General features: G+C 67.3%; 55 protein-coding genes and 1 pseudogene (1 of these 56 only partly in view). 24 read left to right on the top strand and 32 right to left on the bottom strand.

Going from position 1 to position 54,585, the window contains the following annotated elements; genetic code table 11:
- The 5 genes from IOC69_RS07030 to IOC69_RS07010 form a co-directional block, all read left to right on the top strand.
- A protein-coding gene (locus IOC69_RS07030) for a sarcosine oxidase subunit beta family protein (protein ID WP_290542833.1) crosses the window boundary here: on the top strand, positions 1–472 show its final stretch. 782 nt of this gene lie to the left of the window's left edge; the window shows 472 of its 1,254 coding nt (coding positions 783–1,254); the start codon falls outside the window, past its left edge; the stop codon is at positions 470–472.
- Between the two features lie 11 nt (positions 473–483).
- Positions 484–849: a sarcosine oxidase subunit delta gene (locus IOC69_RS07025; protein ID WP_290542832.1), complete on the top strand. Its 366-nt coding sequence runs from the start codon at positions 484–486 to the stop codon at positions 847–849.
- A complete protein-coding gene (locus tag IOC69_RS07020) occupies positions 846–3,854 on the top strand; it encodes a sarcosine oxidase subunit alpha family protein (RefSeq protein WP_290542831.1) in 3,009 nt (1,002 codons plus the stop codon). The genes IOC69_RS07025 and IOC69_RS07020 overlap by 4 nt, the downstream gene beginning before the upstream one ends.
- Positions 3,847–4,449: a sarcosine oxidase subunit gamma gene (locus IOC69_RS07015; protein ID WP_290542830.1), complete on the top strand. Its 603-nt coding sequence runs from the start codon at positions 3,847–3,849 to the stop codon at positions 4,447–4,449. The genes IOC69_RS07020 and IOC69_RS07015 overlap by 8 nt, the downstream gene beginning before the upstream one ends.
- A 228-nt stretch (positions 4,450–4,677) precedes the next feature.
- Positions 4,678–4,965: a GIY-YIG nuclease family protein gene (locus IOC69_RS07010; RefSeq protein WP_366935503.1), complete on the top strand. Its 288-nt coding sequence runs from the start codon at positions 4,678–4,680 to the stop codon at positions 4,963–4,965.
- A 120-nt stretch (positions 4,966–5,085) separates the two neighbouring features.
- Here the strand turns inward: IOC69_RS07010 and IOC69_RS07005 are convergent, their stop codons facing one another.
- Positions 5,086–5,955 (bottom strand): methylenetetrahydrofolate reductase, encoded by an 870-nt coding sequence (locus tag IOC69_RS07005; protein ID WP_290542828.1) that lies wholly within the window; start codon positions 5,953–5,955, stop codon positions 5,086–5,088.
- A gap of 192 nt (positions 5,956–6,147) precedes the next feature.
- On the opposite strand from IOC69_RS07005, the gene IOC69_RS07000 reads away from it, so the two are divergent.
- A complete protein-coding gene (locus IOC69_RS07000; protein WP_290542827.1) occupies positions 6,148–7,137 on the top strand; it encodes a GlxA family transcriptional regulator in 990 nt (329 codons plus the stop codon).
- A 50-nt stretch (positions 7,138–7,187) separates the two neighbouring features.
- On the opposite strand, the gene IOC69_RS06995 is transcribed toward IOC69_RS07000, so the two are convergent.
- The 22 genes and pseudogenes from IOC69_RS06995 to IOC69_RS06890 form a co-directional block, all read right to left on the bottom strand.
- Positions 7,188–8,615, bottom strand: a complete 1,428-nt coding sequence (locus IOC69_RS06995; protein ID WP_290542826.1) for a sensor histidine kinase — start codon at positions 8,613–8,615, stop codon at positions 7,188–7,190.
- Between the two features lie 41 nt (positions 8,616–8,656).
- Positions 8,657–9,328 carry a response regulator transcription factor gene (locus tag IOC69_RS06990; RefSeq protein WP_290542825.1) on the bottom strand — a complete coding sequence of 224 codons (672 nt, stop codon included), beginning with the start codon at positions 9,326–9,328 and terminating at the stop codon, positions 8,657–8,659.
- Between the two features lie 9 nt (positions 9,329–9,337).
- Positions 9,338–9,580, bottom strand: a complete 243-nt coding sequence (locus IOC69_RS06985) for a PepSY domain-containing protein (RefSeq protein ID WP_290542824.1) — start codon at positions 9,578–9,580, stop codon at positions 9,338–9,340.
- Positions 9,581–9,590: 10 nt separating this feature from the next.
- A complete protein-coding gene (locus IOC69_RS06980; protein WP_290542823.1) occupies positions 9,591–10,067 on the bottom strand; it encodes a 3TM-type holin in 477 nt (158 codons plus the stop codon).
- Positions 10,067–10,735: a lysozyme gene (locus IOC69_RS06975; RefSeq protein WP_290542822.1), complete on the bottom strand. Its 669-nt coding sequence runs from the start codon at positions 10,733–10,735 to the stop codon at positions 10,067–10,069. Before IOC69_RS06975 ends, IOC69_RS06980 begins: the two co-directional genes overlap by 1 nt.
- Positions 10,736–10,811: 76 nt before the next feature.
- Complete coding sequence (locus IOC69_RS06970) at positions 10,812–11,030, bottom strand: hypothetical protein (protein WP_290542821.1); 219 nt, start codon at positions 11,028–11,030, stop codon at positions 10,812–10,814.
- A complete protein-coding gene (locus tag IOC69_RS06965; protein ID WP_290542820.1) occupies positions 11,027–12,193 on the bottom strand; it encodes a DUF2793 domain-containing protein in 1,167 nt (388 codons plus the stop codon). Before IOC69_RS06965 ends, IOC69_RS06970 begins: the two co-directional genes overlap by 4 nt.
- Complete coding sequence (locus tag IOC69_RS06960) at positions 12,186–16,076, bottom strand: glycoside hydrolase/phage tail family protein (protein WP_290542819.1); 3,891 nt, start codon at positions 16,074–16,076, stop codon at positions 12,186–12,188. Before IOC69_RS06960 ends, IOC69_RS06965 begins: the two co-directional genes overlap by 8 nt.
- On the bottom strand, positions 16,076–16,507 hold the full coding sequence (locus IOC69_RS06955) for an NlpC/P60 family protein (protein ID WP_290542818.1): 432 nt from the start codon (positions 16,505–16,507) through the stop codon (positions 16,076–16,078). The genes IOC69_RS06960 and IOC69_RS06955 overlap by 1 nt, the downstream gene beginning before the upstream one ends.
- On the bottom strand, positions 16,507–17,388 hold the full coding sequence (locus IOC69_RS06950) for a DUF2163 domain-containing protein (protein WP_290542817.1): 882 nt from the start codon (positions 17,386–17,388) through the stop codon (positions 16,507–16,509). The genes IOC69_RS06955 and IOC69_RS06950 overlap by 1 nt, the downstream gene beginning before the upstream one ends.
- Positions 17,385–18,008, bottom strand: coding sequence for a DUF2460 domain-containing protein (locus IOC69_RS06945; RefSeq protein ID WP_290542816.1), 624 nt, complete (start codon positions 18,006–18,008; stop codon positions 17,385–17,387). Before IOC69_RS06945 ends, IOC69_RS06950 begins: the two co-directional genes overlap by 4 nt.
- A gap of 1 nt (position 18,009) precedes the next feature.
- Entirely contained in the window at positions 18,010–18,561 is a 552-nt protein-coding gene (locus tag IOC69_RS06940; RefSeq protein WP_290542815.1) for a phage tail tape measure protein, read from the bottom strand.
- A complete protein-coding gene (locus IOC69_RS06935; RefSeq protein ID WP_290542814.1) occupies positions 18,558–18,737 on the bottom strand; it encodes a phage tail assembly chaperone in 180 nt (59 codons plus the stop codon). Before IOC69_RS06935 ends, IOC69_RS06940 begins: the two co-directional genes overlap by 4 nt.
- Positions 18,734–19,048: a gene transfer agent family protein gene (locus IOC69_RS06930; RefSeq protein WP_290542813.1), complete on the bottom strand. Its 315-nt coding sequence runs from the start codon at positions 19,046–19,048 to the stop codon at positions 18,734–18,736. Before IOC69_RS06930 ends, IOC69_RS06935 begins: the two co-directional genes overlap by 4 nt.
- 1 nt (position 19,049) lies before the next feature.
- A complete protein-coding gene (locus tag IOC69_RS06925) occupies positions 19,050–19,463 on the bottom strand; it encodes a phage major tail protein, TP901-1 family (RefSeq protein ID WP_290542812.1) in 414 nt (137 codons plus the stop codon).
- A gap of 9 nt (positions 19,464–19,472) precedes the next feature.
- Complete coding sequence (locus IOC69_RS06920; protein ID WP_290542811.1) at positions 19,473–19,871, bottom strand: DUF3168 domain-containing protein; 399 nt, start codon at positions 19,869–19,871, stop codon at positions 19,473–19,475.
- The gene (locus IOC69_RS06915) at positions 19,868–20,434 is read right to left on the bottom strand and encodes a head-tail connector protein (protein ID WP_290542810.1); all 567 of its coding nucleotides are present in this window, start codon (positions 20,432–20,434) and stop codon (positions 19,868–19,870) included. Before IOC69_RS06915 ends, IOC69_RS06920 begins: the two co-directional genes overlap by 4 nt.
- Positions 20,434–21,654 carry a phage major capsid protein gene (locus tag IOC69_RS06910; protein WP_290542809.1) on the bottom strand — a complete coding sequence of 407 codons (1,221 nt, stop codon included), beginning with the start codon at positions 21,652–21,654 and terminating at the stop codon, positions 20,434–20,436. The genes IOC69_RS06915 and IOC69_RS06910 overlap by 1 nt, the downstream gene beginning before the upstream one ends.
- Before the next feature lie 27 nt (positions 21,655–21,681).
- Positions 21,682–22,146 (bottom strand): annotated as a pseudogene (locus IOC69_RS06905) (HK97 family phage prohead protease); the annotation flags it as partial.
- Between the two features lie 254 nt (positions 22,147–22,400).
- Complete coding sequence (locus IOC69_RS06900) at positions 22,401–23,534, bottom strand: phage portal protein (RefSeq protein ID WP_290542807.1); 1,134 nt, start codon at positions 23,532–23,534, stop codon at positions 22,401–22,403.
- A gap of 131 nt (positions 23,535–23,665) precedes the next feature.
- Positions 23,666–24,874: a terminase family protein gene (locus IOC69_RS06895; RefSeq protein ID WP_290542841.1), complete on the bottom strand. Its 1,209-nt coding sequence runs from the start codon at positions 24,872–24,874 to the stop codon at positions 23,666–23,668.
- On the bottom strand, positions 24,837–25,424 hold the full coding sequence (locus IOC69_RS06890; protein ID WP_290542806.1) for a hypothetical protein: 588 nt from the start codon (positions 25,422–25,424) through the stop codon (positions 24,837–24,839). Before IOC69_RS06890 ends, IOC69_RS06895 begins: the two co-directional genes overlap by 38 nt.
- A 127-nt stretch (positions 25,425–25,551) precedes the next feature.
- Between IOC69_RS06890 and IOC69_RS06885 the strand changes: the two genes are divergently transcribed.
- The 6 genes from IOC69_RS06885 to IOC69_RS06860 all read left to right on the top strand — a co-directional run bounded on the left by IOC69_RS06885 (position 25,552) and on the right by IOC69_RS06860 (position 32,601).
- Positions 25,552–26,445 (top strand): LysR family transcriptional regulator, encoded by an 894-nt coding sequence (locus IOC69_RS06885; protein ID WP_290542805.1) that lies wholly within the window; start codon positions 25,552–25,554, stop codon positions 26,443–26,445.
- 91 nt (positions 26,446–26,536) lie between these two features.
- The gene (locus IOC69_RS06880) at positions 26,537–27,028 is read left to right on the top strand and encodes a formate dehydrogenase subunit gamma (protein ID WP_290542804.1); all 492 of its coding nucleotides are present in this window, start codon (positions 26,537–26,539) and stop codon (positions 27,026–27,028) included.
- Complete coding sequence (locus IOC69_RS06875; protein ID WP_290542803.1) at positions 27,025–28,548, top strand: NADH-quinone oxidoreductase subunit NuoF; 1,524 nt, start codon at positions 27,025–27,027, stop codon at positions 28,546–28,548. The genes IOC69_RS06880 and IOC69_RS06875 overlap by 4 nt, the downstream gene beginning before the upstream one ends.
- A gap of 12 nt (positions 28,549–28,560) precedes the next feature.
- Positions 28,561–31,440, top strand: coding sequence for a formate dehydrogenase subunit alpha (gene fdhF, locus IOC69_RS06870; protein ID WP_290542802.1), 2,880 nt, complete (start codon positions 28,561–28,563; stop codon positions 31,438–31,440).
- Positions 31,441–31,588: 148 nt separating this feature from the next.
- On the top strand, positions 31,589–32,371 hold the full coding sequence (gene fdhD / locus IOC69_RS06865) for a formate dehydrogenase accessory sulfurtransferase FdhD (RefSeq protein WP_290542801.1): 783 nt from the start codon (positions 31,589–31,591) through the stop codon (positions 32,369–32,371).
- Between the two features lie 2 nt (positions 32,372–32,373).
- Positions 32,374–32,601 (top strand): formate dehydrogenase subunit delta, encoded by a 228-nt coding sequence (locus IOC69_RS06860; protein WP_290542800.1) that lies wholly within the window; start codon positions 32,374–32,376, stop codon positions 32,599–32,601.
- A gap of 120 nt (positions 32,602–32,721) precedes the next feature.
- Here IOC69_RS06860 and IOC69_RS06855 read toward each other — a convergent pair whose 3' ends face one another.
- Entirely contained in the window at positions 32,722–33,189 is a 468-nt protein-coding gene (locus IOC69_RS06855; protein WP_290542799.1) for a YcgN family cysteine cluster protein, read from the bottom strand.
- Between the two features lie 140 nt (positions 33,190–33,329).
- Here IOC69_RS06855 and IOC69_RS06850 point away from each other — a divergent pair, with 140 nt between their 5' ends.
- Genes IOC69_RS06850 through IOC69_RS06840 form a run of 3 tightly spaced genes read left to right on the top strand, consistent with a single transcriptional unit; the run spans position 33,330 to position 36,855 of the window.
- On the top strand, positions 33,330–35,690 hold the full coding sequence (locus tag IOC69_RS06850) for a transglycosylase domain-containing protein (protein WP_290542798.1): 2,361 nt from the start codon (positions 33,330–33,332) through the stop codon (positions 35,688–35,690).
- 17 nt (positions 35,691–35,707) lie between these two features.
- Positions 35,708–36,289 (top strand): DUF1214 domain-containing protein, encoded by a 582-nt coding sequence (locus IOC69_RS06845; protein ID WP_290542797.1) that lies wholly within the window; start codon positions 35,708–35,710, stop codon positions 36,287–36,289.
- Positions 36,286–36,855 (top strand): hypothetical protein, encoded by a 570-nt coding sequence (locus tag IOC69_RS06840; protein ID WP_290542796.1) that lies wholly within the window; start codon positions 36,286–36,288, stop codon positions 36,853–36,855. Before IOC69_RS06845 ends, IOC69_RS06840 begins: the two co-directional genes overlap by 4 nt.
- 148 nt (positions 36,856–37,003) lie before the next feature.
- Here IOC69_RS06840 and IOC69_RS06835 read toward each other — a convergent pair whose 3' ends face one another.
- The 3 genes from IOC69_RS06835 to IOC69_RS06825 all read right to left on the bottom strand — a co-directional run bounded on the left by IOC69_RS06835 (position 37,004) and on the right by IOC69_RS06825 (position 38,285).
- Positions 37,004–37,207 (bottom strand): hypothetical protein, encoded by a 204-nt coding sequence (locus tag IOC69_RS06835; RefSeq protein ID WP_290542795.1) that lies wholly within the window; start codon positions 37,205–37,207, stop codon positions 37,004–37,006.
- 66 nt (positions 37,208–37,273) lie between these two features.
- Entirely contained in the window at positions 37,274–37,609 is a 336-nt protein-coding gene (locus tag IOC69_RS06830) for a DUF1491 family protein (RefSeq protein WP_290542794.1), read from the bottom strand.
- 4 nt (positions 37,610–37,613) lie between these two features.
- Positions 37,614–38,285 carry a peptidoglycan-binding protein gene (locus tag IOC69_RS06825; protein WP_290542793.1) on the bottom strand — a complete coding sequence of 224 codons (672 nt, stop codon included), beginning with the start codon at positions 38,283–38,285 and terminating at the stop codon, positions 37,614–37,616.
- A gap of 191 nt (positions 38,286–38,476) precedes the next feature.
- Here IOC69_RS06825 and IOC69_RS06820 point away from each other — a divergent pair, with 191 nt between their 5' ends.
- A complete protein-coding gene (locus IOC69_RS06820) occupies positions 38,477–38,893 on the top strand; it encodes a DUF5330 domain-containing protein (protein WP_290542792.1) in 417 nt (138 codons plus the stop codon).
- Between the two features lie 56 nt (positions 38,894–38,949).
- Positions 38,950–39,372, top strand: a complete 423-nt coding sequence (locus IOC69_RS06815; protein ID WP_290542791.1) for a SufE family protein — start codon at positions 38,950–38,952, stop codon at positions 39,370–39,372.
- Here IOC69_RS06815 and IOC69_RS06810 read toward each other — a convergent pair.
- The 4 genes from IOC69_RS06810 to IOC69_RS06795 all read right to left on the bottom strand — a co-directional run bounded on the left by IOC69_RS06810 (position 39,363) and on the right by IOC69_RS06795 (position 42,312).
- The gene (locus IOC69_RS06810) at positions 39,363–39,914 is read right to left on the bottom strand and encodes a DUF6456 domain-containing protein (protein WP_290542790.1); all 552 of its coding nucleotides are present in this window, start codon (positions 39,912–39,914) and stop codon (positions 39,363–39,365) included. The two genes, IOC69_RS06815 and IOC69_RS06810, sit on opposite strands and share 10 nt — an antisense overlap.
- A gap of 122 nt (positions 39,915–40,036) precedes the next feature.
- A complete protein-coding gene (locus tag IOC69_RS06805) occupies positions 40,037–40,534 on the bottom strand; it encodes a PAS domain-containing protein (protein WP_290542789.1) in 498 nt (165 codons plus the stop codon).
- A 109-nt stretch (positions 40,535–40,643) separates the two neighbouring features.
- Entirely contained in the window at positions 40,644–41,051 is a 408-nt protein-coding gene (locus IOC69_RS06800) for a MucR family transcriptional regulator (RefSeq protein ID WP_290542788.1), read from the bottom strand.
- A gap of 34 nt (positions 41,052–41,085) precedes the next feature.
- Positions 41,086–42,312, bottom strand: coding sequence for a DUF2336 domain-containing protein (locus IOC69_RS06795; RefSeq protein WP_290542787.1), 1,227 nt, complete (start codon positions 42,310–42,312; stop codon positions 41,086–41,088).
- 189 nt (positions 42,313–42,501) lie between these two features.
- On the opposite strand from IOC69_RS06795, the gene msrB reads away from it, so the two are divergent.
- The 5 genes from msrB to IOC69_RS06770 all read left to right on the top strand — a co-directional run bounded on the left by msrB (position 42,502) and on the right by IOC69_RS06770 (position 47,269).
- Entirely contained in the window at positions 42,502–42,903 is a 402-nt protein-coding gene (msrB, locus tag IOC69_RS06790; protein WP_290542786.1) for a peptide-methionine (R)-S-oxide reductase MsrB, read from the top strand.
- A 2-nt stretch (positions 42,904–42,905) separates the two neighbouring features.
- Positions 42,906–45,002 carry a S9 family peptidase gene (locus IOC69_RS06785; protein ID WP_290542785.1) on the top strand — a complete coding sequence of 699 codons (2,097 nt, stop codon included), beginning with the start codon at positions 42,906–42,908 and terminating at the stop codon, positions 45,000–45,002.
- Positions 44,992–45,543 carry a hydrolase gene (locus tag IOC69_RS06780; protein ID WP_290542784.1) on the top strand — a complete coding sequence of 184 codons (552 nt, stop codon included), beginning with the start codon at positions 44,992–44,994 and terminating at the stop codon, positions 45,541–45,543. Before IOC69_RS06785 ends, IOC69_RS06780 begins: the two co-directional genes overlap by 11 nt.
- A gap of 89 nt (positions 45,544–45,632) precedes the next feature.
- The gene (locus IOC69_RS06775) at positions 45,633–46,811 is read left to right on the top strand and encodes an acyl-CoA dehydrogenase (protein ID WP_290542783.1); all 1,179 of its coding nucleotides are present in this window, start codon (positions 45,633–45,635) and stop codon (positions 46,809–46,811) included.
- A 50-nt stretch (positions 46,812–46,861) separates the two neighbouring features.
- Entirely contained in the window at positions 46,862–47,269 is a 408-nt protein-coding gene (locus IOC69_RS06770; protein WP_290542840.1) for a GNAT family N-acetyltransferase, read from the top strand.
- A 64-nt stretch (positions 47,270–47,333) separates the two neighbouring features.
- Here the strand turns inward: IOC69_RS06770 and IOC69_RS06765 are convergent, their stop codons facing one another.
- Positions 47,334–47,795 (bottom strand): GNAT family N-acetyltransferase, encoded by a 462-nt coding sequence (locus IOC69_RS06765; protein WP_290542782.1) that lies wholly within the window; start codon positions 47,793–47,795, stop codon positions 47,334–47,336.
- Positions 47,796–48,228: 433 nt separating this feature from the next.
- Between IOC69_RS06765 and gltB the strand changes: the two genes are divergently transcribed.
- Both gltB and IOC69_RS06755 read left to right on the top strand, forming a co-directional pair.
- Positions 48,229–52,902, top strand: coding sequence for a glutamate synthase large subunit (gene gltB / locus IOC69_RS06760; RefSeq protein ID WP_290542781.1), 4,674 nt, complete (start codon positions 48,229–48,231; stop codon positions 52,900–52,902).
- Position 52,903: 1 nt separating this feature from the next.
- Positions 52,904–54,322: a glutamate synthase subunit beta gene (locus IOC69_RS06755; protein ID WP_290542780.1), complete on the top strand. Its 1,419-nt coding sequence runs from the start codon at positions 52,904–52,906 to the stop codon at positions 54,320–54,322.
- Positions 54,323–54,585: the final 263 nt, after the last annotated feature.

Below are 54,585 nucleotides of genomic sequence, written 5' to 3'. Positions count from 1 at the left end.
GGCGCTGGTCTCCGAGCCGATCAAGCCGGTCATCGACTGCGTGGTGATGGCCAACACCGTGCACGGCTACATGAGCCAGTCCGACAAGGGCGAGCTTGTGATCGGCGGCGGCACCGACCCTTACAACAACTACTCGCAGCGCGGCTCCTTCCCGGCGCTTGAGCACACGGTGGCCGCGCTCGTCGAAACCTTCCCCATCATCTCGCGCCTGCGCATGCTGCGCATGTGGGGCGGCATCGTCGACATGACGGGCGACCGCTCGCCGATCATCTCCAGGACGCCGGTCGAGGGGCTCTACGTCAACTGCGGCTGGGGCACGGGCGGCTTCAAGGCCATTCCGGGGTCCGGCTGGGTCTTCGCCGACACCATCGCCAATGACCGCCCCCACCCCATCGCCGAACCCTTCGGCCTCAACCGCTTTGAGGAGGGCCGCCTGATCGACGAATCCGTCGCCGCCGCGGTCGCCCATTAGGAGTATCCCCGATGCTGGTCGTCAAATGCCCCGTTTGCGGCGCCGAAGGTGACGAGACGGATTTCCACGCCGGCGGCCAGGCGCATGTCCGCCGCCCCGCAACCTGCGATCCGGCGCATGTCACCGACGCGGAGCAGCGCGACTACCTGTTCATCCGCATCAACCCCAGGGGCCTGCATTTCGAGCGCTGGCGCTGCGACCGCGGCTGCGGAAAGTGGTTCCACGCCGCGCGCGACACGGTGACCATGGAGTTCAAGGCCTTCTACGGCATCACGGAACTGCCGCCGATGGACGTCATCGCCCAGGCCAAAGGTCAGTGGGCGGAGTATTTCGCGAAGCGCCTCGGGGCGGAGAGATCTCGGGAGACCGGTGCATGAGCAAGCCATATCGTCTCTCGGCCGGCGGGCGCCTCATCGACCGCGCGAAAAAGGTCTCCTTCACCTTCGACGGCGGGACCGTCAGCGGCTTTGCGGGCGACACCGTCGCCTCCGCCGTCATGGCCTCCGGCCAGCGCGTCTTCGGCCGCAGCTTCAAGTACCACCGCCCGCGCGGGCTTGTGGGCCTGGGCTCCGAGGAAATGAACGCGCTCGTGGGCGTGGGCCTCGGCGCGCGTCACGAGCCGAACCTGCGTGCGACACAGGTCGAAATCTTCAATGGCCTGGCGGCTGTCTCCCAGAACCGCTGGCCATCGCTCACCTGGGACGTGGGCGCGATCAACAACCGGCTGTCGCGCTTCTTCCCCGGAGGCTTCTACTACAAGACATTCATGTGGCCGCGGTCGTTCTGGAAGCACGTCTACGAGCCCTTCATCCGCCGCGCCGCGGGCTTGGGCAAAGCGCCGGAAGGCCGCGACCCCGACGCTTACGAGCAGGTCCACGTCCACTGCGACGTGCTGGTGATCGGCGGCGGCGTCGCCGGTCTTGCCGCGGCTGAGGCTGCCGCGGCCAATGGCGCGAGGGTCATCCTCGCGGACGAAAACCCGCGGCTGGGCGGCCTTGCCGACATCTCGGGCGGCCAGGTCGATGGCCAGGCACTGCCCGACTGGGCCGCCGCCACCGGCGCCAGGCTCCATGCCGCCGCGAACGTGCATGTGCTGAACCGCGCCACGGCGGTCGGCCACTGGCACCACAACTTCGTCATGCTGTTCGAGCGCGTGGCGGACCATGATCCGGCGCTGCTCTCATCCGGCGTGCCGCGCCACCGCCTGTGGAAGGTGCGCGCGCGCCAGGTGATCCTCGCCACGGGTTCGATCGAGCGGCCTGTCGCCTTCGCCAACAACGACCGGCCGGGGGTCATGCTGGCGTCCGCCGCGCGTGGGCTTGTGGAACGCTATGGCGTGGCGCCGGGCTCCAACGGCGTGGTCTTCACCAACGATGACGATGCCTACCAGACGGCAATCGTGCTGAAGCATTCAGGCGTCGGCGTGCGCGTCGTCGACTCGCGCGGCCGTGCCGAAGGGGCTTTGCCCAACAAGGCGCGCGAGATGGGCATTCCGGTCGATGCCGGTTCCGTCATTTCCGCCGTCAGCACCGGCTGGGGCGGCCTCGGCATCACCGGCGTCAAGATCGCGACTTACCGCAAGGGTCAGGGCCGGGTGATCAGGGAAACCGGGGCCGAGGCGGATTTCGTCGCGATGTCGGGCGGCTGGAACCCGGCTTTGCATCTCTGGTGCCACAATGGCGGCAAGATCCGCTTCGACGAGAAGCTGCAGGCCTTCCGCCCCGGGGAGCACCATGACAAGGTCACCGCCGTGGGCGCCGCCAACGGCCACTTCGCGCTGCATCAGATCCTCGAGGAGGCTTATCGCGCGGGCTCGAGGCTTGCGGGTTCCGGCAACGTCCACCCCGTCCCCACCGCCGTGCAGGCCGAGGAGCGCCCGCTGGAGCCGATCTGGTTCGCGCCCGCCACCGGCAAATACAATGAAGGCAACAAGCACTTCATCGACTTCCAGAACGACGTGACGGCGGCCGACCTCGAGCTTGCCCAGCGCGAAGGCTATGAATCGGTGGAGCACACCAAGCGCTACACCACCTTCGGCATGGCCACCGACCAGGGCAAGACGTCGAACATCAACGGCCTCGGCGTCATCGCCGAAGCCAGCGGCAAGACGATCCCCGAAGTGGGCATCACCACCTTCCGCCCGCCCTATACGCCCTTCTCCTTCGGCTCCATCGCGGGCGTGCTGACCAGGGACCTGTTCCTGCCCATCCGCCGCACCGCCGTCCACCAGTGGCATGTGGACCATGGCGCGGTGTGGGAACCGGTGGGCCAGTGGCGGCGCGCCTATACTTATCCGCGCGACGGCGAGACCAACCACCAGTCGATCGACCGCGAAATCCTCGCCGTGCGCAACAAGGTGGGCCTGCTCGACGCCTCCACCCTCGGCAAGATCGAGATCAAGGGTCCCGATGCGGCTGAATTCCTCGACCGCATGTATACGAACATGTTCTCCACGCTGAAGACCGGCAAGTGCCGCTACGGCCTGATGATGAACGAGCTGGGCTTCCTCACCGATGACGGCGTGACGGTGCGCCTGGGTGACGACCACTTCCTCATGCACACCACGTCGGGCGGCGCGGACCGCATCTCCGCCTGGCTCGAAGAATGGCTGCAGACGGAGTGGACCCACTACAGGGTGTTCGTCACCAACGTGACCGAAAACTGGTCGCAGTTCGCCATCGCCGGCCCCATGGCCCGCGAGGTGCTGCGGAAGCTGGAGCCCAGTTTCGACATCTCCAATGCCGCCCTGCCGCACATGTCGTTTGTCGAAGGCAGGCTGGGCCCCTATCCGGTGCGCGTCTACCGCATCTCCTTCTCGGGCGAGCTCTCCTATGAGGTGGCGACACCCGCCAACCACGGCCTCGGCCTGTGGAAGGAGATCGTGGCGGCGGGCGGGGAGTTCGGGCTTGAGCCCTATGGCACCGAAGCGCTCCATGTGCTCCGTGCCGAGAAGGGCTATATCGTGGTGGGCGACGAAACCGACGGCACCACGACGCCCATCGACGTCGGCCTCGACGGTCTCGTGTCCAAAAAGAAGGCGGACTTCCTCGGCAAGCGCTCGCTCGATCAGGAATACCTCAAGGCTCCGAACCGCAAGCAGCTCGTCGGCCTCCTCACCGAGGACCCGGACGACGTGCTCCCCGATGGCGCCTATGCCGTGCGCCATGTGAAGGACAAGCCGCCGATGGAGATGATCGGCCACGTCACCTCCTCTTACCGCTCGCCGACGCTGGGCCGCTCCATCGCCATGGCCTTGATCGAGAATGGCCGCGCCCGCATGGGCGAAACCATCTCCTTCCCGCTTCCGGGCGGCAAGGTGGTGCGCGCCAGGATCGCCGACACGGTCTTCTATGACAAGGAAGGGGCCAAGCTGAATGTCTGAGCTCTCGTATCAATCGCCGCTCGCCGGCCTTGCCGAGCCCCACGGCCTCTCGGTCTCGATCCGCGAGATCGCCGGACGCGGCATGATCGACCTGCGCGGCCTCGGCACGGATGCGGCCTTCATGGCCGCCGCGAGGGGCGTGCTCGGCGTCGATCTTCCCACCAAACCCCGCACCTCCGCCTCATGGGGCGACATCAGGGTTCTGTGGCTGTCGGTTGACCAGTGGCTGATCCTCGGCACACGGGCGCGCGCGCATGAGCTGCTCGCCAGCCTGCGGGAGGCGCTCACGGGCATTCACGCGCTGGCCGTGGACGTTTCCGACATGCGCGCCATCATCCGCCTGGAAGGCGAAGGCTGCCGCGAGGTGCTCATGAAGGGCGCCGCGCTCGACCTGCTCGACAAGGAATATATGCCGGGCTGCTGCCGCCGCATGCGCTACGCCGAAATCGCGGCACTGCTGGACGTGGTGGAGGACAACGTCTTCGACATCTACGTCTTCCGCTCCTACGCGCACCACGCCTGGAACTTCCTCTGCGCCACGGCCAGGGCGCCTGCAAAGCTGAAGCTGTTCGGCGCGCAGGAGGTTCCGGGGTAAGAGGCCGCATTTTACCCCCTTAGCCGTCATCCCGGCGAAAGCCGGGACCCAGCTTTCCACAATCTCCGCCGCGCAAAGCTGGGCCCCGGCTTTCGCCGGGGTGACAGACGGTGGTGGCGTCCAACTCCACTTGGTCAGCGCAATCGATGTTTCCCTTCGACACAGCTTTTCTCAACCCGAACAAGCGCGCTACCATGCAGCATGGAGAAATATCCAGCCGTCTACATCATGGCGAGCCGCTATCGCGGCACACTCTATGTCGGAGTGACGAGTGGACTTTATGATCGTGTCTGCGCCCACAAGAACGGAACGACCCCCGGTTTTACATCGGAGTACAAAGTCCACACTTTGGTCTGGTACGAGCATCGACAAACAATGGAGTCGGCGATTCTCCGCGAGAAACGGATCAAGGAGTGGAAACGTAACTGGAAGATAGAACTGATCGAGAAAATGAATCCCGGCTGGCGCGACCTTCACGATGAGATCGATGCCCTTGCGACCTTAGTTGAAGACTAGCCCCCGCCTTGCCGTCATCCCGGCGAAAGCCGGGACCCAGCTTTCCACAATCTCCGCCGCCCAAAGCTGGGCCCCGGCTTTTGCCTGGGTGACGACAAGGTGAAGGTGCTTCGAAGTGCGTTACGTCACCGTTTTCATCCAGTCGAACAGCTTGTCGAACCCGCCGAACGGATAGAGGTGCGGGCCGGCGATGCCCAGCTCCGGCTGGCCGTAATGCACCTGCGCAAGCCCGGCCACGAAATCGTCCGGCGTGCTGACGCTCAGCAGCCTGGCGATGTTCAGGGCCTGCTTGCGGATGAAGCGGGCGGAGTTGCCCACGCCGCACATGGCGGCGTATTTCACCAGCGTCTTGATGGTCGCCGGGCCGGGAATGCCCACATGGATGGGAAGATCGATGCCTTCGGCGCGCAGCGTCTTCGCCCATTCCGTCACCGGGCCCACCTCGAACAGGAACTGCGTGGCGATGAAGCCTTGAAGGCCATTGGCCCTGAGATAGGCCTGCTTTTCCTTCAGCGCGTTCATCAGCGCGGCCTCGCCATGCGCCCTGGCGATGTCGGGGTTGCCTTCCGGGTGGCCGGCGATGCCCAGCGACCTGACGCCATTGGCCTCGAACACGCCCGTCCGCATCAGCTGGATCGCCGCGTCATACTGGCCGATGGGCTCGGGCGCGCCGCCGCCCAGCACCAGCATGGTGTCAGAGCCGGCCCCGGCGAAAGCCTTGATGCGGGTGCGGAGGTCTGCTTCGTCCGTGACGAACCGCGCCGGCACATGCGGCACGGGCTGGAAGCCCGCGGCCTTGAGCTGCCTCGCCGCCTCGATCTGGGCCGCGACGTCGCCCGCATCGATGAGCGCCACGAAGACGCGGGCCCCCGGAACCAGCTTTTCCTTCAGCAGGGGGAGCTTCTCCACCTGCTTCGGCGTGATCTCGATCGAGGAGAGGCGCAGGAAGGACGCAGTGGAGGATCCGGTATTGGCGATCGGGGCATTCATGGGAAACGGGCTCCGTTGAGATATCCGCAAATTGCGCCAGCCGAAACCGCAGCGCCCGGATGTTTGCGACCCCGCCATAACGAATGCGACCGGGCCATCTCACCCATGTCGTTTTCCACCTGCGGCATGACGCTGGTGGACAAGGCTCAAACTTTGCGCAAGAAGGGGTTCAAACAGGAGTGCGCACCCCGCATGTTCGGCGATCCCCCCAGGCAATTGCCCCAGCACATGGCCGTCGTCGTGGCGCCGGAATTCACCATGATGCCGGTGACATCGGCGATTGAGCCCTTGCGGATCGCCAACCGCATCTCGGAAAAAGCCCTCTACAAATGGACCATGCATTCGCTGGACGGCCAGCCCGTTGCCGCCTCCAACGGTATCCTTGCCATGGTGGATGGCGACCTCGCGTCGATCCCCGATGATGCGGCCATCCTCATCTGCGCCGGCCTCAATGTGCAGCGCCACACCGACAAGCGGCTGGTGGCCTGGCTGCGCAAGGTGGCGCGCAAGGGTGTCAGCATCGGCGCGGTCTGCACCGGCGCCCACATTCTCGCCGAGGCGGGCCTGCTCGACGGCTATAAATGCACCATCCACTGGGAGAACATGCCCGGCTTCACCGAGGCCTTCCCGGAGCTCGACGCCACCGGCGGCCTGTTCGAGATCGATCGTGACCGCTTCACCTCCGCCGGCGGCACCACGGCGCTCGACATGATGCTCACGCTGATCGCCAGCCAGCATGGGCCGGAGCTCGCCTCGGCGGTTGCGGAAGGCATCCTGCATTCGCCGATCCGCCATCACAGCGAACACCAGCGCATGTCGCTGCCCGCCCGCATCGGGGCACGCCACCCCAAGCTCGTCGGCATCATCGAGAAGATGGAGGATAACCTCGAGGAACCGCTCTCGCCCTCGGTCCTGGCGAAGCAGGCGGGCCTGTCGACGCGCCAGCTGGAACGCCTGTTTCGCCGCTACCTCGACCGCAGCCCGAAGCGCCACTACCTCGAACTCCGCCTCAAGAAGGCGCGCTCGCTGCTGCTGCAGACGGATATGTCGGTGATCAACGTGGCGCTGGCCTGCGGCTTCTCATCGCCCTCGCACTTCTCCAAATGCTATCGCGCCTTCTATGGCCGCACGCCCTATCGCGAGCGCGGCATTCCAGTCATCGGGGGGGCCGGTTCCGTCTAAAGCATGATCCGCAAAAGTGGAACCGGTTTTGCGGTAAGATCATGCGCAAGTCAGGATGCGGAGGGCAGCGCCAGCACGGCCCGCAGGCCGCCCAGCCCGGCGTCCTCCAGCGCGACTGCGCCATGATACATGCCAGCCGTCTCCCGGACGATTGCAAGGCCAAGTCCGGAGCCCGGCTTGGTCTCGTCCAGGCGCTGCCCGCGCTGCAGCGCCGCGGCGCGCTGGCCGGGCGGCAGGCCCGGTCCATCGTCCTCGACGGCGATGGCGAGCAGGCTGCGGCCCGCCTGCGCCCCCTGCGGCCGCGCCGACACGGTCACCCGCTTCGCCGCCCACTTGCAGGCATTGTCGAGCAGATTGCCCACCATCTCCTCGAGGTCCTGCCGCTCGCCGCGGAATCTGAGGCCATCGGGACAGTCGACCGTGACGCTCACGCCCTTGTCGCGGTTGATGCGCGCCAGCGTGCGGGCCAGCGCGTCAAGCACCGGCTTCACCTCCGTCACGGCCCCCAGGCCCTGGGCGCGGGCGGCGCGCCGGGCGCGGTCAAGATAGAGGTTCACCTGGCCGCGCATCAGGCCTGTCTGCTCCGTCACCTTGGCGGCGAGCGGCGTTGCCTGCCCCGCCGCCTCATTGGTCAGCACACTGAGCGGCGTCTTCAGCGCATGGGCGAGGTTGCCCACCTGGGTGCGCGCCCGCTCCACGATCTCGGCATTGGACTGGATGAGAAGGTTCAGTTCCTCGGCAACGGGCCGGATCTCGGCGGGATATTCGCCTTTCAGCGCGGTGGCTCCGCCCTGGCGGATCGCCAGCAGGTCGGCCTGCATCGCCCGCAGCGGCCGCAAGCCGAAGCGCACCTGCACGAAGACGGCGAGCGCCAGCCCCAGCGCCAGCAGCACCAGGCTCGCCACCAGCGCGCGGTTGAAGCTGCGCACCTCGGCCGACAGCTCGTCGTAGTTCCCGGCCACCAGCACCGAGAATTCCCCCGTGCTGCCCGGCAGCGTGAACGCCTGCCCGATGGCCCGCAGGGTGACGCCACGCGTGTCGGCAAGATAGAAGGCCTGAGCGCCATCCTCGCGGGCAAGATCAGGCGGTACGGTCAAACGCCGTTCGAGCAGCGAATTCGAGGCCAGATCGGTCACGCCCGGCGGCGCGTCCACCGGCGTCACCTGCCAGTACCAGCCCGACAGCGGCAGGCCGAAGCGCGGGTCGACGATGGCGCTGGAAAGCCGCGGCGAACCCTCCGCCGTCACCTCGATGTTGGCCAGAAGCCCGTCAAGCACGGCGTGCAGCCGCTGGTCGAAATTGCGTTCGAGTGCGGCGGTGAACAGGCGCGCCAGCAGCAGGCCCGTGGCGGCGAGCAGCACCACGCTCACCAGCGCTGACGAGACAATGAGCCGGCCCGACAGCGAGCTGGCGCATGTTCGGTTCGGGCGGAACCGCCTGAACCAAAAGACCATGCGCCGGATCAAACGCCTGAGCATGATCTTACCGCAAAACCGGTTCCACTTTTGCGGATCATGATCTAAGGCGCATCGTCCGGCTCGGTGACCGTGTAGCCCATGCCGCGGATGGTGTGCAGCACGCCGGCCCCCAGCTTCTTCCTGAGCCGCCCTACAAAGACTTCCACCGTGTTGGAGTCGCGGTCGAAGTCCTGGTCATAGAGATGCTCGACGAGCTCGGTGCGCGACACCACCTTGCCCTTGTGGTGCATCAGGTAGGAGAGCAGCCGGAACTCCAGCGAGGTGAGCTTCACCGGCATGCCGCCGACACTCACCCTGGCGCTTTTCGTGTCAAGCACCACCGGCCCGGCGCTGAGCTCGCCCGAGGCATGCCCCGCCGCGCGGCGCAGCAGCGCGCGGATGCGCGCCAGCACCTCCTCCATGTGGAAGGGCTTGGCGACATAATCGTCCGCCCCCGCGTCGAAGCCCGCCACCTTGTCGGACCAGCGGTCGCGCGCCGTCAGGATCAGCACCGGCATCTTGCGCCCGGCGCGCCGCCATTTTTCGAGCACGCTCACGCCGTCGATCACGGGAAGGCCCAGATCGAGCACCACCGCGTCATAAGGCTCGGTGTCGCCGAGGAAGTGCCCTTCCTCGCCGTCCTTCGCGGCATCGACCGCGTAGCCCGCATCCGCCAGCGCGGAGGTCAGCTGGCGGCGGAGGTCCGGATCATCCTCGACGACGAGAAGGCGCATCCGCGGTCCCTATTGCGACACCTGACCGGTCGCGGCGTCAACCAGCACCTGGATCACCGCGTCATCCTGCTTCAGGCGCACGACATAGTGATCGCCCTCAAGCTTCACGCCCAAAGCCTCGGCGCCCGGCACAGCCTGCAGCGCCAGCTTCACGGCGTCCGACGGCGCCACCTGCTGGGCCAGCGTCGGCGGCACCCAGAGGGCGGTGGCCAGAAGAGCGGCGGCGAGAGTCCTGGCGCGGGTCTTGTTCATGACAGGCATTCTATCCCTTCCTATCTGAACCGCGCGTGAATGGAAATCCCGCGCGTTTGGCCGGGGTTACCGCGGCCGCCACCTTCTCGATTGAGCGTCCGCCGATATAGCCGCCCGCCCCCACGGTGAGGAATTGCCAGAAGCCTTCCGGCAACGACTGCCACCGCGGCTCGAAGGCAACGCGGTGACCGGCGATCAGGTCCGCCAGCGGCAGCAGAAAGCCCATCAGCAGCAGAAAGCCCATCAGCAGCAGCATCAGCAAGGGCCGCCAGCTGCGGCTCAGCCAGGAGTTCGAAGTGGTCTCGGCCATCACCACGTCAGCGCCCAGTTCCGCGGTGCGCTGAAAATAGCCGAGCGTCTGGCGCTCGATTTCGGCGGCAAGCTTGCGCTTCAGCTCGACGTCCGCCACATAGGCGTCGAGGATTTTGGCGAGCGGCCCCTGCACGAGGCCCAGCGCCAGCTGCGCAACCATGGCGGCCGGGACCATTACGCCACCTTCCCGGCCGCCGGCCTGCGCCAGCGCCAGGAGGCATAGGCCCCCGCCGCCAGCACGAGCACCACGAGCACCGCCACACTCACCCACACGGGAAGCGCATGTGCCGCGCTCACCGCCACCGCCGTTCCGCCCACCACGGCGCCCGCATGGCGCAGCTGCCGCCCGGTCTCCACGCTCTTGGGCGCACCCGTCGCGCCGCGCCCTGCCTGGGGCGCGGTCTCGGACATGAAGAGTTCGGCCTCCGCCGCGCGCCGCCGTTCGAGGCCGGGCAGCACGCGGCCGCCGCCCTTCACCCACAGCCGCAGCCGCGCCGGCACGTCATGGAAGCGACCGGCATTCACAGCCCTGAGAACCGAGGACGAGCGGAAGGCCGGAATGCCCACATTATAGGCAAAGCTCACAAGCGCGGAGAACTGCGCGCCGCTCACCTCGCGCGCCAGCAGCGCGCCCACCTCGTCGGCGAAACGCCGCACATCGTCCTTGAGGATACGGTCCGCCTCTTCCTCGCCGAGCTGCATGCCGGGCTTCACCGCCGGCGGCCCCGCCTGGGATGTATGGCCATAGCCGATGGTCCACACTCCGGCCGGGCAGCGATAGGCATTGGCCCTGAAACCCTCGAAGCGCCTGATCAGCGCCAGTCCCTCGTCTGTCACCTGCATTGCCGTCTCCTGTTCTGTCTCTTTGTTTGTTCGCATTTTCGACGGTCAACCGGTGTCCGCTTGACCTCAAAATGCTTTAGATTTTGCCGGTCAGCAGCGCATGCGCCACGCGCGACAGCAGCGCGCCGAAGGTGATCGAGAAGCCGATCACCAGGCCCAGCGTCTTCCAGCCGCCGCGCGCCGTGACGAGCGCGTCGCGGATCTCGCGCACGTCCTGGCGCATGGCATGGATTTCCTGCTCCACCGTCTGCATGCGCGCCTCCAGCGCGCCCACGTCACGCTCGATGGTGGTCATGCGAGGTTCTCCAGCCGGGCCTGAACGAGGGCGACGGTCCACGCCGCACCCGTTCCGGCATTCACCGAAACGCCGATGGTTGCGTTCGCGATTGCGCTGTCGAAACTGACCGGGCCCGCGCACCGCACCGGACCCGGAGTGTTGGAAAGCCCGCCGGACGCGCCCGTATGGGCAAGCGATGAGACGGCCTGTATCGCGGCGGCCGCTCCGGTCGCGCGGAAGGTGGCTTCGAGGGTGAACCGTCCGTCATCCGCGGCGGCGGTCTGCGGCGGAAAATTCATGGCGGCCAGCGCCAGGTCAGCCACGGCGGCGCCTGATCCGAAGCGCAGCGTGATGACCGGCGTGACCAGGCCAGCCGCCGTCTTGCTCGCGTCGAAGGTCAGCACATAGCGCGTGCCCGGCTTCAGCCGGCCGGGCGGAATGGCGATGGCGGAGCCCGCGAGATAGGTGTCGGCGGCAAAGCCCGGGCCCTGGCTGGCGAGCGACTGGCCATAGAGCACGGCGGGCTGGGTCTGGGGCGTGTTGGGCAGGCTCACCGCGCCGCTGGCGCGGTCGATCACCAGGGCAGGCTTCCACGCCGCGCCGTCGCTGCTCACATTGATGCGGAAATCGTCGCTTCCGCTCAGTCCCATTTCGGCGCGGCCGGACCAGCCGGTCTGATAGATGAGCGAGGCGGTGTCGCCTGCGGCATTCTTGTTGAGCTTCAGGCGGTGGTCATTGCCCGCGTGGCTGAACAGCGAGGCGGGCGAGGCGACCGCCAGCCGGTTGACGTCGTCGGCCGCCGCATTGACGCCGAGCCGCAGCAGGTTGGCGAGTTCGGTGATGGTGACAGGCTCGCGCCACTGCGCGCCGTCGAAGACAAGCAAACGCGCCTCGGCCTCCACCCACAGGCGCCAGCCCTTGCGCGGGTTGAGGAACGCCCAGCCGCCGGCCTGGGCGAGCGCCACCAGGCCCTGCTGCCCGGCCCAGGCGCCGGTGGCCGCGGCGGCGACGAGATAGCGGTCGCCATCGGCGGGCGCGGCAGGGGGCGCCGCCAGGCTGCGCGAGATGATGGAGAGATGGATCAGCGCATCGAGCCGCAGCAGCGCCTCGTTGTGCGTCACGTGCTTCTGCGCCTGCGCGGCGGCAAGCAGCGGGAGCGAAAGCAATGGCGTATCAGACATGGAAGGTCTCCTGCACAGCGGCGCCGGCGCCGAATGTCGATGAAAGCTGCGCCACGCGCAGCGTGAAACTGCTGGCCCCAGGCCCGAAGTCGACGGCGATGTCGGCGGCGCGATAGAGCCATTGGCTCTCGCCCGCCGTCACGCTGCGCCGCACCGCGGCCCCCGCGAGCACGTCGATTTGATAGGCCTCGCGCTCCTCGGCGAGCGGAATCTCGCTCGCCTCCCAGCTGTCGCCGCCGATGCGGCTGCGCCGGATCCAGCTAAACAGCACGCCGTCGCCCTGCCGCGCCGCCTTCAGCCGCACCGGGGCGAGCGGTCGCAGGCCGAGCAGCGCGCTGCGCAGCGTGACGCTGGCCTGCGCCTGGGCGAGGCCGCCCCCGGACGGGCCCGCCTGCCAGGTCTGCTCCAGCCCCGCCTGGGCCAGGCTCAGGACCGGCTGCACCACGGCCGCATCCAGCAGCACGAAGCGCTCGCCCGCCGGGCGCAGCGCCCGCATCTCGGGTTCGGAGCCGAACTGCCCGCGCAGCAGCAGCGACAAGCGCCAGCTCTGCACCCCGACCAGCTCGGCGGCTCCGAACTGGACGATCTCCCAGCCCGTGGCCATTGAACCGACAGCGGCAAGATTGGCCCCCTGCAGAAGCTCGTCGAGGCCCGCCGAGAACACCGCGCCCGAGCTCAGCCGCACAATGGCCCCCGGCCCGCGGTCGAGGCAGCCCAGGGGTCCCGCGGCAAGCGGCGTCAGCAGCAGGCCCATGCTGGCGGCGCTGCCGATGACGCGGTTGAAACTGAGGCTGGCCTTGCCGGTCCGGCGGTAGAGCGACAATTCGCCCGGCCACGGCGTGGCCGCCGCCGCGATCCATGGCGCGTGCGCCTGCACGCTGTCGTCCGCCAGGGCGAGGTCCATCGCCTGCACGGCGGGCGGCCCGTAAATCACCGCCGTCTCGCCGGACTGGCCGCGGTCCGGCGCATCGGCGGGTTCCTGCACGGCGCGGTCGAAGCTCCGTCCACGGATCTTCCGCGACGTGGCCTCGGCAATCTCCTCGATGCGCAGCAGGTAGCTGCCGTCATCGAGGCCGAGCGCAATGACATCGCCCGGCTCCAGCGCGAGATGCGAGGGCGGCAGGGCGAGCTCCACCGTCTCGCGGCCCGCCCAGGCCTCCTGCAGCACGACCTGGGCCCGCTTTTGCGCCTCGGCCTGGGTCACCGCGGCGGGCAGTTCGATGAGGCTGTCGCGCCGCGCCGCGCCCCCCGTCTGCTTCGCCTCCGCCACGGCGAGGCGGTAATCGAGGCCCGCTTCGAGGTAGGACAGCTTGACCGCCGCCGGCAGCTCGGTTTCCTGCGCCCTGGTGATGCGGTAGAGCGGGGCCTCCGGCTTCGCCTCCGCCAGCCCGTCGGGCGTCAGCGCCGTGATCGCGGCGGATTTCCGCATGAAGACGCGCAGGGTCCCGCCGCTTTCCACCGCGTCGAGGCCCATGGCCCGCATCAGCCCTTCCAGCGCGTCGCGGCACGACATCACGCGGTCGATCGCGAAGCCCGCGACCAGGCCCTCGACGGCGGAAACGTCGACATCGTCAAGGCCGTAGCTCTGCATCACGTCGGCGGCGAGGCGGCCCAGCGGCACGATGCCGGCGCGCCCGTTCAGCCAATGGCCGCGCTCGTAGTTCAGCGCATCGGCCCACACATCGTCGCGCGCCGGAAACTGCGGGAAGGGCCGCGCATCCCAGGCCCAGAGGAATATGCGCGCCGCATTCACCATGCGCCGTCCATCCACCGCGGAGGCGGGATTGTTGGCCGGCTCGGACCAGAATTCATCAAGCGCCGTCACGTGCCGGGCCTGCATCAGGTCATCGCGCGCGCCGCTCGAGAAGGGCGGCAGGCGCGACTCGGCCGACTTGGCGTCGATGAAGGCATTGGGCTCGTTCGATCCCTTGTCCACCGCGGCGCAGCCCGCCTCGGTGAACCAGATGGGCTTCGACTGCGGCGTCCAGCCGGTGGGGACCGCGCTTTCGACGCCGCCCGGGCGGTCGTAATGGCGGTTCATCCACCAGCCCTTCAGGTCCTTGCGGCGGAACACCCAGGGCTTGGCGCAGGCGACGTCGCTGATCGGCGTGCGCTGCTGCAGCGCACGGTCGGCGTCGTTCGCGTAATACCAGTCGAAATATTCGCCGCCGGCGATATTGGCCTTGAGGTAGCCGGTGTCATAGACCGAGGTCCACCCCGCCAGCCGGTCAAGGTGGCGCTCGCCGTCGCGCCAGTCGGCAATCGGCAGGTAATTGTCGAGGCCGATGAATCCCACCTGCGGCAGCGACCAGAAGGGATCGAGATGGAAGAACACGTCCCCCGTCCCGTCGGCCGGCTGGTGGCCGGACCATTCGCTCCAGTCCGCGCCATAGGACACCTGGGCGGCGGGCAGGATTGCCTTCACCTCCTGCGCCAGCTGCATCAGGGCGGCAACGAAGGGAAAGCCGTTGGCCTCGCGCCGCAGCGTGGTCAGTCCCGCCAGCTCGCTGCCGATCAGGAACGCGTCAACCCCGCCCGCCAGTGCGCAGAGCTTCGCATAATGCAGGATCATGCGTCGGAAGCTCCATTCGGGCGGCCCGGAATAGGTCACGCCGGCGCCTGCCGCGGTGAAATGCTGCGGCTGCGCCTGCCCCACAAAGGCGGCGACCTCGGCCGCCGCGGCAGGCGTCTTGTCGGGCGATCCCGCGCGCCCCGGCGCCAGCGCGCCGGTGATGCGCCCGCGCCACGGGTAGGCCGCCTGTCCGGCCCCGCCATAAGGGTCGGGCAGCGCATTGCCGGGTGCGATGTCCATCAGCAGGAAGGGATGGAACATCACCTTCAGCCGCCGCGCCTTCAGTTCCGCAATGGCGCGGAGCACCGAGGCGTCGGAAGGCGTTCCGCCAAAGGCGGGTCCGCCGTCGCGCCGGCTCACCACATGCGCCGCGCCGCGCGCGATGCCGCTGACGCTCCATAGGGTGGGGGAGGTCTGCTTGTCCGCGGTTTCCACCCCGGGCCGGACGCGGCACGTCCCGCAGCGCAGGTCGTTGCCGAACCACGCCACCACCAGCGAGGCGGCGGCGGCCTTGCGGCAGCTTGCCTCCAGCTGATCCAGCGACACGCTGAAGTCGCTGTCCACGGCGGAGGCATGGGCGTTCTCGGGCGCCGTCACGCCCTCATCCGCCCGGCGCGTCACGATCTCGGTGTCATAGCCGAACTCGGTGGAGCCGGGGATGATGCTCACCGCCCTGACATGGCTTTCCATGCCGCCCACCCCCTTCAGCACCTCGAAGGAGAGCTGCGGCAGGCGGTTGCCGAACTCCTCCAGCGGCAGCTGCTCGAACACCACATAGGCAAGCCCGCGATAGGCCGGCGCCATGCCCTGGCCCTGGATGGCGGCGATCAGGCTGTCGGCCTCCTGGGTTTCGCTGCCGGTGTGGACGCGCGCCGTCACGCCGCTGAGGTCGAAGGGCCGGCCATCCGCCCAGACGCGGCCGATGCGGTCGATCTCGCCCTCGCACAGGGCAACCGCAAAACTGGCGGAATAGCTGTAGGTCTTCACCTTGCCGCCGCCGCCGCCGCCCCCGCCCCCGCCGCCCTTGCCGCCCTCGCTCGTCGTTTTCTCGATGAAGTCGGTGGCCCAGATCACTTGCCCCGCCACCCGCATGCGCCCCCACAGCCGCGCAATGGGCGCGCCCTCGGTGGAGGCCATGACGCGCAGGTCCGCCAGCCGCGGGCCCTTGGCGGTGCGGTCGCCGCCGAACAGCTTTTCGTCGATGAAGCTCCCGGCCACCGCGCCCAGCGCGCGGCCGATCACGCCGCCCACGGGGCCACCCAGCAGCGTGCCAAGGCCCGTTCCCACGGCCTGCAGAACCACGGTCGCCATCACGCACCTTCCGGAAAGCGAAAGGCGAAGGCCAGGCGGCGCAGCCACCAGGCCGACAGCGCCACCTCCGCCACGGCGGCGCCCTCCTGCGCATGCACCATGAGGCCGCCGGGCGCCGCGATGCCGCAATGCTTGGCCGGCAGCTGCGCCCGCCAGCGGAACAGCAGCACGTCGCCGGGGCGATAGTCCGTGCAGGCGATCTCCGTCAGATGCCGCCGCGCCGCCTCCGCCATGGCTTCGCCGCCGCCCATTTCGGCCCAGCCGGGCTGGTAGGGAGGCGGCGTTTCCGGCTCACCGCCCACCACCTCCCGCCACACGCCACGCACCAGACCCAGACAATCCGCTCCCACGCCCTTCAGGCTTGCCTGGTGCAGATAGGGCGTGCCGATCCAGCCGCGCGCCGCGGCAACGATCCTGTCCTGCGCCAGCATCAGCCCCTTCCTTTCGTCGTTTTCTTTTTCACGGCGTAACCCAGCACGAAGTCGTCGCCCGGCATGTGCGGGAAGCCGCGGAAATTGGCCGCGTTGTTGAACTTCGCGCGGCAGGTGGAAAACTGCTTGTCGCAGCCCGCCCGCAGAACAAGCTGGTCGCCCGCCGCGGCGTCGAACAGCAGCGGCTGCCACAGCTCGATGCTCACCAGCGCGCCGGCCACGCGGTGGAATTTGATGGCGCCGCCGCGCCCGGCATTGGCCCCGGTGGCGAAGGCGAGCGTGCCATGGGCGAAGAAGCCCGCGGCGAAGCCCGACGCCCCGCTCACCTCGAGAATCCGCCGTTCGCGGCAGGCATTGACCTGAACCGCGGCGGCGAAATCCGGGTTGCCGAGATCGACCCCGCAGCGCTGATCGCCCAGCACCGCGTCGCAGCCATATTGGTAAAGCCGCCCGCGCGGCTCGTTCAGCACATGCGACAGGCCGCGCAGCTCGGCGGTGAAGAAGCCGCGTCCACGCGTCACCTCGCCCACATGGCCCTTCTTCAGCAGCACCCGCTGGCCCACGTCCTGCCAGTTGACGCGCCACAGCTCCACCGCGGCATTGTCGAAGTCCCCCGCCTTCAGCCGCGCCTCGCTCAGGCGCGCGGAGGAGAGAGCGCCCGAAGCCTCGAGGTTGTCCACCGACAATCCCAGCGAGGATTCGATCTCGCTCGCCGTGAAGCCGGCCTCCGCCTCATAGAGCGTGCCGTCGATGACAAGATCGCGGTCATGGTCGGTGAAGCCCAGCACCTCGCCGCCCCTGAGCGCCACCCGCCAGCAATGGCAGAGCGTGGTGGCGCCGCCGGCAAGATGCTGGGCCAGGCCGCCGGGAAGCGTTCTCATGTCCTGATCTCCACAATGGGAATGTCGGGAATATCCCCGCCGGCGAATTGCGTGAGGTTGATGCGCAGTTCGTCCGTGTCGAAACGCACCGGCACGTCGAAGAAGAATCCCGCCGTCACCGCGGCGCCCGCGGGCGGGGCCGCTGCGAGCGTCACCACGCCGGTCAGCGCATCGAGGCTGAAGCCCGTCACCTCCTGGGCGCCCACGGCAACGCGCACACTCCCCGCCACCGGCTTGGTGACGGTGCGCACATAGTCGCGAAGGCCGGAGCCATAGCGCTTCACCAGCTGGAACTTGACGGCCGCGCCGTCGCCCGTGCCGATCGCCTGGTCCAGGGGCGTCACCGCCGCGGCGGGCGCGCAGGACTTGAAGTCGAGCGGGTCCTTCCAGCGGAAGCCGTGCAGCCTGCCGCGCCGCTCCTCGAAAAAGGCCACCACGCGGTGAATGTCATCGAGCGACTTCACCCCGAAGCCCGCGTTGTAGCGCCGGCGCGAGCAGGCCCAGCGGCTGTTGCGCTCTTCGGCGCCCGAGCCCGTCACCACGATCTCGGTGCGGCGCTCCGGGCCTCCGGAACTGCCGCGCGAGATGGCGGTGGGGAAGCGCACGTCATCGAAGCTCATGTCACAAATTCCTCTGGCCGCGCGCCACGGCGCGGGCGATCAGCGCGGAGACCTGGGATTGGGAGCGGTGGAAGCCCTGCGCATCGGGGGTGGAGATGTTGACCGTCACATTCACGCCGCCGCCGCCGCGCACGCCCAGCTTGCCATCGGACCCGCGCGCCAGCGGCATGATCGCCTCCGGCCCCGCCTCGCCCATCAGCCCGGTTGCCCCGCGCATCGCAAAGAGCGTGGGCGAATTGACGATGCCGCCCTCGGCGAAGGGGATCACCTGGCCGCCGGAAAAGGCATTGCCCGCGGCATTCTTCATCAATCCGCCGGTCAGCCCGCCGAGCATCGATCCCAGGGGCTTCAGCGCCGCCGACAGCGCCATGCGGGCGAGCGACAGTCCGAGGCCCCTCAGCACGTCGGACAGGTTGCGCCCCTGCGTGGCGGCGCTGGCGAAGGCCGTCACCATGCGGCTGCCCACGCTCTCGGCGAGCCGGTCGATATCCTGCAGCTGGCCCCTCAGCTGGTCTGCCTGGCCGCTCATCTGGTCAAGGGAATTGTTGCTCATGTGTCATCCGGAAATTGTTCGAGCAGGCGTTCCAGCACGTCGCGCGGCAGCGCGCCGGGCTGGCGTTTCGGAAAGGCCGCCGCGATTTCGCGCGGCGTCGCGGCCCAGAAGTCGCGCGGGCTGAGGCGCAGCGTGCCGAGCCCCGTCGCCATCATCTTCTCCCACGGGAATTTCATGGCTCGCCCGCGAAGGTGGCGCGCAGCAGACGCACGACGATGGACAGGAAGCCCTGTGCGCCGCCCTCCGCCGTCATCGCCGCCACCTCCTCGTCGCTGATGGCGTTGCCGCCGCCGCGAAGCCCCGCGCCGATCACGCGGATCGCATCGGTGGCGGAGATCTTGCCCGCCTCGAAGCGTTGCGCGATGGCGATCAGGTCCTCCCCGCCATAGGCATATTCGAGCTCGGCCAGCGCGCCCAGCGTGAGGCACAGGACGTAGCGCGTGTGGGAGAGTTCGGCCTCGATCTCGCCCCGGTGTGCATTGGCCATGTCAGACGCCCGCGAAGGTGATTTCGCCCGCCGACTCGAGCGCGAGATCGAAACTCACCTCGCCGTCGTGCCGGCCGCCGAATTCGAGGCTGGCGATCTGGAACGGCCCGGTCAGCGTGCCGAAATCCGGCACCGCCACCTGCCAGTTGCGGATGGTTCCGGCAAAGAACAGCGACCGGATCGCCGCATCCGAGGCCGCATCCTTGAAGATGCCGGAACCGCGGATCGACGCCGACTTGATCCCGGCGCCGCCGAGCAGCTCGCGCCACTGGCTGGCGGATTCCTGGCTCGTCGCATCCACCGTCCCAGCGTTGAAGCTGATCTGATTGCTGCGCAAGCCCGCCACCGCGGCAAAGCTTCCCATTCCCGCCGCATCGAGTTTGAGCAGCAGGTCACGCCCTTTCTGAGCACCCATGTCTCTCTCCTAAAGAGGTTCCGTCGCCGCGCGGAAGCGCAGCGACGCGCCGAAATACTGCCCGGTCTTCGCCACGCTCCAGAACATCAGCCGCAGGTTCACCAGCCGGTGGCCCGGCAGCGTGAGTTCCGCGCCATCGAGGGCAGCCTCGACAGCCGCCGAGACTTCCTGCGCCTGGGTCCGCCCGCGGCTGTTGGAGCGCACCGCCAGCGACACGAAATGCTCGAAGCCGCCCTCGCCGAAGGTGCTCCAGTCCCGCGTGTCGAGGGAGGTGAACTCCACGTAAGCCGGCGGCGCGCCGCGCGGCGCCTCGTCAAAGACGTAAGCGCCGCCCAGGGCCGCCGTCACCGCGCCATCGGCGATGAGCCGGGCGCGCATCGCCTCCTGCAGGGCCAGCCCCGCGCTCACAGCCGCACCATGCGGTAAGGCTCGAGCAGCGCGTTGAGCGTCAGCGGCACGCCGCTCCCCGCCTCCTCGCCGCGCTGCGCATAGAAATGCGCGACGAGCAGCAGGATGGCCTGGCGCAGCGGCTGCGGCACATCCTGGGGGGATGTGCCGAAACCCGCCTCGGCGCGGATGGCGATGCCGTTCGCCGCCCGCCCCGGACGCGGCCATTCGCGCGAGCCGCGCAGCAGCACGCGGGGCGGCCGCGACGCGGCATCCGCGAAGTAATGCGCCGGGTCGATCACCGCCTTGGCATCGTCCTCGCCGAAGACCGCGATCTCCTCCACCGCCCGCAGGGGTGCTACGGGAAGCTCGATCGCACCATCCCCGGGCCACTGATCGCGGAAACACAGCCAGTCCTGCGCGATGAGGCTGAGGCCGGTCCGCGCCTCCACCACGCGCCTGGCGGCGGTGACGAGCGAGGCGATCAGCTGGTCGTCGTCGGCATTGACCACGCGCAGCTGCGCCTTGGCCTCGGCGAGCGAGACGGGCTCGCTCGCCGGGGCCTGCACAAGCACCTGGCCCATCACGTGAGGCCGAACTTCATCAGCTTGACCGCCTCGAAGTTCTGGATGCCACCGCCCACGCGCTTCGTGGTGTAGAACAGCACATAGGGCTTGGCGGAGTAGGGATCGCGCAGCACCCGCACGCCCACGCGGTCGACGACCAGGTAACCGGAGGCGAAATCGCCGAAGCCCAGCGCGAAGCTGTCGGTTGTCACATCGGGCATCGGCTCGCATTCGGTGATGGGGAAGTTCATCAGCGTCGCCTTGCCGTCGGGCCGTGCGGCGGGCTCCCACAGGTAATTTCCGTTCACGTCGCGGAACTTGCGGATCGCACTCTGGGTGCGGCGGTTCATCACCCAGCTCGCATTCTGGCGATAGCCGATCTTCAGCGCATAGATCAGGTCGATCAGCCGGTCGGACGGGTTGGTGGCCGGGAAGCCCCCCGCCACGCCGGTGGCGAGATAGCCGACATTGCCCCAGGTCCAGGTCGCATCCGCCACCTTGGTGTAGCCGAGGAAGCCCCTGGGCTTGTTCACGCCATCGCCGTTGACGAAGGCGATGCCCTCCTGCTCGGCGAACACCAGCTGCACTTCCTCGGCCAGCCACTGGTCGATGTTGACGATGGCGTCGTCGAGCAGCGTCTGCGTGGCCGACGGCATGGCATAGAGCTCCATCGCCGGAAACTGCAGCTCGGCCAGCGTGATCGAGCCCGTCTCCGGCCTGGTCTGCGTCTCGCCCACCCAGCCGTTCGCCAGTCCATTCGTCGAGAACGGCTTCTTGTAGAGCGCCGCCGAAATCTGGCGGATGGAGCTGATGGAGCGCAGCGGCGAGATCGCATAGAGCCTGCGCCCGATCTCGGCCTCGACCTCCGGCGGCACCAGGAAGCCGCCATCGGGGCCGGAGCCCACCGACATGGCCTTGGCCTCCAGCGCCGCAAGACCGTGGGCCTCGCCCTTCCTCACATAGGTGTCGAAGGCCGCCTTGTGCTCGCGCGCCACGGGCTGTGCGTCCGCCGTCTCGCCCGCAAGCTGCGGGCGGCGCGACTTCAGCGTCAGCTCGTCGAGCCTGGCCCTGGCGTCGTCCACCGCGCGGTTGATGCGGTCCACCTTCTCGGAGGTCACCACATCCGCCGCCATGCGCTTCTCGATCTGGTCGAGGCGCTCGTCATTCGCGTCCTTGAAGGCCTCGAAGGCCTGCATCATGTCGCCGAAGGCGACCTTGGTCTCAAGTCCCGTCTCCATTCACTTACCCTTTCTGTTTGCAACACACTTCATGCCGGTCACCCGCGCTCCGGGGAGCATCGGGAAAGTCACCAGCGAGATCTCCCAGAGGTCGATTTCGGTGAGCAGCCGGGAGGCCGACGCCCTGTCGCGCCGCGCCCGCACCGTGCGGAAGCCGATCGACAGGCCGTCAAGGCCCCGCGTTTCGAGCAGCGAGAGCAATTCCCGCGCCCGCTGCACATTCCTGTCGAGGCGGCCCGTCACATGCAGGCCCTTCGGCGTCTCGTGCAGGTCGATCCAGGTCCCCACGGGCTCGGCCGCGTCATGCTGGAACAGCATGCGCACGTCGGAGGCGCCGCGCTTGCTGAGCGAGGCCGCGAAGGCGCCGGGCATCACCACATCGCCCGACTGATCGCGCGCCCCGAACAGGCTCGCGTAGCCACTGAACACCCCCGATCCCGAGCAGGCGCAAAGCGGCTGCCCCATCGGGCTCATTTCCCGGCGGGTCTGCATTGTCCTCATCTCTCCAACTTCAGTTTTCTTGCCGTCACCCCGGCGAAAGCCGGAACCCCGCTTCGGGCGTCGGGCACGCACTCCCCTCATGCCGTCACCCCGGCGAAAGCCGGAACCCCGCTTCGGGCGTCGGGCACGCACTCCCCTCATGCCGTCACCCCGGCGAAAGCCGGGGCCCCGCTTTGGGCATCAACCCAGCGGAAAGCTGGGTCCCGGCTTTCGCCGGGATGACGGACTGAAGGGGGTTGTTTGTTCTACGTGCTTTTCACCGCCCCATAGCCCACGGCCGCCCTCTTCTCGTCATCCGTCAGGAACTCCGCCTTCCCGACTCTCGCCCACAGCGCCTCGCGGTCGGCGGCCAGCGCCTCGACCTGATCCAGATCATGGGTGAGCCGGAGGGAGCCCGAACACAGAAACCCCGTCATCGCCTCGGCCACGCGGCTCGCCATGGGCAGCACGGTCTGCCGCCAGAAGCTGCGGTTCGCCTCCATGAAATTGGCGAAGGTATTGTCGCCCGGAATGCCGAGCAGCATCGGAGGCACTCCGAATGCCAGCGCGATCTCCCGCGCCGCGCCATCCTTTGCCGCGCTGAATTCCATGTCCTTGGGCGAATAGCCCATCTCCTTCCAGTCGAGGCCGCCTTCCAGAACCATCGGCCTTCCGGCGTTGGAGGCGCCCTGGTAGCTCTCCTCCAGCTCCTTCTTCAGCCGCTCGAACTGCTCCACCGTCAGATGCCCGTCGCCCGAGGCGTAAACCAGCGCGCCGGAAGGCCGGGCCGAATTGTCGAGCATCGCCTTGTTCCAGCCGGAGGCCGCATTGTGCGTGTCGACCGCCGGCTGCGCGGCTTCGAGCGGCGACATGCCGTAATGGTCGTTCAGCGGGTTGAACAGCCGGAGCTGCAGCACGTTCTCGCGCGGCAGCCGCACCGATTGTCCGTTGACGGAGTAATCATAGGCCTCCGCCCAGCCGTTGTCGGACGCCACCGCCCTCATCCTGTCCGGCCGCAGCGCATGCAGCTCGCGCGGCAGCCCGTCGATCTCCACCTTCTCCACATAGGCATTGCCCGCCACCAGCAGGAAGCCATGGAGCTGCTCGCCGAACTCCCGCCCCGGCTGGCCGGGGTTGGGGCGCCTCAGCAGGTCGAGCAGCGGATGCGCGCCGATCTCGCGGTCACCTTCATAGAGCAGCCAGGGCAGCGAGCCCGCCGCCTCCGCGATCATGCGCACGCAGCGATAGCCGATGGCATTCGATGCGAACCCCTCCTGCGCAAGCGCCGCGTAATTCCGCGGCGTCCACCGCGGCCGCCCCGCCTGATGCAGCGCGATCAGGGGCGCCGTGGCGGAGCGCTTGGTTTCGGTGGCGAAGAAACGTTTTACTTTGTCGAACATACTCACCTCACAATCCCAACGGTCGTCATCCCGGCGAAGGCCGGGATCCAGCTTTCTTTCCGCATGGTCGACGCCCAAAGCTGGACCCCGGCCTTCGCCGGGGTGACGGCATCGAGGGTTGAAATGGAAACCTAAACCACCCGCACCCGCGGCTCCGCCTGCCGCCTGAGCATCAGGTCGCTCACCGCCCAGACCAGCGCGTCGAGCCGGTCGGGGCTCTTCATGCCTTCGCCCAGCGCGCTGCACATCTCGTCCTCCAGTTCGGGGAAGGCCCCCGCATGCCGCACCCGGCCCTGCTCGTACAGGGCGGCCACCGGCTCCGCGCGGGCATGTTTCCCGCGCGTTGCGTGCACGGCGCGGAAGGACAATGTCCCGTCCACCTCGCGCATCACGGCCTCCACCATGGCGCCGCCCTGGTTCACCTCCGCCACCACGCGGCTTGCCTTGCGCGCATGGTACAAGGCCACCGCCCGCTCCGCCCACTGGATGGGCTTGGCCCGCTCCAGCGAATGGTCGTCCAGCACATAGGCGACACCGTCGATCCCCAGTCCCACGCAGACGATCCCGCAGGCATTGGCCTTTTTCCCGTGGCCCGCCGGCGGGTCCACCGCCACCACCACGCGCTTCAGCTCGGGGGCCGCCTTCACGCGGCCGCCCTCGATCAGCGCGCGGCGGAACAGCGCATCCGGATCGTCCTCGATCAGCTCTCCGTTCAGCTCCTGCCGGCCGAGCCTGGTGCCGCCGTAACGCTCGGTCACACCGGCGAGGAAGCTCTTCGCCAGGTTCGTCGCATTGTCGAAGGTCGCCGTGTGCGTCACCGCCGTGGCGGGGTCGCCCAGCAACCTTTTCACCAGCGGCACGGGCCGCGGCGTGGTGGTGATCACCACGCGGGGGGCTTCGCCCAGGCGCAGCGCGAAGGCCAGCATGTCCCAGACCTGTTCGCCCAGCCGCCACTTGGCAAGCTCGTCGCACCAGGCCGCGTCGAACTGCGGGCCGCGCAGGCTCTCCGGCTCGTCCGCCGAGAACACCTGCGCCACCGCGCCGTTGGGCCAGGTGAGGAGCCGCTTCGACGGCTCATAGAGAGGCCGCTCCGCTTCCATGTGGACAGAGAGCAGCCCGGACTTTCCCTCGATCATCACGCTGCGCGCCTGATCGAGGGTGGGTCCGACGATGGCGATGCGCCGTGCCTGCGCCGTGCCGTTCGCCCAGTCCCCCAGCGCCTGCGCCTTCACCCATTCGGCCCCGGCGCGGGTCTTGCCCGCGCCGCGTCCGCCCAGGATCAGCCAGCTGCGCCAGTCGATTTCATCCGGCGGCAGCTGCTTGCCCAGCCGCCCCCACATCCGCCAGTCGCGGTTGATCCCCTTCACCTGGTGGATCGGCAGCGTCCGGCTCAGGCTGTCGAGGTCCGTCGGCTCGCAGTTCGCGCTGAAGTCCCTCAAGCTTGTCCGCAAGCGCCTCACGCTCCGCGTCATCAAAGCGCCTGTCGTGCTTGCGCCGGGCGGACCGCCGGGCGCGTTCCTTGCGTTCGAGTTCAAGAACCTTCTCCAGTGTTCTGACCAGCGTGTTCATCGCCCGGATGTCGCGTTCGCTCGTGGCGGCGTTCGCCTCCGCCGAAAGCGTCCCGATCTGGGCCTCGAATTCCGTCAGCCTCTGCTGCAGCAGCGCCTTGAAGCGGGCGAGCGTGGCCCTTGTGCCCTGCGCCCGCCTGCTCTGGGCGTGCGCATAGCCGCGCATCTTCCAGCCCTCGGCCCGCGCCCGCGCGGACAGCGCCTGCCGCGTGATCCCCGCATCCCTGGCGATGGCCGTCACCGCCTCGATGCCATTCTCGTACCGCTCCCGCACCCGCGCCCAAACGGCGGCGGGCGCCGGTTCATCACCGTCGCCGCTCATCTCTTCACCCATTTGTGGAGTATGCGCCTTTATACCCCAATGAGCGCGCGCTGTCAAGGACTATTTTCAGTTTCGAGGAATTTTCTTTTGTCCTTGAACCGTCACCGTCCCCCGCTAATCCAGTGCCATGGATATCCGCCAGCTTCAGTATCTCGCGGCCCTGGCGCGCGAAAAGCACTTCACTCGCGCCGCCCAGGCCTGCCACGTCACGCAGCCCACGCTGTCGGGCCGCATCCGCCAGCTGGAGCAGGAGCTGGGCGTTCCCATCGTCGAGCGCGGCCAGCGCTATATCGGGCTCACCCCCGAAGGCGAGCGCGTGCTGAAATGGGCTCATCTCATCCTCGACAACTGGCGGAGCCTCACGCAGGAGCTCGGCGCCATCCGCTCGCGGAAGGGCGAGCTGGCGGGCCGCCTTGTCCTCGGCGTCATCCCCTCGGCCCTGCCCAAGGTCTCGCTCCTCACCCGCGCCATGGAGCGGGAGCACCGCTCGGTGGAGTTCACCGTGCTCTCGCAATCCTCCGAGGAGATCCTGAGGAACCTGCACGAACACGCCATTGACGCCGGCATCACCTATCTCGACAACGAGCCGGTGGAGGGCCTGATGCGGCACCCGCTCTACGCGGAGCATTACTCGCTCTTCGTCGGCGCGAATTCTCCGTATACGGACAAAGAGTCGGTCACCTGGACCGAGGCCGCCCGCGAGCCGCTCTGCCTGCTCACGCCCAACATGCAGAACCGCCGCATCGTCGACCGGGCCTTCGCGCTGGCCAATGCCCACCCCTCGCCCCGGCTTGAGACCAATTCGATCATGAACCTCCTGGCCTCGGTCAAGTCCATGGGCCTCTCCTCGATCATGCCGGATTACTTCATCCACGTGCTGGGCAAGATCGACGGCGTGAAGGCGATTCCGCTCACCGATCCGAGGGTTGAGCACAAGGTGGGCCTTGTCGGCCTGCCGCGCGAGCCGCTCTCCCCCCTGGTCGCCGCCCTCTTCGCCGCCGCCCGGACGCTGAAGGCATAGGGCCGCGGGCGAAGCCGCTCATATGCCCCGCCTATGACCCCATAGCATCCGTCAATTGGAGTTTACACACGGCATGCGCCATAAAGGTGACATGTCCGGAAAAACCACCCTGCCCGACCAAACCCCGCGCGAGGCGACGGTCGCCCGGGAGATCGCCCTCCGTCACGGCAACCGCGCTGACGCGCTGCTGGAAATCCTGCATGATCTGCAGGAGCAGCTGGGCTTTGTTCCCGAGGCCGCCCTTCCGGCGCTGGCCAAATCGCTGAACCTGTCGCGCGCCGAGGTTCACGGGGTCGTCACCTTCTATCACGATTACCGCCGCGAGCCCGCCGGTCGCCACGTCATCAAGGTCTGCCGGGCCGAAGCCTGCCAGTCCATGGGGGCGAACGAGCTCGTCTCCATGATCGAGCGTTTCCTGAAGGTAAAGCTGGGCCAGACCACCGCCGATGGCGCGATCACGCTCGAGGCCGCCTATTGCCTCGGCAATTGCGCCCTTTCCCCCGCCGTGATGGTGGATGACAGGCTGATAGGTCGCGTGGACGCCGGGAAGTTCGAGAAGATCGCCGCGGAGTGCCGCTCATGAGCAAGGTCTTCGTTCCCCGTGATTCCGCCGCCCGCTCGGTCGGTGCCGACGAAGTGGCCGCGGCACTTGCCGCCGCTGGCCACCAGGTGATCCGCAATGGCTCCCGCGGCCTGCTGTTCCTCGAACCCCTCGTCGAGGTCGAGACCAGGGACGGCCGCATCGCCTATGGCCCGGTCACCGTCGAGGACGTGGCCTCGCTTCCCATCGCCACCGCGGGCGCGCACCGCCTGCGCCTCGGCAAGATCGAGGACCACCCCTATCTCAGGAATCAGGAGCGCCTCACCTTTGCGCGCTGCGGCATCACCGATCCGGTCTCCGTGCCGGATTACGTGGCCCACGGCGGCTTCGAGGGCCTGAACAAGGCGCTGGGCCTTGCAGGTTCAGCCGTCGTCGCTGAAGTCACCGGGTCAGGCTTGCGCGGCCGCGGCGGTGCTGGCTTCCCCACCGGCATCAAGTGGAAGACCGTGCTCGATGCACAGGCCGACCAGAAATATGTCTGCTGCAACGCCGACGAGGGCGACTCAGGCACCTTCGCCGACCGCATGGTGATGGAGGGCGACCCCCTCATGCTCATCGAGGGCATGACGATCGCCGCCCTCGCCGTCGGCGCCACGAAGGGCTTCATCTATATCCGCTCGGAATACCCCGATGCCATCGCCATCATGAAGGAGGCGATCGGCGCCGCGATTGCCGCGAACTGGCTCGGCGCCAATATTCAGGGTACGGACAAAAGCTTTTATCTTGAGGTCCGCCGCGGCGCGGGCTCCTATATCTGCGGCGAGGAGACCGCCATGCTCGAATCGCTTGAGGGCAAGCGCGGCACGGTGCGCCCCAAGCCGCCGATCCCGGCGCTGGAGGGCCTGTTCGGCAAGCCCACCGTCATCAACAACGTGCTGAGCTTCGCCGCCGTGCCCTTCATCCTCGCCCAGGGCGGCGCGGCCTACATGAATTACGGCATGGGCCGTTCGCGCGGCACCCTGCCCTTCCAGCTTGCCGGCAATATCAGGCAGGGCGGCCTGGTGGAGAAGGCCTTCGGCGTCACGCTGCGCGAGCTGGTCGAGGGTTTCGGCGGCGGCACCTTCACGGGCAAGCCCATCCGCGCCATCCAGGTCGGCGGCCCGCTCGGCGCCTACGTTCCGGCCTCGCAGCTCGACTTGGCCATGGATTACGAAACCCTCGCCGCAGCGGGGGCCATGGTCGGCCACGGCGGCATCGTGGTGTTCGACGAGACGGTGGACATGGCAGCCCAGGCGCGCTTCGCCATGGAATTCTGCGCGATTGAATCCTGCGGCAAATGCACGCCCTGCCGAATCGGCTCGACGCGCGGCGTCGAGGTGATCGACAAGATCGTGGCGGGCGAGGATCGTGACGCGAACCTCGAACTCCTCTCCGACCTCTGCCAGACCATGACGGACGGCTCGCTCTGCGCCATGGGGGGCCTGACCCCCATGCCGGTCATGAGCGCCATCAGGCATTTCCCCGAAGATTTCGACAAGCCGGCAGCGCTTGCCGCCGAATAAGGAGCCACACGGATGACCCTCATCAAGGAAACCGACTACGGCACTCCGCAAGCGGCCTCGGAGAAGATGGTCACGCTGGAGATCGACGGCCAGCAGATCACCGTGCCCGAGGGCACCTCGATCATGCGCGCCGCCATGGAGCTCGGCACCAAGGTCCCGAAGCTCTGCGCCACCGACATGCTGGACGCCTTCGGTTCCTGCCGCCTCTGCCTTGTCGAGATCGAGGGCCGCAAGGGCACGCCCGCCTCCTGCACCACGCCCGTCGCCCCGTGCATTAAAGTCCGTACACAGACGGATCGTCTCGCCAGGCTGCGCAGGGGCGTGATGGAGCTCTATATCTCCGACCACCCGCTGGACTGCCTCACCTGCGCCGCGAACGGCGACTGCGAATTGCAGGACATGGCCGGGGCCGTGGGCCTGCGCGAGGTGCGCTATGGTTACGAAGGCGACAACCACGTCTTCAGGAATCGCGCCGACGGTTCGCGGAACATCCGCTGGCAGCCCAAGGATGACTCCAACCCCTATTTCACCTTCGACCCGGCGAAGTGCATCGTCTGCTCGCGCTGTGTCAGGGCCTGCGAGGAGGTTCAGGGCACCTTCGCGCTCACCATCGACGGCCGCGGCTTCGACAGCCACGTCTCCGCCGGCATGGACGAAGGCTTTCTCGACTCCGAATGCGTTTCCTGCGGCGCCTGCGTGCAGGCCTGCCCGACGGCCACCCTCACCGAGAAGTCGGTGATCGGGATGGGCCAGCCGGAGCATTCCGTCGTCACCACCTGCGCCTATTGCGGCGTGGGCTGCTCCTTCAAGGCCGAGATGAAGGGCGACCAGGTCGTCCGCATGGTGCCTTACAAGGACGGCGGGGCGAATGAGGGCCACTCCTGCGTCAAGGGCCGTTTCGCCTGGGGCTACACCACCCACAAGGACCGCATCACCAGCCCGATGATCCGTGAACGGATCACCGATCCGTGGAGGGAAGTCTCCTGGGACGAGGCCATCGGCCATGCCGCGGCGCGCTTCAGGGCGATCCAGGAGAAATACGGCCGCACCTCGATCGGCGGCATCACCTCGTCGCGCTGCACCAACGAGGAAGTCTTCGCGGTGCAGAAGATGATCCGCGCGGCCTTCAGGAACAACAACGTCGACACCTGCGCCCGCGTTTGCCACTCGCCCACGGGCTACGGCCTGTCGCGCACCTTCGGCACCTCGGCCGGCACGCAGGACTTCAGGTCGGTCGACGAGGCCGACGTGCTGCTCCTGATCGGCGCCAACCCGACGGACGCGCACCCCGTCTTCGGCTCGCGCATGAAGCGGCGCATCCGGGCGGGCGCGAAACTCATCGTCGCCGACCCGCGCAAGATTGACCTGGTCGAGACGGCTCATGTGAAGGCCGCGCATCACCTGCAGCTGAGACCCGGCACGAACGTGGCGGTCATCAACGCGCTGGCGCATGTGATCATGACCGAGGGTCTCGAGAAGCGGGACTACATCAGGGAGCGCTGCGACGCGGCCGAGTTCGCCCGCTGGGAAGCCTTCATCCGCGAGGAGCGCAATTCGCCTGAGGCGCTGGAGCCGGTCACCGGCGTTCCCGCCGCTGAAGTCCGCGCCGCGGCCCGCCTCTTCGCCACGGGCGGCAATGGCGCGATCTATTACGGCCTCGGCGTCACCGAGCACAGCCAGGGCTCCACCATGGTCATGGGCATGGCCAACCTCGCCATGGCCACGGGCAATGTCGGGCGCAACGGGGTGGGCGTCAATCCGCTCCGTGGGCAGAACAATGTGCAGGGCTCCTGCGACATGGGCTCCTTCCCGCACGAGTTCTCGGGCTACCGCCATGTCGGCGACGACACGGTGCGCCGGATGTTCGAGACCGTCTGGCGGACAGCGCTCGACGGCGAACCGGGCCTGCGCATTCCCAACATGTTCGATGCCGCCATCGAGGGCAGCTACAAGGGGCTTTTCGTCCAGGGCGAGGATATCGCCCAGTCGGACCCGAACACCAGGCACGTCGACCGCGCGCTGGAGTCGATGGAGTGCGTGGTGGTGCAGGACCTGTTCCTGAACGAGACCGCCGCCTTCGCCCACGTGTTCCTGCCCGGCACGTCCTTCCTCGAGAAGGACGGCACCTTCACCAATGCCGAGCGCCGGATCAACCGTGTACGGATGGTCAAGGCGCCGCTGCAGGGCAAGCACGAGTGGCAGGCCGTGGCCGAGCTCGCCACCGCCATGGGCTATCCGATGCATTACAACGACGCCTCCGAGATCATGGACGAGATCGCCGCGCTCACCCCCACTTTCGCCGGCGTCTCCTTCGAGAAGCTGGACCTGCTGGGTTCCATCCAGTGGCCCTGCAACGATCGCGCGCCGGAGGGCACGCCGCTGATGCACATCGGCGGCTTCGTGCGCGGGCCCGGACGTTTCGTCGTCACCGAATTCGTTCCGACGGAGGAGCGCACCAGCCGCTCCTTCCCCCTGATCCTCACCACGGGGCGCATTCTGTCGCAATACAATGTCGGCGCCCAGACGCGGCGCACCGCGAATGTGGCCTGGCACACGGAAGACCTGCTCGACATCCACCCGCATGACGCCGAGCTGCGCGGCATCGAGGACGGCGCCATGGTGTCGGTCTCGAGCCGCGTCGGGGCCACGACGCTGCGCGCCCGGATTTCCGATCGCATGCCGCAGGGCGTGGTCTACACCACCTTCCATCACCCGGTGTCGGGCGCCAATGTGATCACCACCGAGAATTCGGACTGGGCCACCAACTGCCCCGAATACAAGGTGACGGCCGTTCAGGTGAGCCTCTCCAACCAGCCCTCCGGCTGGCGGAGGGAGTGGGAAGAACGCGAGGAAGAGAACAAGCGCATTGCCCCCATGGTCGCGGCAGAATGAGCAAGCTTCCTCCCACAACCTCTCCCGCGGAGCGGGAGAGGACGATCCTTGCGCGGCAAGGATCAGGTGAGGGGCAGTGATGAACGCGCCGCTCACGTCCCCTCGCCGGCCCGCCGCGCGGGCGTCCTCTTCCGCCTTGCGGGAGGGGGTGGCGCCGCGCACGTCCGTTCCCGCCCACGGCATCCTCCACACGCTGGCGGGCGACGAGGCAACCGTCTGGCAGGTGCCGGAGGAAGTGCCACTCGCCATTCAGTTCAATTCGCAGAACTATGCCGTGATGATGGGCACGCCCGCCGACTTCGAGGACTTCGCGGTGGGCTTCGCCATCGCCGAGGGGATCGTCGCGAAGGCCTCCGATGTCACCGCCGTCCTCGTGCTCCCGTCCGGGCAGGGCTTTGCGGTCGACCTTTGCGCGCCGGAGGACAAGATCAACCGCGCCCGCATGGCGAAGCGCGGCATCGAGGGCCGCACCGGCTGCGGCCTCTGCGGCATCGAGGACATGAGAGACGCGGTCCGCATGCCGTCTTCAGCGCTTCCCGCCGTGGACCTCCGCCCAGAGGCGGTGGCCCGCGCCTATGAGCAGCTGCCGGCCCACCAGCCGATGAGCCGGGTGAACCGCACGGTGCACGCCGCCGCCTGGTGCTCCGTGGACGGAGAAATCCGCCTGAGCCGCGAGGACGTGGGCCGCCACACCGCGCTGGACAAGCTGATCGGCGCGCTGGCCCGCGGGCAGGCTGACCCCGCGCGGGGCTTCGTGCTGATGTCCAGCCGCTGCAGCTTCGAATTGGTGCAGAAATGCGCCCTTGCGGGGATAGGCGCGCTCGCCACCGTCTCCGCGCCCACCGCGCTTGCGCTGTCGCTGGCGCGGCAGGCGCGGCTCAAACTGGCCGCACTCGCAAGCCGCGGCGTCATGATCTTCGAGAGGGACTGAACATGCAGCAGCACGACATGCTCCGGATGGCGAACCAGATCGCCGCCTTCTTCAACGGCTCCGGCCCCGAGCTGGCGGTGAAGGACGCCGCCGAGCACATCAACAAGTTCTGGGACCCCCACATGCGCGCCGCGCTGGTGGCCCACCTCGACAAGGGCGGCGAGGGCCTCGACCCGACGATCGTCAAGGCCGCCGGTTTGATCAGGCGACCGAAGACGGTCAATGCCTGATCCTGCAATCTCATCCAAACACTCATCATGCCCGGGCCCGTCCCGGGCATCCTTTTGCCGCCGCCCGAAAAGGATCGCCGGGTCGCGCCCGGCGATGATGACTTTGAGAAAGGCGTGGGGCTACCCCACCACCCGCCTCCTTGCCTTCGGCAGCCGCCACAGGTGGTCCACCAGTTCCCCGACCGCGATCCCCTCTTCCGAATAGGCTTCGCCAGCCACGGCGATCCCCGCCTCGGTCACCGTCTCCCGCGTGCCGGAGACCAGCGGGTGCCACCACGGCAGCGGCTTTCCCTCGTCCAGCAGGCGGTAGGCGCAGGTGGCGGGCAGCCAGCCGAGCGAGCCCACATTCTCCGGCGTCAGCTGCACGCAATCGGGCACCTTGGCCTGGCGGTTGGGGTAGTCGGTGCAGCGGCAGGTGGCGAGATCGAGCAGCTTGCAGGCGGCGCGGGTATAGAGGAACCGGCCCGTATCCTCGTCCTCCAGCTTGTTCAGGCAGCAGCGGCCGCAGCCGTCGCACAGCTGTTCCCACTCCCCGCGGCTCATTTCGGCGAGGGACTTGATCTTCCAGAAGGGGCGGGGCTCGGTCATGACGCCCAATGGCATGCAATCCAAACGAAAAGTCAACCTTGTGCGGGCATGGTGGAGGGCCGGTTGGCGGCGTTCGGGCCTGGCGCGTTTTCGTCACAATCGCAGCTTAAGCGGCGGCGAGCTCGGGATGGGGTTGAGGCGTGTCGAATATTCCATCGCATAAATCCCTGTGGGGGCGGCTCTGGCGGGCCGACGGCGCCGTCAGCACGGCCGTATTCGAGACCTGGGATTTTGTCAGGCGCGCCCATTCGGCCTATGCGAATTTTCTCGAACGCTTCCGCCTCCGGGGCCCGAAGCGTCTTTTCATCGATCTGCTGGATGACGGCGCCACCTTCGGCGTCGTTTTCTGCTTCCTGCTGCTGGCCTATGCCCTGCCCCCTTTCTCCGGCACGGGCGACGTGTGGAACCGCGGCCGCGAATATGCCGTCACCTTCACCACGGCGGATGGCGAGATCATCGGCCGCCGCGGCATCCGCCAGGACGACGCGATCCCGCTCACCGACATTCCGCCGCACATGATCAAGGCCGTTCTCGCCACCGAGGACGCCCGCTTCTTCGAGCATTTCGGCGTCGATGTGATCGGCACCCTGCGCGCCATCGTGCAGAATGCGCGCGCCAACAACGTGGTGCAGGGCGGGTCCTCGCTCACCCAGCAGGTGGCGAAGAACCTGTTCCTCAGCCCGGAGCGCACCATCCGCCGCAAGGTGCACGAGGCCTTCCTGTCGCTGTGGCTGGAGGCGCGGCTCACCAAGCAGGAAATCCTCAAGCTCTATCTCGACCGCTCCTATCTCGGCGGCGGAAACTACGGCATCGAGGCGGCGTCCCAGTTCTATTTCGGCAAGTCGGTGCGCGACGTCACGCTGCCCGAGGCGGCGATGCTGGCCGGCCTGTTCAAGGCGCCCACCAAATATGCGCCCCACCAGAACCTGGAGCTCGCCCGCGCCCGCGCCAACACGGTGCTCTACCGCATGCTGGACGCGGGCTTCATCACGCAGGGAGAACTCCTCGAGGCGCGGCGCGAGCCTGCAACGCCCATCGAGCAGAAGATTTCCGACAGCCCCAACTGGTTCCTCGACCAGGCCTATCGCGACACCATGTCGGTTATCGACGCCAAGGGCCTCACCGGCGATTTCGTGCTCGAGGTGAAGACCACTGTCAACCTGCCCCTCCAGACGGCGGCCCAGAACATTGTCAAGGAGGAAGTGGCGGCCAACAGCGAGCAATATCGCGTGACGCAGGGAGCGGCGGTGGTGATGGCGCCGGATGGCGCGGTGCGCGCCATCGTCGGCGGCGTCGACTATGAGGCGAGCCAGTTCAGCCGCGCCACCGATGCGCTGCGCCAGTCGGGTTCCTCCTTCAAGCCCTTCGTCTACATGGCGGCCCTGCTCAAGGGCTACAAGCCGTCCGACACCATCATCGACGGGCCGGTGTCGGTGGGCAACTGGGCGCCGCGCAACTACACCGGAAAATATGCCGGCCGCACCACGCTGCTCGATGCCCTCGCGCATTCCTACAATTCCGTGCCGGTGAAGCTGATGCTGGACATCGACCGGCCCGCGATCATCGAGACGGCGCATCTTGCCGGCATCAGGGGCGGAATCGAAACCCTGGCGTCCATGGTGCTGGGCACCAGCGCGCTGTCGCTCATCGACCTCACATCCGGCTATCTTTCCTTCGCCTCCGGCGGTCTGGCGGCCCGGCCCTATACGGTTCTCGAGATCCGCCGCTCCAACGGAGACGTGCTCTACGAACGCGGCAAGGACCCGGACGCAGCGCCCAGGCGCGTCTTCCCGGAGAACAAGGTGGCGGAGCTCAACACCATGCTCAACGCCGTGGTGAAGCAGGGCACGGGCAAGCGCGCCGACCTGGCCTTCGAGCCCACCGCCGGCAAGACCGGCACCAACCAGGGCTATCGCGACGCCTGGTTCATCGGCTTCACCGGCAACAATGTGGCGGGAGTCTGGCTCGGCAACGATGACTTCACGCCGATGAATGAAGTGACGGGCGGCCTCCTTCCCGCGCCGGTCTGGAAGCGCATCATGATGGAGGCAGAGCGCGGGCTGACGCCGGCGGGTTTTGCCGGCGTGCCCTATGACGGGTCCTATGCGCTGGCCGCCGCCGGGCCGCCGCAGCCCGTGGCCCCCGAGGCAGTGAGCGATGAAACCGACCAGGCGCAGGGGGCGGACACCGACACCCAGCAGGCCGCGGCCGGCACGGGCGATGTCAATGGCGTGCTGAACGGCATGTTCGACCTGTTCGAGACCACGCCCCCGGTGCACCCCGCCGTTGTCGCCGCGGCGAAGGCGGCGCCGAAGAGGCAGGAGGCTCTCGTGCTGCCCAAGGCCAATGTCGATGACTCCCCCGGCCCGAAAAGGAAGAGCAGCTTCATCGACCAGATTTTCGGCGGCGGCGCGGAGGGTCCAGTCCAGGCAATGCCCGAAGAGCCCAGGAAACAGAAAAAGAAGAAAAAGAAAAAAACTCTCTTCGACAGCATCTTCTGAGCATGATCTGATCGGGCATGCTGCGGTTCATCTGGTCCACCATCTATGTCGCAGTCGGCGTCGCCGCCGGGTGCGCCAGCGCCTTCGCGCTGATCCAGCGGGCGGGCTTGGAGCCCCCAGACCCGGGCATGCCGTGGCAGAGCCGTGCCGCCGCGCTGGCCGGCCCCAACGCCTTTTACGTCCGCGCGCACTATCTGCTCGAAGGCCGCCTGCCGCCCGCCCCCAGCCAGCTGGGCGAGGCCACGGCGGACACCGACAGCGACGGCCGCCCGCTCACCGGCGGCTGCAGTTACCTCATCGCGTCCACTGGCCCGCTGCCGCGCTGGTGGAGCCTCGGCGTCGTCGAGCCGGCGGGCATGGTGCCCGCACCCCGCGCCGCGGCGGCCAAAGATGCCACGCTGCAGACCACGGCGGACAGCGACACCGCGGTGCATGAGGCCGACGGCAGCGTCACGGTCGCCGCCGCCAGCCGCCCGCAGCCCGGCAACTGGCTGAAGCTGCCCGACCGGCGCAACTTCACGCTGATCTATTCGGCCTTGCCCTCGGGGCCCAAGCCGCTGGACCCGCCCTTCGCCATCAAGCGGGGGCCCTGCTTATGAGAAAGCACCTTTACTGGCTGCTGGTGGCGGCAGTGGCCGGGGTGGCGGCGCACTCCGCCTTCGCGCTCTTCGTGCCGGCCTGGTGGTTCTCGCGCGAGGTGCGTGAGCTGGCGGATGCGCATGGCAGGAACAGCTTCTTCATTCTTTCGCCCGGGGAACAGGCGAGGCTGTTTCCGGGCCTGCCGCGCTTTGGCGTCACGGGCGTCTGCGTCTTCGACGTGGCCAAGGGCAACGTGACCTTCGCCGCCGAACTGCCGGACGGCTTCTGGATCACCACCATCTACACCGACAAGGCGGAGGCCATCTATTCGGTGAACAACCGCCAGTCCGGCGCCAACAGCTTCACGGTCAGCCTGTCGCGGGCGCCGGGCCTCATCGAGCAGATCCTCAAGTCCACCGAGAAGGAAGCGGCCGACGGGACCGACTCGGGCTGGACCGTAACCTCGCCCGAACCGCGCGGGCTTGCCGTGGTGTGGTATCCCACCCCGGAAATCGGCCTGCGCGATCTCGCGGCCAGACAGGTGGCCCGGTCACGCTGCGCGGCGGGGCCGGCGGGGGAGAGCTGACGGCGGAGAATGGGGCGAAGGCCATGGCCCATGATCCGTTCAGGCGGAATCGCCTGGACGTAACATGCGCCATATAAAAAAACTTCAGCATGATCTTATCGCAAAAGCGGTTCCACTTTTGCGGATCGTGCTCCGGGCCCCAAGGCTTTCACCAGAAATCGACGTCCATCCGCGCATTGGACACATGGCCCGAGCGCGCCTGTGGCAGGCGTTCGGCGAGGTCGTACATGCGCTCGACGCGCACGCCGGTGAAGATCAGCACCTCCGCGCTCGCGCCCGCCGCGCCGCCGCGCGGCGGGCGCGCCCGGTCAAGCGGGAAATCGATGATGGCGGCTGTTCGACGGGCTGGCATTTCGTGAACCTTCGCGTTGCGGACGACTCCATGCGCCCAAACTTGCGCAACATGGTTAACAAGCCCTTAAGCGCCTGTGTCGAGTCCCGCCGTGCCCTTGGTGTCCTCCACCTCGACGATCCACAGGTCGGGATCGAAGCGCATGCGGCGTTGGAGCAGCGCCATGGCGTCTGCCGCCGACTGCGGCGGCGCGATCTCCGCGATCCAGCGCCGCTCGCCGGTTTCGTCACAGGCCCCGCCCGGGGCGGGCCCCAGCATGTGGCATGTGCCGTCGAGATGATTGACAATGACATGCACAGCGCCCGCTTCCTCGGCGCCCTTCTTCACCACCGCGCCGAAGATCCCCTGCACCATGCAGCGGCGCAGGAAGGCGGACACCCAGATCGCGGATTTGAGCCGCAACGCGTTACGGCGCCGCCGCGCCGGAACCGGCCTCGGCCTCGCCACTCAGCTTGTCGAGTTCGGCGATGAGTTCGCCGCTCACCTCGCCGGTTTCGCCGAGCTTGTGGTCGCGCTGGAAGGCGATGATCGCATCGCGTGTTTCGCGCGTCAGCCCGCCGTTGATTTCGCCGGGGCTGTAACCAAGGTCGGCAAGTCCGGTCTGCACGCGGCGGATGGCGGCGCGCTGCTCGGCATCTGGCGCGGCCGCCACCGTGCCGGTGAACAGCGAGGCCTCGGACACCTCGCGGGTGAAGCGGATGTGCTCGGCCAGGCCGCCCGAGGGCTGGCCGTCAGCCGTGAGGCCCATCGCCCGCTGATAGGCAGCGATCGCCTGCCGCGTTTTGCGGCCATTCACGCCATCGACGGAGCCCTTGTAATAACCCGCCCACAGCAGCTCGCGCTGCACAGCCTCGACCACGGGGTCGAACTTCAGCTGAATGGTGCGTCCGCCCGGGGGCGCGATGTCGCCAGCCGCATCCGCGGCGGGATCGATGGAAGCCTGCGCGGCGCGGCCCGCGGCATTCTGCCCGAACAGGGCATTGCCGGCGATTGCGGCAGACATGACGGCGGACAGGCTCCAGGCGGCGAGGGGCACGATCCTCAATCCGCGGCCCTGCTTTTCCATCATCTCACGCATGACGCCGGCCTGGCTTCACTTTTGATCCTGTTTGTTCCCGTAAGCTCAGAACTTGCACCCGGCGAGGTTAACGCGGCCTTTCCGGCGGGGGCGTCGCGGAACACGTTTTAACGCAATATAAGCCCAGTCCCTTCAACCGCCGTCAACACTCCGGTTATAAATCAGCAGGAAAACGGGAGAACGGGCCGGGGATGCGGGTTGTCCGAACGATCGTCTTGCTGGGGGCGGCGGGGCTGCTGCTGCCCTCGCCGCCGGAAGAGCTGGCAAAAGGGCCCGATCCCGATCAGCCCTCCACCATCGATATGCTGTCGTCCGCCGGTTCCGCGGCCTCCGATGCCTGGTCCTTCTGCAGCCGCCAGCCGGATGTCTGCGCGGTGGCCGGCTATCTGGGATCCAAGCTGCAGGGCAAGCTGCTCTACTCCGCCTCGTTGCTGTGGGGCTGGGCCTGGGATGGCGGCAAGGGTGGCCCGCGGCTCTCGGGTCCATCCGCCGCGATCACCGTCGAGGGCGATTTTCCGCCGCCGTCCGGCAATGCTTCCGGTGGCCGGTCGACGCTGGGCCTCGACGATCTCGTGCCGCCATGGCGGGGGCCCGCGCAAGAAGGTTGAGCTTCCGCCTTCCGCGGCCTATCTCAGTCGCCATGCAACCGGGAAAGCCCCAAGCCTTGACTGCCATCGATGACCTTCTGGCCGACTTCGACGTCATGGACGACTGGGAGGACCGCTATCGCCATGTGATCGAGCTTGGCCGCGAGCTTGCCCCGCTGCCCGGCGCCGACCGCACCGCGGAAAACAAGGTCAAGGGCTGCGCCAGCCAGGTGTGGATCGCCACCGCCGTCAGTGGCGCCGGGGACGATCCCGTCCTGGCCTTCCGGGGCGACAGCGATGCGCTGATCGTCAAGGGCCTCATCGCAATCGCCTTCATGATCTATTCGGGCAAGACCGCGCGGGACATTCTTGCCACCGATGCAGGCGAGATCCTGGGCAAGCTGGGCCTTTCGGGCCACCTCACCCAGCAGCGCTCCAACGGATTCGCCTCGATGATCGGGCGCATCAAGGCCGATGCGCAGGCCGCCCTTCACGGCTGACGTCCGCCGTTGAGCGACGGCTTGTAACCGTCGAGCCCCCATCCGGCGATGCCGTCGCGCCGCACCGCCCCGGCCAGGCCATAGTGGCGGGCGAGCGCGTTGAGGGCGAGGCCCAGCACGGCGCGGCCGCTGCGGGCGGGAAGCCGCAGCACGCGCTCCGCCTGCTCGATGCCGGCCGAAAGGCAGCACACCTGCGCGAGGATCGAGGCCAGCTCGGGGCCCACGCTGTCGATTGCGGCGTGATAGCGCCGGCGGGCGGCCATGGCCTCGTCGCTCATATCGGCGGCAACATTGCCGCAACGGCTTCCCGCACCGGCGAGGTCCCAGTTCAGCGTGGTGCGCCGCGCCAGAAGGGCGCGCTCGAAATCGGCGCGCAGCCGCTCGCCCGCGAGGAACTGCGCCTCCGAAATCAGCGGCTTGCCGTCCTTGCCGCGGCGCGCGCGCAGCCAGGTAAGCGGGCTTTCGGCATCGTTGAACAGCGGGGCGGCGGCGGATGTCTCACGGGTTTCACGGGTCTCACGGGTCTCACGGGTCTCACGCATGGCGGCTTCCTCCTCACAAGGCCTTCAATATGGTGGAGAACAAAACAGGAATCAATACCCGTTTTGATTGATTTCCTATGTGCTTGAATTCCCACGCACGCGGCCGGCGGACGGGGCGGGGATCAGCCTGTGCCGGCCTGGCGCTGCTCGTCCTCGAGGCCGGAGAGGAAATAATCGATGCCGAGTATCATGCGGATGCCCGCGCCGCAGGGCGCGGCCAGAGGCAGGCGCACCCAGTATTGCACCAGGTGCTCCTTGTTCACCCGGGGCCCGCGCACGATGCCCTGGGTGGGCTTGCCATCGACCGCCGTGTGGCGGTAGGCCGTCATCCAGTAGTCGCGCTTGGGTCCGAGGTCGAGATCGTCGATGTGCAGGCCGGTGATCTCGCGGTCGAACACATCGCGCAGCCTGGTGCCCGCCAGACGCACGCGCGAGGTTTCAAGCGAGGGGCCGACCTCGATCAGGCTGATATAAGGCAGCAGCCGCGGAATGTCGGCGGGATTGATGTCGGCCCTTGTGGGAAGCGTTCCCGGCCCGGCGCGTGACAGCCAGTAGTCATAAAGCTGGCGCTGTTCGGGCACCACCAGCTGTGCCCTGAACGCGATGTTGACCGAACCCATTGCCGCCGCCGCCCCTTGCGAATCGATGCCCCGCCCGAACGACTCATTTATGAATCGTGAATGGCCGATCCGCAAGAGTCGGCCAGAATGAAATCTCAGGGCTTGCGGCTCAGCGCGCTTTGTTGCGCTGGCCGAGCCCCATGGTCTTGGCGAGCCTGGAGCGGGAGGTGGCGTAGTTCGGGGCCACCATGGGATAATCCGCGGGCAGGTTCCACTTCTCGCGGTACTGCTCGGGCGTGAGGTTGAAATGGGTCCGCAAATGGCGCTTCAGCGATTTGAACTTCTTGCCGTCCTCGAGGCAGACGAGATAGTCCGGCGTGATGGACTTCTTCACGCTCACCGGGGGCCTTGCTTCACTGGCGTCCTGCCTTCGCGGCGGCGGTCCCGCCGCCTGTTCCAGCGCCTTGTGAACCTCGGTTATGAGCTTCGGCAGGTCCGCCTGCTCGACCGTGTTTCGACCGACATAGGCCGCCACGATCTGCGAGGCGAGTTCGATGAGCGTGGGCTTGGTGTCCATCCGCGGCGGGTTTCCCTTGAAGAGCCGCCTCTGTTTAGGCGAGCGGCGCGGCTTCAACAAGGCCCGGCCCGCTCACCGCCGCATAGGGCCCGGCCTTGCGGACGAACCAGTCCCAATAGACCAGAAGCACGCGCGCCTTGGTGGAGGACAGCGAGTCGAACACCGCCTTCAGCTCTTCGGGCGGACGGTCCTGGCGCAGCGGACCGCCGGACTGCCGCAGCCGGTCGAGCACGCCGTCGCAATGCGCGCGGCCGAGGCCAAGCGCCTTCAGCAGCACCACCAGCGCCTCGCCCTCTTCATCCGCGAGGATGCGCCCGGCCGTTTCCGCCGCCACCCCCGTGAGGGTGGAGAGGGGGACGGCCGCATCGCCAGGCCGGCCGGCGAAAAACGGTTCGAGCGCCGCATCGACGTCGGCCTGCGCCGGAATGCCCGCCGCTCCGCCCGCGCCCGCCGCCAGCGCGATCGCCAGCAGGCGCGAGAGCGCGGCGGAATCCGACAGAAAGCGCGACATGATCACCCGGCGCAGCTCCGGCGGCAGCCGCCACAGCAGGTCGAGCGCCACCGCCAGCGGCAGGTCCGCGCGCAGCGCCAGCGGCGCCTGCAGGGCCGGGTGCTGGCCCGCCATCTGCGACAGATGGAAGAAGGACTCGAACGACAGTTCGGCGTCCGGGTTGCGCAGCAGCGCCAACAGGCTCAACAGGTCGCCCGCCTGCACCAGGCGGGCGGCCACCGCGCGCGGAACGCTGCGCCGCCGCGCGAGCAGCCGAAGGCGGTCCGAATCGGCGTCGCGGCCGGCCTCCACCAGGTCCTCCGGGGCAAGGTTTTGCGCGCGCTCCAGAACCACGCCGCCGACTTCGAGACGCGGATCGCCAAGCAGGCGGGAGACGAGCAGCGGCGGGGGCCGGTCCATCGCCGCGATGCGCTCCGCCAGCATGGCGACGTCGGCGGCGGAGAGGCGCGGCAGCAGCAGCAGCAGCGTATCCCCCGCCATAGCGCGCTCCTGCGGCGAAAGGTCCGTTGCGCCCCACATGATGTCGAGCAATGCGGTGGCCGCCTCGCCCGTTTCGGGTGCTGCGGCGGCGGGCGGCGCAATGGCAAGCAGCGCCGGAACGGGGCGAGGCGCAGCCGCTTGCCGCGCCGGAACGGGTGCCGGCTCCGGCTGCGCGGTGCGGCGCAGCCTGGCCGCGAGCAGCCGGAAGGACTGCGCCGTGCCGCGGTGCGGAAGCAGTTCTCCGGCAGGCATGGGCTCGTGTGGCTGCATCTTGTCCTCTTCCCGCAGCAGGCGCAGGGATGGTTGAGGATTTGATTAAAGCCGGAGTGTCCGGGTCGTAGCCGGGGCGGGCACGGCGCGCCGTGCTTAACGCAATCCTTCACCAGATTGCGAAGCGCCCGGCGGCGCTTCACATTTCGGCGCCAATCCTCCACATTGGGGTTGGAAAGAGAGACACAAATGAGCAAATTCGAAAAATCCGAAGCCGACTGGCGGCAGTCCCTGTCGCCCGAGGCCTACCGTGTGCTTCGCGAGCACGGCACGGAAAGGGCCGGCACCAGCCCTCTCAATTCGGAAAAGCGCAAGGGCGTGTTCCACTGCGCCGGTTGCGGAAAGCCGCTGTTCGCCTCCAGCGCCAAATATGAGTCGGGCACCGGCTGGCCCAGTTTCTTCGCGCCGATCGCGGAGGATGCGGTTGGCGCCTCCGAGGACCGGTCCTGGTTCATGCGCCGGACGGAAGTGCATTGCGCCAATTGCGGCGGGCACCTGGGCCATGTCTTCCCTGACGGGCCGCAGCCCACGGGCCTGCGCTATTGCATGAACGGTGTCGCCATGAATTTCGAGCCGGAAGGGAAAGCCTGAACATGGCCGATATCCCGAAGCCGCCGCGGGCGCAAAAGCGCCCGCGCGCCGAAACCTGGCACGGCCATGAGAAGCGCGACGACTATCACTGGCTGAAGGCCCCGAACTGGCAGGAGGTGATGCACGACCCCTCCCTGCTGCCCGCCGAAATCCGCGCCTTCCTCGAGGGCGAGAACGCCTATCACGAGGCCGTCATGGCCGGCACGAAGGCGCTGCAGGAAACGCTGTTCGCCGAACTCAAGGGCCGCATCAGGGAGGACGACTCCTCGGCGCCTGCCCCCGATGGCGCGTGGGAGTATTATTCGCGCTACGTCACGGGCGGCCAGCACCCGCTCTATTGCCGCAAGCCGCGCGGCAAGGACGGACCGGAGCAGATCCTCCTCGACGGCAACGCGCTGGCGAAGGACCGCGGCTACTTCCGCTTCGGCGGCATCGACCTGTCGCCCGGCCAGAACCTCATCGCCTGGTCCTTCGACGGCAATGGCTCGGAGTTCTACGAGCTCCGCCTGCGCGATGCGGCAACCGGCGCCGGGCACAAGGACGTGCTGGAGAACACCACGGGCGAAGCCACCTGGGCCGCCGACGGCGGGAGCTTCTTCTATACGCTCCAGGACGACAACCACCGACCGCTGAAAACCTTCCGTCATATTCTGGGTACGGAGCAATCGGCCGATGCGCTGGTCCACGAGGAGAAGGACGCCGGCAAGTTCACCGGCGTGGGCATGACCAGTTCGGAACAGTGGATCACCATCGATATCCACGACCATGACACCTCCGAGATCTGGCTGATCGACGCCAAGAAGCCCGATGAAAAGCCGCGCCTCGTGGCGCCGCGCGCCGAAGGCATCGAATATGACATCGAGCACCGGGCCGACCAGTTCATCATCCGCACCAATGAGGGCGGTGCCGAGGACTACAAGCTCGTCACCGCGCCCGTGTCGGATCCGCGCAGGGAGAACTGGCGGGACCTGATCCCCCACCGGCCCGGCGTCTTCATCGTCTCCTATATCGTGCTGAAGGACTGGCTCGTGCGCATGGAGCGCGAGAACGCCTTGCCGCGCATCGTCGTGCGCAACATGGAGACGGGCGAGGAACACGCCATCGCCTTCGACGAGGAGGCCTATTCGCTTGGCTTCGGCGAGATGCGCGAGTTCGACACCGGCACGCTGCGCTTCATCTATTCATCCCCCACCACGCCGGCACAGGTCTTTGACTATGACATGAAGACGAGAACCCGCGTGCTGCGGAAGACGCAAGAGGTGCCGAGCGGCCATGACCCGTCGCAATACGTCACCCGCCGCCTGATGGCCCCCGCCCATGACGGCGAGACGATCCCCGTCACCCTGCTTTACCGCAAGGGCACGAAGCTCGACGGCTCCGCTCCCCTCTGGCTTTATGGATATGGCTCCTATGGCATCTCGCTGCCGGCGGGCTTCAACACCAACATCCTGTCGCTGGTGGACCGCGGCTTCATCCATGCCACCGCGCATATTCGCGGCGGGCAGGAGAAGGGCCGCCGCTGGTACAAGACCGGCAAGATGGATATGAAGCAGAACACTTTCCGCGACTTCATCTCCTGCGCCGAGTTCCTCGCGCGCGAAGGCTTCACGCGGAAAGGAAACATCGTGGCGCAGGGCGGCTCCGCCGGCGGCATGCTGATGGGGGCCGTGGCCAACATGGCGCCCGAGCTGTTCCGCGGCATCATCGCGGAAGTTCCCTTCGTCGATGTGCTCACCACCATGCTGGACGACACGCTGCCGCTGACGCCTCCCGAATGGCCCGAGTGGGGAAACCCCATCGAGTCGAAGGAGGCCTATGAAAACATCATGGCCTATTCTCCCTATGACCGGGTCGAGGCCAGGGCCTACCCGAACATCCTTGCGGTCGGCGGCCTCACCGACCCGCGCGTCACCTACTGGGAGCCCGCCAAATGGGTGGCGAAGCTCCGTGAACTGAAGACCGACGACAACTTGCTTCTGTTGAAGACCAACATGGGAGCGGGCCACGGCGGCGCGTCGGGCCGTTTCGACAGGCTGAGGGAGGTGGCCTTCGTCCATGCCTTCGGGCTCAAGGTGGCGGGATTGACCGATGCTCGTTGAAGCCGCGAAGTCCACCCTGCTCCTCGTCGACATGCAGGAGCGCCTTCTGCCCGCAATGTCCGGGGGTGCGGAGGCGGAGGCGCGCTGCGCCATCCTGCTCAAGGCGGCCAGGGCGCTTGGCGTGCCCGTCACCGTCTCCGAGCAATATCCCAGGGGCCTTGGCCGCACCGTGCCAGGTCTTTCGGAGGAGGCCGGCAATGCGCCGGTCTTCGAGAAGACGTCCTTCTCCTGCTGGCGCGACCAGGGCCTGAAGGACCACCTGATCGTGCACCACGAGGCAGGCCGGCCGCTCGTCATCCTCGCGGGAATCGAGGCCCATGTCTGCGTCATGCAGACGGCGGCGGACCTTGCGGCCGCGGGCTTCGGCGTGCTGGCGGTGGCCGATGCCATGGCCTCGCGCGCGCCGGCCTCCCAGACCCTGGCGCTGAAGCGCATGCGCCAGCACGGGGTGCAGGTGGTGAATACCGAAATGGTGGTGTTCGAGCTTCTGGGCCGGGCCGGGACGGCGGAGTTCAAGGCCCTGTCGGCGCTTGTGCGCTGAGCGCAAAGCCATGGGTCAATGGGTCATTTCGCCGAATTGACAAGTCCGCGCCACATTGCTCATTAGGACCTGATCCAGGGGAGTTTTTCATGGCCACCGCCGAATTCAATTGGGAAGACCCGCTCGACCTCGAATCCCAGCTCACCGGCGAGGAACGCATGATCCGCGACGCCGCCCGCGCCTTCGCGCAGGACAAGCTCGGCCCCAGGGTCAAGTCCGCCTTCCGCGAGGAGCGCTTCGACCGCGAGATCATGAACGAGATGGGCGAGATGGGCTTCCTCGGCGTGATGACCTCGGCCGATTTCGGCGGCGCGGGCCTGGGCTATGTCGCCTACGGCCTCGTGGCGCGCGAGGTGGAGCGCGTGGACTCCGGCTACCGCTCGGCCATGAGCGTGCAGAACTCGCTCGTCATGCACCCGATCGAGGCCTATGGCTCGGACGAACAGAAGAAGAAATATCTCGCCAGGCTCGCCACCGGCGAATGGGTCGGCTGCTTCGGCCTCACCGAGCCCGATGCCGGCTCCGATCCCGGCGGCATGAAGACCCGCGCCAGGAAGGTGGACGGCGGCTATGTGCTGAACGGCGCCAAGATGTGGATCTCGAATTCGCCCATCGCCGACGTGGCGGTGGTGTGGGGCAAGACCGAGGACGGCGTGATCCGCGGCTTCATCGTGGAGCGCGGCATGAAGGGCTTCTCGACGCCCGCCATCGAAGGCAAGATTTCGCTGCGCGCCTCGATCACCGGCGAGATCGTGCTCGACAATGTGGAAGTGCCGGATGCAAACCTGCTGCCCCATGCCAAGGGCCTCGGCGGCCCCTTCGGCTGCCTCAACAAGGCGCGCTACGGAATCGCCTGGGGCGTCATGGGCGCGGCGGAAGACTGCTGGCGCCGCGCGCGGCAATACACGCTGGACCGCAAACAGTTCGGCAAGCCGCTGGCGGCCACGCAGCTGGTGCAGAAGAAGCTCGCCGACATGCAGACCGAGATAGCGCTGGGCCTGCAGGGCTGCCTCGCTTTGGGCCGCGGCCTCGAGCGCGGCGCCGTGGCGCCGCCCGCCATCTCGCTGATGAAGCGCAACAACTGCGGCAAGTCGCTGGAGATCGCGCGGATGGCGCGTGACATGCACGGCGGCAACGGCATATCGGAGGAATATCACGTCATCCGCCATATGGTGAACCTCGAGACGGTGAACACCTATGAAGGCACGCATGACGTCCACGCGCTGATTTTGGGCCGCGCCCAGACAGGCCTCCAGGCCTTCCAGTGACCGCCGCCGTCATCGCCATCGCCGACCCGGCGCATCCGCCGGTTCGGGCGATGGTGGAGGAACTCGACGCCTATCTCGTGCCGCTCTATCCGGCCGAGTCGAACCACCTCTTGGACATCGAAACCCTGCGCCAGCCCGAAATGCGCTTCTTCGCGGCCTATCGCGGCGGCGCGATATTGGCCATCGGCGGCTGCTGGCTGCATGAGGACTATGCCGAGGCGAAGCGCATCTACGTGACGCCCGCCGCGCGCGGGCTGGGGCTTGCGAAGCTCATCATGCAGCGGATCGAGGAAGAGGCGATTGCCTGCGGCCGCCGGCTGGCGCGGCTGGAGACGGGCATCCACCAGCCGGAGTCGCTCGGGCTCTATCGGCGGCTGGGCTATGTCCACCGTGGCGCGTTTGGCGATTATCCGGCGGATGATCCGAACAGCGTGTTCATGGAGAAGCGTCTGACATGAGGGCTCCGCCCCCGCGCCTCGGCGCATGTTCCTATCAGGTGGCTCCACCTCACCCGAACACGCGTCAGTGTCGCAGCTTGCGGGTCAGAAACACGCTGTTGGGGTCCGGCCTGTAAGCGCCAAACGGCGGGCACTCCTCAAAGCCGTGGGCCTTGTAGAGGGCGACGGCGGGTTCGAAATAGCCGAAGGAGCCGGTCTCGAGGCTGAGGCGGGTGAGGCCCCTGCCGCGCGAGGTCTCGATGATGTGCCGCAAGAGCGCGCTGGCCACGCCGCGGCGCCTTGCTTCAGCAGCGGTGTGCATGGACTTCACTTCGCCATGCGTCTCGCCGAGCGGCTTCATGGCGCCGGTGCCCAGCAGCGTTTCGCCGTCCCAGGCGGCCCAGAAGTCGATCTCCGGGGCGGCCAGGCGGGTGACGTCGAAGACATGGGCGCTGCCGGGCGGCGTCACCTCGTGGCATTTGTCGAAGTGGTGGCGCAGCATCCGGATGATGCGGGGATCGGCGAGATCGCCTCTTGAGATATGCATGGTCTTTTCTCCGGGGCCGGGCGTAACGGGACTGACGCGAAACATTATTGCTGATTTTCCGGCTGGCTGATTCCTATCTTGCGCGACGCCCCTCATTCTGTCATACAGAGATAGGACAGTGGCACTGTCCTTTCGCGGTGTTAATCAAGGCAAGTGGACCCCGGATGCTCCGGAATACGACCACCAAGACCCTGAAAGCGACGGCCAAACCGGTCGACGACGCCGCAGGGCTGCCCCGCGCTACGCTCCGCAAAAGCAACTGAGGGCGAGCGCTCGGGGCAGAACTGCCCAGGAGTTTGATCGCCCTTAAGGGTCCGGCGCCACCTGAAGGCCCCGCCCCCAGGAGATCGACACCTGCGCAGAATAGGAAGACCCTCCGGGTTCGCGAAGGCACCGGGGGGAGGATGGGATGAGGACGGGCAAGGAGTTGGCCATGAACATTCAATACCGGCCAGAAGGTCTTCCGGAGGCGCATGGTCTTTACGACCCGAAGAACGAGCATGATGCCTGCGGCATCGGCCTCATCGCCAATATCCACAATGTCAAAAGCCACCGCATGATCGCGGATGGCCTGTCCATCCTCAAGAACCTCGAACATCGCGGCGCGGTGGGCGCCGATCCAAAGGCGGGCGACGGCGCGGGGCTGATGCTGCAGGTCCCGCATTCCTTCTTCGCGGAGGAGGCGAGGCGCCTCGGCATCGGGCTTCCCGAGGCGGGGCATTACGGCGTGGGCCAGCTTTTCATGCCGCGCGAGCCCGTCTACCGCCAGGACGTGGAGCGCATCTGGTGGGAGACGACGCGGGAGGAGGGCCTGAAGGTTTTGGGCTGGCGCGACGTGCCGGTGGATTCATCCGTGCTCGGATATTCGGTGAAGGGTACGGAGCCCTTCCACCGCCAGGTCTTTATCGGGCGCGGGCCGACGATCCGCGACGAGGCGCATTTCGAGCGAAAGCTGTTCGTCTGCCGCAAGGTCGTCTCCAACCGCGTTCTCGAAGTGCTGGGATCCAAGGCCAGGACCTATTATCCGGTCTCGGTCTCCGCCCGCACGCTGGTCTACAAGGGCCTCGTTCTGGGTGCCGAGCTTGGCGCCTATTACCGCGACCTCGAGGACAGCCGCGTCGAAAGCGCCTTCGCGATGGTGCACCAGCGCTTCTCGACCAACACCTTCCCCAGCTGGCCGCTGGCGCACCCCTATCGCTTCATCTGCCACAACGGCGAAATCAACACGGTGCGCGGCAACTATAACTGGATGGCCGCGCGCCAGGCCAACATGCGTTCCGATATCATCGGCGAGGACCTCTCCAAGCTTTGGCCCATCTCCTACGAAGGCCAGTCGGACACGGCCTGCTTCGACAACGCGCTCGAATTCCTGACCATGGGCGGCTACCCGCTTCCCCATGCCATGATGATGCTGATCCCGGAGGCCTGGGCGGGCAATCCGCTGATGGACGTGGACCGCCGCGCCTTTTACGAATATCACGCCGCCCTCATGGAGCCGTGGGACGGCCCGGCCGCCATGGTGTTCACCGACGGCAGGATGATCGGCGCCACGCTGGACCGCAACGGCTTGCGCCCCTCGCGCTACATGACGAGCGATGACGGGCACATCCTGCTCGCCTCCGAAATGGGCTGCCTGCAGTTCGCGGAAGAGCGCATCACCCACAAGTGGCGCCTGCAGCCGGGCAAGATGCTGCTGATCGACCTCGAGCAGAAGCGCATCATCGCGGATGAGGAGCTGAAGAAGCAGCTCTCCACCGCGCATCCCTATAAGGAGTGGCTGAAGCGCACGCAGATCGTGCTGAAGGACCTTCCGGCCTCAAAGACGCGCCGCGCGCATTCGACCGTGCCGTTGCTCGACCGCCAGCAGGCCTTCGGTTACACTCAGGAAGACCTGAAGGTGCTGATGGCCCCAATGGCCCAGACGGGACAGGAGGCCGTGGGCTCCATGGGCAATGACGCGCCGATCTCGGCGCTCAGCGACCGGCCCAAGACGCTCGACACCTATTTCAAGCAGAACTTCGCGCAGGTGACGAACCCGCCCATCGACCCGATCCGCGAGGAGCTGGTGATGTCGCTCGTCTCCTTCATCGGGCCGCGCCCCAACCTCCTGGACCTCAAGGGCACCTCGGCGCATATGCGCCTCGAGGTGGCCCAGCCGATCCTCACCAACGAGGACCTTGAGCGCATCCGCACCATCGGTGCGGTGGCCGACAACCCGTTCCGCACCGCCACCATCGACATCACTTACGATGTGGCGAACGGCCACCAGTACATGGAAGCGGCGCTTGACTCCGTCTGCGCGCTGGCCGAGCGGGCGGTGAAGGATGGCTACAACATCATCATCCTCTCCGACCGCGCTGTCTCGGCCGAGCGCGTGCCGATCCCGGCGCTCCTTGCCACCTCCGCCACGCATCACCATTTGATCCGCAAGGGCCTGCGCACGCAGGTTGGCCTGGTGGCCGAGACGGGCGAGGCGCGCGAGGTGCATCAGTTCTGCGCGCTCGCGGGCTATGGCGCGGAAGCCATCAACCCCTATCTCGCCTTCGAGACGCTGGAGGACATGCTCCCCACGCTCGAGGAGAAGATCACAGGCTATGAGGCGGTGAAGCGTTATATCAAGGCCATCGACAAGGGCATTCTCAAGGTGATGTCCAAGATGGGCATCTCGACCTACCAGTCCTATTGCGGCGCGCAGATCTTCGACGCGGTGGGCCTCTCCTCCGACTTCGTGAAGAAGTATTTCACCGGCACGGCGACGCAGATCGAGGGCGTGGGCCTCCTGGAGATCGCGGAAGAAGCCTTCCGCCGGCATGAGAACGCCTTTGGCGAGAACCCGGTGTTCCGCGCCGCGCTTGACGTGGGCGGCGACTACGCCCAGCGCATCCGCGGCGAGGCGCATGTGTGGAACTCCGACACGATTTCCAGCCTGCAGCACGCGGTGCGCGGCAATTCACAGGACAAGTATCTTGCCTTCGCCAGGGCGGTGAACGAGCAGTCCGAGACGCTGAAAACCATGCGCGGGCTGTTCCGTATACGGACGGCCGAGGAGATGGGCCGCAAGCCCGTCGACATCTCGGAAGTCGAACCCGCGGAGAAAATCGTGAGGCGCTTCTCCACCGGGGCCATGTCCTTCGGTTCGATCAGCCGCGAGGCGCATACGACGCTGGCCATTGCCATGAACCGCATCGGCGGCAAGTCCAACACCGGCGAGGGCGGCGAGGAGGCGGACCGCTTCAAGCCGCTGCCCAATGGCGACTCCATGCGCTCCGCCATCAAGCAGGTGGCCTCCGGCCGCTTCGGGGTCACGACGGAATATCTTGTCAACTCCGACATGATGCAGATCAAGATGGCGCAAGGAGCGAAGCCCGGCGAGGGCGGCCAGCTGCCCGGCCACAAGGTGGACGCGACCATCGCCAAGGTGCGCCACTCGACACCCGGCGTCGGCCTCATCTCGCCGCCGCCGCACCATGACATCTATTCGATCGAAGACCTCGCACAGCTGATCTTCGACCTGAAGAATGTGAACCCGGGGGCCCAGGTCTCCGTCAAGCTCGTGTCCGAGGTCGGCGTGGGCACAGTGGCCGCAGGCGTTTCCAAGGCGCATGCCGACCATGTGACGATCTCGGGTTACGAGGGCGGCACGGGCGCCTCTCCGCTGACCTCGATCAAGCATGCGGGCCTCCCCTGGGAGATCGGCCTGGCCGAGACGCAGCAGACGCTGGTGGCCAATGACCTGCGCGGCCGCATCGCGGTGCAGGCAGATGGCGGCATCCGCACCGGGCGCGACGTGCTGATCGCGGCGCTGCTGGGCGCGGACGAGATCGGCTTCGCCACGGCGCCGCTGATCGCCGCGGGCTGCATCATGATGCGGAAGTGCCACTTGAACACCTGCCCCGTGGGCGTGGCCACCCAGGACCCCGAACTGCGCAGGCGCTTCAAGGGCCAGCCGGAGCATGTCATCAACTACTTCTTCTTCGTGGCCGAGGAGCTGCGCGCGCTGATGGCGGCCATGGGCCTTCGTTCTTACGATGAGCTCATCGGCGAGACGGCCTTCCTCGACCAGCAGACGGCGATTGCGCACTGGAAGGCGCGCGGCCTCGACTTCTCGAAGATCTTCGCCAAGCCGGACGTCCACGGCCCCGTCGCCACCAAGCGCGTGACAGTGCAGGACCATGGCATCGACAAGATCCTCGACCGCAAGCTGATCGCGGAAGCGAAGCCTGCGCTGGAGCGCGGTGAGAAAGTTCTGATCGAGACGAAGATCCACAATTATGACCGCACGGCGGGCGCCATGCTCTCGGGCGAGGTCGCCAGGCGCTATGGCCATGCGGGGCTGCCGGAGGACACCATCACGGTGACGTTCGACGGCATCGCCGGCCAGAGCTTCGGCGCCTGGGCGGCGAAGGGCGTCACGCTCGAGCTGACCGGCGAGGCCAATGATTATGTCGGCAAGGGCCTGTCCGGCGGCAAGCTGATCGTCAGGCCCAGGGACAAGATCGGCTTCGTGCCTGAGAAGTCCATCATCGTCGGCAACACCGTGCTCTATGGCGCGATCACCGGCGAGTGCTATTTCCGCGGTGTTGCGGGCGAGCGTTTCGCGGTGCGGAACTCCGGCGCCGTCGCGGTGGTCGAAGGCGTGGGCGACCACGGCTGCGAATACATGACGGGTGGCGTCGTTCTCGTCATCGGCGAGACGGGCCGCAACTTCGCGGCGGGCATGTCGGGCGGTGTCGCCTATGTGCTCGACGAGGCGGGCGACTTCGCCAAGCGCTGCAACCTCTCCATGGTCGACCTGCAGCCGGTTCCGGCGGAGGAGAAGGCCACCGAGAAGCTGCTGCATGCGACCGGCGACCTGATCAGCCACGGCCTCGTCGATGTCACCTCGCAGATGGACCGCAACGATGCCGAGCGCGTGCGCGAGCTGCTGACGCGCCACCTGAAATACACGGCCTCGTCGCGCGCCCGTGACATTCTGGACAATTGGAGCGCCTATCTGCCGAAATTCGTGAAGGTGATGCCGGTCGAATATGCCCGGGCGCTCAAGGAACTCGAACAGGCGCAGAAGGACAGCGACGGCACGACGATCGGCGTGAAGAGGAGCGCATAAGATGGGAAAGATTACGGGTTTCCTCGAGATCGAGCGGCAGGAACGAAAGTATACGCCGGCCGCCGACCGGGTGCGCCACTATAACGAGTTCGTCATTCCGCTTTCGGCGGAGGCCGTGAAAAACCAGGCGGCGCGCTGCATGAACTGCGGCATTCCGTTCTGTCACAACGGCTGCCCCGTCAACAACCAGATTCCGGACTGGAATGACCTTGTCTATCTGGGTGACTGGGAAGAGGCCTCGCGCAACCTGCACTCCACCAACAACTTCCCCGAATTCACCGGTCGTGTGTGCCCGGCGCCCTGCGAAGCGTCCTGCACGCTGAACCTCGAGGATGCGCCGGTCACCATCAAGACGATCGAATGCGCCATCGTCGACCGCGCCTGGGAGAATGGCTGGCTGAAGCCTGAGTCCTTCCGCGACAAGACGGGGAAGAAGGTGGCGATCATCGGTTCGGGTCCCGCGGGCCTTGCCGCCGCGCAACAGCTGGCGCGCGTGGGCCACAACGTGCATGTGTTCGAGAAGAACGCACGCGCGGGCGGCCTGCTGCGCTATGGCATTCCCGACTTCAAGATGGAGAAGCACCTGATCGACCGCCGCATCGCGCAGATGGAGTCGGAGGGCGTCACCTTCCATTATGGCGTCCATATCGGCGTGACGCAGGATGCCAGGCAGCTGATCGGCAGCTTCGATGCGGTGGTGCTGGCGGGCGGCTCCGAAAAGCCGCGCGATTTGCCGGTGCCGGGCCGCGACCTCAGCGGCATCCACTTCGCCATGGAATTCCTGCCGCAGCAGAACCGCCGCGTGGGCAAGGAGCCTCAGGCCGACAACCGCCCGATCACCGCGGAGGGAAAGCACGTCGTCGTCATCGGCGGCGGCGACACGGGGTCTGACTGCATCGGCACCTCGGTGCGTCAGGGTGCGCTCTCGGTCGAACAGCTCGAGGTGATGCCGAAGCCGCCCGAGAAGGAGAACAAGCTGCTCACCTGGCCGAACTGGCCCTTGAAGCTTCGCACCTCGTCGTCGCACATGGAGGGGGCGGACCGCGAGTTCTCGGTTCTCACCAGGTCCTTCTCGGGCGAGAACGGCCACGTGAAAAAGCTCCACTGCGTGCGCATCGATGCCGGCATGAAGGAAATCCCGGGCTCTGAATTCGAGCTCAAGGCGGACCTGGTGCTGCTCGCCATGGGCTTCGTCTCGCCCGTGCACGAAGGACTGCTCAAGTCGCTCGACGTGAAGCTGGACGGGCGCGGCAATGTCGAGGCCAATGTGATGAGTTACAAGACCTCAATCCCGAAGGTGTTCTCGGCCGGCGACATGCGGCGCGGCCAGTCGCTGGTGGTCTGGGCCATCCGCGAAGGCCGCCAGGCGGCGCATGCGGTGGATCAGTTCCTCATGGGATCGACGAGCCTGCCGCGGTAGGTTTGACTTCCCTCACGGACGACATCATCGCCGGGCTTGTCCCGGCGATCCTTTTTGGTGGCGGCCGAAAAAGATGCCCGGGACAAGCCCGGGCATGATGAGAGTTGGAGCAGAGGCTAGAGCGGCGGGCGATCAATTGACTCCATTAGTACTACAGTTGCGTCTGCGATAGATTTGTGATTCCTGCCGCTTTTGGCGGGAGGACGACAATGGTCGCGGAGTGGTCGGGCGCGTTGCTGGAGTGGGAGGCGGAGCTTGCCTCG

The sequence above is a fragment of the Aestuariivirga sp. genome (assembly GCF_020252405.1).
GTDB lineage: Bacteria > Pseudomonadota > Alphaproteobacteria > Rhizobiales > Aestuariivirgaceae > Aestuariivirga.
This window is presented reverse-complemented; position numbering and strand designations above follow the sequence as displayed.

What these genes read in the sequence shown, in the direction of transcription:
- IOC69_RS07025 (WP_290542832.1), top strand. Translation starts at nt 484, where the DNA reads ATGCTGGTCGTCAAATGCCCCGTTTGCGGCGCCGAAGGTGACGAGACG.
- IOC69_RS07020 (WP_290542831.1), top strand. Translation starts at nt 846, where the DNA reads ATGAGCAAGCCATATCGTCTCTCGGCCGGCGGGCGCCTCATCGACCGC.
- IOC69_RS07015 (WP_290542830.1), top strand. Translation starts at nt 3,847, where the DNA reads ATGTCTGAGCTCTCGTATCAATCGCCGCTCGCCGGCCTTGCCGAGCCC.
- IOC69_RS07010 (WP_366935503.1), top strand. Translation starts at nt 4,678, where the DNA reads ATGGCGAGCCGCTATCGCGGCACACTCTATGTCGGAGTGACGAGTGGA.
- IOC69_RS07005 (WP_290542828.1), bottom strand. Translation starts at nt 5,955, where the DNA reads ATGAATGCCCCGATCGCCAATACCGGATCCTCCACTGCGTCCTTCCTG.
- IOC69_RS07000 (WP_290542827.1), top strand. Translation starts at nt 6,148, where the DNA reads ATGTTCGGCGATCCCCCCAGGCAATTGCCCCAGCACATGGCCGTCGTC.
- IOC69_RS06995 (WP_290542826.1), bottom strand. Translation starts at nt 8,615, where the DNA reads ATGCTCAGGCGTTTGATCCGGCGCATGGTCTTTTGGTTCAGGCGGTTC.
- IOC69_RS06990 (WP_290542825.1), bottom strand. Translation starts at nt 9,328, where the DNA reads ATGCGCCTTCTCGTCGTCGAGGATGATCCGGACCTCCGCCGCCAGCTG.
- IOC69_RS06985 (WP_290542824.1), bottom strand. Translation starts at nt 9,580, where the DNA reads ATGAACAAGACCCGCGCCAGGACTCTCGCCGCCGCTCTTCTGGCCACC.
- IOC69_RS06980 (WP_290542823.1), bottom strand. Translation starts at nt 10,067, where the DNA reads ATGGTCCCGGCCGCCATGGTTGCGCAGCTGGCGCTGGGCCTCGTGCAG.
- IOC69_RS06975 (WP_290542822.1), bottom strand. Translation starts at nt 10,735, where the DNA reads ATGCAGGTGACAGACGAGGGACTGGCGCTGATCAGGCGCTTCGAGGGT.
- IOC69_RS06970 (WP_290542821.1), bottom strand. Translation starts at nt 11,030, where the DNA reads ATGACCACCATCGAGCGTGACGTGGGCGCGCTGGAGGCGCGCATGCAG.
- IOC69_RS06965 (WP_290542820.1), bottom strand. Translation starts at nt 12,193, where the DNA reads ATGTCTGATACGCCATTGCTTTCGCTCCCGCTGCTTGCCGCCGCGCAG.
- IOC69_RS06960 (WP_290542819.1), bottom strand. Translation starts at nt 16,076, where the DNA reads ATGGCGACCGTGGTTCTGCAGGCCGTGGGAACGGGCCTTGGCACGCTG.
- IOC69_RS06955 (WP_290542818.1), bottom strand. Translation starts at nt 16,507, where the DNA reads ATGCTGGCGCAGGACAGGATCGTTGCCGCGGCGCGCGGCTGGATCGGC.
- IOC69_RS06950 (WP_290542817.1), bottom strand. Translation starts at nt 17,388, where the DNA reads ATGAGAACGCTTCCCGGCGGCCTGGCCCAGCATCTTGCCGGCGGCGCC.
- IOC69_RS06945 (WP_290542816.1), bottom strand. Translation starts at nt 18,008, where the DNA reads ATGAGCTTCGATGACGTGCGCTTCCCCACCGCCATCTCGCGCGGCAGT.
- IOC69_RS06940 (WP_290542815.1), bottom strand. Translation starts at nt 18,561, where the DNA reads ATGAGCAACAATTCCCTTGACCAGATGAGCGGCCAGGCAGACCAGCTG.
- IOC69_RS06935 (WP_290542814.1), bottom strand. Translation starts at nt 18,737, where the DNA reads ATGAAATTCCCGTGGGAGAAGATGATGGCGACGGGGCTCGGCACGCTG.
- IOC69_RS06930 (WP_290542813.1), bottom strand. Translation starts at nt 19,048, where the DNA reads ATGGCCAATGCACACCGGGGCGAGATCGAGGCCGAACTCTCCCACACG.
- IOC69_RS06925 (WP_290542812.1), bottom strand. Translation starts at nt 19,463, where the DNA reads ATGGGTGCTCAGAAAGGGCGTGACCTGCTGCTCAAACTCGATGCGGCG.
- IOC69_RS06915 (WP_290542810.1), bottom strand. Translation starts at nt 20,434, where the DNA reads ATGGGCCAGGTGCTTGTGCAGGCCCCGGCGAGCGAGCCCGTCTCGCTC.
- IOC69_RS06910 (WP_290542809.1), bottom strand. Translation starts at nt 21,654, where the DNA reads ATGGAGACGGGACTTGAGACCAAGGTCGCCTTCGGCGACATGATGCAG.
- IOC69_RS06900 (WP_290542807.1), bottom strand. Translation starts at nt 23,534, where the DNA reads ATGTTCGACAAAGTAAAACGTTTCTTCGCCACCGAAACCAAGCGCTCC.
- IOC69_RS06895 (WP_290542841.1), bottom strand. Translation starts at nt 24,874, where the DNA reads ATGTGGGGGCGGCTGGGCAAGCAGCTGCCGCCGGATGAAATCGACTGG.
- IOC69_RS06890 (WP_290542806.1), bottom strand. Translation starts at nt 25,424, where the DNA reads ATGAGCGGCGACGGTGATGAACCGGCGCCCGCCGCCGTTTGGGCGCGG.
- IOC69_RS06885 (WP_290542805.1), top strand. Translation starts at nt 25,552, where the DNA reads ATGGATATCCGCCAGCTTCAGTATCTCGCGGCCCTGGCGCGCGAAAAG.
- IOC69_RS06880 (WP_290542804.1), top strand. Translation starts at nt 26,537, where the DNA reads ATGTCCGGAAAAACCACCCTGCCCGACCAAACCCCGCGCGAGGCGACG.
- IOC69_RS06875 (WP_290542803.1), top strand. Translation starts at nt 27,025, where the DNA reads ATGAGCAAGGTCTTCGTTCCCCGTGATTCCGCCGCCCGCTCGGTCGGT.
- fdhF (WP_290542802.1), top strand. Translation starts at nt 28,561, where the DNA reads ATGACCCTCATCAAGGAAACCGACTACGGCACTCCGCAAGCGGCCTCG.
- IOC69_RS06860 (WP_290542800.1), top strand. Translation starts at nt 32,374, where the DNA reads ATGCAGCAGCACGACATGCTCCGGATGGCGAACCAGATCGCCGCCTTC.
- IOC69_RS06855 (WP_290542799.1), bottom strand. Translation starts at nt 33,189, where the DNA reads ATGACCGAGCCCCGCCCCTTCTGGAAGATCAAGTCCCTCGCCGAAATG.
- IOC69_RS06845 (WP_290542797.1), top strand. Translation starts at nt 35,708, where the DNA reads ATGCTGCGGTTCATCTGGTCCACCATCTATGTCGCAGTCGGCGTCGCC.
- IOC69_RS06840 (WP_290542796.1), top strand. Translation starts at nt 36,286, where the DNA reads ATGAGAAAGCACCTTTACTGGCTGCTGGTGGCGGCAGTGGCCGGGGTG.
- IOC69_RS06835 (WP_290542795.1), bottom strand. Translation starts at nt 37,207, where the DNA reads ATGCCAGCCCGTCGAACAGCCGCCATCATCGATTTCCCGCTTGACCGG.
- IOC69_RS06825 (WP_290542793.1), bottom strand. Translation starts at nt 38,285, where the DNA reads ATGCGTGAGATGATGGAAAAGCAGGGCCGCGGATTGAGGATCGTGCCC.
- IOC69_RS06820 (WP_290542792.1), top strand. Translation starts at nt 38,477, where the DNA reads ATGCGGGTTGTCCGAACGATCGTCTTGCTGGGGGCGGCGGGGCTGCTG.
- IOC69_RS06810 (WP_290542790.1), bottom strand. Translation starts at nt 39,914, where the DNA reads ATGCGTGAGACCCGTGAGACCCGTGAGACCCGTGAAACCCGTGAGACA.
- IOC69_RS06805 (WP_290542789.1), bottom strand. Translation starts at nt 40,534, where the DNA reads ATGGGTTCGGTCAACATCGCGTTCAGGGCACAGCTGGTGGTGCCCGAA.
- IOC69_RS06800 (WP_290542788.1), bottom strand. Translation starts at nt 41,051, where the DNA reads ATGGACACCAAGCCCACGCTCATCGAACTCGCCTCGCAGATCGTGGCG.
- IOC69_RS06795 (WP_290542787.1), bottom strand. Translation starts at nt 42,312, where the DNA reads ATGCAGCCACACGAGCCCATGCCTGCCGGAGAACTGCTTCCGCACCGC.
- msrB (WP_290542786.1), top strand. Translation starts at nt 42,502, where the DNA reads ATGAGCAAATTCGAAAAATCCGAAGCCGACTGGCGGCAGTCCCTGTCG.
- IOC69_RS06785 (WP_290542785.1), top strand. Translation starts at nt 42,906, where the DNA reads ATGGCCGATATCCCGAAGCCGCCGCGGGCGCAAAAGCGCCCGCGCGCC.
- IOC69_RS06780 (WP_290542784.1), top strand. Translation starts at nt 44,992, where the DNA reads ATGCTCGTTGAAGCCGCGAAGTCCACCCTGCTCCTCGTCGACATGCAG.
- IOC69_RS06775 (WP_290542783.1), top strand. Translation starts at nt 45,633, where the DNA reads ATGGCCACCGCCGAATTCAATTGGGAAGACCCGCTCGACCTCGAATCC.
- IOC69_RS06770 (WP_290542840.1), top strand. Translation starts at nt 46,862, where the DNA reads ATGGTGGAGGAACTCGACGCCTATCTCGTGCCGCTCTATCCGGCCGAG.
- IOC69_RS06765 (WP_290542782.1), bottom strand. Translation starts at nt 47,795, where the DNA reads ATGCATATCTCAAGAGGCGATCTCGCCGATCCCCGCATCATCCGGATG.
- gltB (WP_290542781.1), top strand. Translation starts at nt 48,229, where the DNA reads ATGAACATTCAATACCGGCCAGAAGGTCTTCCGGAGGCGCATGGTCTT.
- IOC69_RS06755 (WP_290542780.1), top strand. Translation starts at nt 52,904, where the DNA reads ATGGGAAAGATTACGGGTTTCCTCGAGATCGAGCGGCAGGAACGAAAG.